General features: G+C 49.6%; 35 protein-coding genes. 22 read left to right on the top strand and 13 right to left on the bottom strand.

Going from position 1 to position 41,916, the window contains the following annotated elements; all coding sequences use genetic code 11:
* The coding region (locus tag QNJ26_19150; GenBank protein ID MDJ0987666.1) for an acyl CoA:acetate/3-ketoacid CoA transferase at positions 1 to 613 on the top strand (613 nt) is incomplete at its 5' end.
* Between the two features lie 36 nt (positions 614 to 649).
* Here QNJ26_19150 and QNJ26_19145 read toward each other — a convergent pair.
* Positions 650 to 2,110 carry a sigma 54-interacting transcriptional regulator gene (locus QNJ26_19145; GenBank protein ID MDJ0987665.1) on the bottom strand — a complete coding sequence of 487 codons (1,461 nt, stop codon included), beginning with the start codon at positions 2,108 to 2,110 and terminating at the stop codon, positions 650 to 652.
* Positions 2,111 to 2,360: 250 nt separating this feature from the next.
* Here QNJ26_19145 and QNJ26_19140 point away from each other — a divergent pair, with 250 nt between their 5' ends.
* From QNJ26_19140 to QNJ26_19115, 6 genes are all read left to right on the top strand, one after another.
* Positions 2,361 to 3,218, top strand: a complete 858-nt coding sequence (locus QNJ26_19140; GenBank protein ID MDJ0987664.1) for an SDR family oxidoreductase — start codon at positions 2,361 to 2,363, stop codon at positions 3,216 to 3,218.
* A gap of 172 nt (positions 3,219 to 3,390) precedes the next feature.
* On the top strand, positions 3,391 to 4,542 hold the full coding sequence (locus QNJ26_19135) for a TRAP transporter substrate-binding protein (protein MDJ0987663.1): 1,152 nt from the start codon (positions 3,391 to 3,393) through the stop codon (positions 4,540 to 4,542).
* A gap of 132 nt (positions 4,543 to 4,674) precedes the next feature.
* Entirely contained in the window at positions 4,675 to 5,202 is a 528-nt protein-coding gene (locus tag QNJ26_19130) for a TRAP transporter small permease subunit (GenBank protein MDJ0987662.1), read from the top strand.
* Positions 5,203 to 5,205: 3 nt separating this feature from the next.
* Positions 5,206 to 6,591 carry a TRAP transporter large permease subunit gene (locus QNJ26_19125; protein ID MDJ0987661.1) on the top strand — a complete coding sequence of 462 codons (1,386 nt, stop codon included), beginning with the start codon at positions 5,206 to 5,208 and terminating at the stop codon, positions 6,589 to 6,591.
* A 99-nt stretch (positions 6,592 to 6,690) separates the two neighbouring features.
* The gene (locus QNJ26_19120) at positions 6,691 to 7,929 is read left to right on the top strand and encodes an ABC transporter substrate-binding protein (protein MDJ0987660.1); all 1,239 of its coding nucleotides are present in this window, start codon (positions 6,691 to 6,693) and stop codon (positions 7,927 to 7,929) included.
* A 78-nt stretch (positions 7,930 to 8,007) separates the two neighbouring features.
* Complete coding sequence (locus tag QNJ26_19115; protein MDJ0987659.1) at positions 8,008 to 9,645, top strand: acyl-CoA synthetase; 1,638 nt, start codon at positions 8,008 to 8,010, stop codon at positions 9,643 to 9,645.
* Positions 9,646 to 9,807: 162 nt separating this feature from the next.
* On the opposite strand, the gene QNJ26_19110 is transcribed toward QNJ26_19115, so the two are convergent.
* From QNJ26_19110 to QNJ26_19080, 7 genes are all read right to left on the bottom strand, one after another.
* Complete coding sequence (locus tag QNJ26_19110) at positions 9,808 to 10,308, bottom strand: universal stress protein (GenBank protein MDJ0987658.1); 501 nt, start codon at positions 10,306 to 10,308, stop codon at positions 9,808 to 9,810.
* A 114-nt stretch (positions 10,309 to 10,422) separates the two neighbouring features.
* Positions 10,423 to 11,298, bottom strand: a complete 876-nt coding sequence (locus QNJ26_19105; protein MDJ0987657.1) for an NAD(P)-dependent oxidoreductase — start codon at positions 11,296 to 11,298, stop codon at positions 10,423 to 10,425.
* Positions 11,299 to 11,493: 195 nt separating this feature from the next.
* Positions 11,494 to 12,879, bottom strand: coding sequence for an FAD-binding oxidoreductase (locus QNJ26_19100; GenBank protein ID MDJ0987656.1), 1,386 nt, complete (start codon positions 12,877 to 12,879; stop codon positions 11,494 to 11,496).
* A gap of 45 nt (positions 12,880 to 12,924) precedes the next feature.
* Complete coding sequence (locus tag QNJ26_19095; GenBank protein ID MDJ0987655.1) at positions 12,925 to 15,750, bottom strand: FAD-binding and (Fe-S)-binding domain-containing protein; 2,826 nt, start codon at positions 15,748 to 15,750, stop codon at positions 12,925 to 12,927.
* A gap of 178 nt (positions 15,751 to 15,928) precedes the next feature.
* Positions 15,929 to 16,597 carry a lactate utilization protein gene (locus QNJ26_19090; GenBank protein MDJ0987654.1) on the bottom strand — a complete coding sequence of 223 codons (669 nt, stop codon included), beginning with the start codon at positions 16,595 to 16,597 and terminating at the stop codon, positions 15,929 to 15,931.
* On the bottom strand, positions 16,594 to 18,021 hold the full coding sequence (locus tag QNJ26_19085; protein MDJ0987653.1) for a LutB/LldF family L-lactate oxidation iron-sulfur protein: 1,428 nt from the start codon (positions 18,019 to 18,021) through the stop codon (positions 16,594 to 16,596). Before QNJ26_19085 ends, QNJ26_19090 begins: the two co-directional genes overlap by 4 nt.
* On the bottom strand, positions 18,011 to 18,763 hold the full coding sequence (locus tag QNJ26_19080; GenBank protein ID MDJ0987652.1) for a (Fe-S)-binding protein: 753 nt from the start codon (positions 18,761 to 18,763) through the stop codon (positions 18,011 to 18,013). The genes QNJ26_19085 and QNJ26_19080 overlap by 11 nt, the downstream gene beginning before the upstream one ends.
* 326 nt (positions 18,764 to 19,089) lie before the next feature.
* Between QNJ26_19080 and QNJ26_19075 the strand changes: the two genes are divergently transcribed.
* The 15 genes from QNJ26_19075 to QNJ26_19005 all read left to right on the top strand — a co-directional run bounded on the left by QNJ26_19075 (position 19,090) and on the right by QNJ26_19005 (position 37,181).
* Complete coding sequence (locus QNJ26_19075; protein MDJ0987651.1) at positions 19,090 to 19,614, top strand: universal stress protein; 525 nt, start codon at positions 19,090 to 19,092, stop codon at positions 19,612 to 19,614.
* A 526-nt stretch (positions 19,615 to 20,140) separates the two neighbouring features.
* Positions 20,141 to 21,685 (top strand): AMP-binding protein, encoded by a 1,545-nt coding sequence (locus QNJ26_19070; GenBank protein ID MDJ0987650.1) that lies wholly within the window; start codon positions 20,141 to 20,143, stop codon positions 21,683 to 21,685.
* Positions 21,686 to 21,927: 242 nt separating this feature from the next.
* A complete protein-coding gene (locus QNJ26_19065) occupies positions 21,928 to 23,115 on the top strand; it encodes a homoserine O-acetyltransferase (GenBank protein MDJ0987649.1) in 1,188 nt (395 codons plus the stop codon).
* 52 nt (positions 23,116 to 23,167) lie between these two features.
* Entirely contained in the window at positions 23,168 to 24,433 is a 1,266-nt protein-coding gene (locus tag QNJ26_19060; protein ID MDJ0987648.1) for a hypothetical protein, read from the top strand.
* Positions 24,434 to 24,566: 133 nt separating this feature from the next.
* A complete protein-coding gene (locus QNJ26_19055; protein ID MDJ0987647.1) occupies positions 24,567 to 24,983 on the top strand; it encodes a Zn-ribbon domain-containing OB-fold protein in 417 nt (138 codons plus the stop codon).
* A 70-nt stretch (positions 24,984 to 25,053) separates the two neighbouring features.
* The gene (locus QNJ26_19050) at positions 25,054 to 25,902 is read left to right on the top strand and encodes an SDR family oxidoreductase (protein MDJ0987646.1); all 849 of its coding nucleotides are present in this window, start codon (positions 25,054 to 25,056) and stop codon (positions 25,900 to 25,902) included.
* A gap of 126 nt (positions 25,903 to 26,028) precedes the next feature.
* Entirely contained in the window at positions 26,029 to 26,340 is a 312-nt protein-coding gene (locus QNJ26_19045) for a carboxymuconolactone decarboxylase family protein (GenBank protein MDJ0987645.1), read from the top strand.
* Positions 26,341 to 26,360: 20 nt separating this feature from the next.
* A complete protein-coding gene (locus QNJ26_19040) occupies positions 26,361 to 27,698 on the top strand; it encodes a YihY/virulence factor BrkB family protein (GenBank protein MDJ0987644.1) in 1,338 nt (445 codons plus the stop codon).
* Positions 27,699 to 28,085: 387 nt separating this feature from the next.
* Entirely contained in the window at positions 28,086 to 29,069 is a 984-nt protein-coding gene (locus QNJ26_19035; protein ID MDJ0987643.1) for an ABC transporter ATP-binding protein, read from the top strand.
* 200 nt (positions 29,070 to 29,269) lie between these two features.
* Positions 29,270 to 30,232, top strand: a complete 963-nt coding sequence (locus QNJ26_19030) for a dipeptide ABC transporter ATP-binding protein (protein ID MDJ0987642.1) — start codon at positions 29,270 to 29,272, stop codon at positions 30,230 to 30,232.
* A 187-nt stretch (positions 30,233 to 30,419) separates the two neighbouring features.
* Positions 30,420 to 31,952 (top strand): ABC transporter substrate-binding protein, encoded by a 1,533-nt coding sequence (locus tag QNJ26_19025; GenBank protein ID MDJ0987641.1) that lies wholly within the window; start codon positions 30,420 to 30,422, stop codon positions 31,950 to 31,952.
* A 57-nt stretch (positions 31,953 to 32,009) separates the two neighbouring features.
* Entirely contained in the window at positions 32,010 to 32,975 is a 966-nt protein-coding gene (locus tag QNJ26_19020; GenBank protein ID MDJ0987640.1) for an ABC transporter permease, read from the top strand.
* Complete coding sequence (locus tag QNJ26_19015; GenBank protein ID MDJ0987639.1) at positions 32,968 to 33,855, top strand: ABC transporter permease; 888 nt, start codon at positions 32,968 to 32,970, stop codon at positions 33,853 to 33,855. Before QNJ26_19020 ends, QNJ26_19015 begins: the two co-directional genes overlap by 8 nt.
* Positions 33,856 to 34,587: 732 nt before the next feature.
* The gene (locus QNJ26_19010) at positions 34,588 to 36,237 is read left to right on the top strand and encodes a serine hydrolase (GenBank protein ID MDJ0987638.1); all 1,650 of its coding nucleotides are present in this window, start codon (positions 34,588 to 34,590) and stop codon (positions 36,235 to 36,237) included.
* 26 nt (positions 36,238 to 36,263) lie between these two features.
* A complete protein-coding gene (locus tag QNJ26_19005) occupies positions 36,264 to 37,181 on the top strand; it encodes a succinylglutamate desuccinylase/aspartoacylase family protein (GenBank protein MDJ0987637.1) in 918 nt (305 codons plus the stop codon).
* Between the two features lie 27 nt (positions 37,182 to 37,208).
* On the opposite strand, the gene QNJ26_19000 is transcribed toward QNJ26_19005, so the two are convergent.
* From QNJ26_19000 to QNJ26_18980, 5 genes are all read right to left on the bottom strand, one after another.
* Positions 37,209 to 38,216, bottom strand: a complete 1,008-nt coding sequence (locus QNJ26_19000; protein MDJ0987636.1) for a dipeptide ABC transporter ATP-binding protein — start codon at positions 38,214 to 38,216, stop codon at positions 37,209 to 37,211.
* A complete protein-coding gene (locus tag QNJ26_18995) occupies positions 38,209 to 39,186 on the bottom strand; it encodes an ABC transporter ATP-binding protein (GenBank protein ID MDJ0987635.1) in 978 nt (325 codons plus the stop codon). Before QNJ26_18995 ends, QNJ26_19000 begins: the two co-directional genes overlap by 8 nt.
* Before the next feature lie 11 nt (positions 39,187 to 39,197).
* A complete protein-coding gene (locus QNJ26_18990) occupies positions 39,198 to 40,091 on the bottom strand; it encodes an ABC transporter permease (GenBank protein ID MDJ0987634.1) in 894 nt (297 codons plus the stop codon).
* Positions 40,092 to 40,345: 254 nt separating this feature from the next.
* A complete protein-coding gene (locus tag QNJ26_18985; protein MDJ0987633.1) occupies positions 40,346 to 41,350 on the bottom strand; it encodes an ABC transporter permease in 1,005 nt (334 codons plus the stop codon).
* Between the two features lie 164 nt (positions 41,351 to 41,514).
* The coding region (locus QNJ26_18980) for an ABC transporter substrate-binding protein (protein ID MDJ0987632.1) at positions 41,515 to 41,916 on the bottom strand (402 nt) is incomplete at its 5' end.

The raw sequence follows: 41,916 nt of genomic DNA, 5'->3' as shown, positions 1-41,916 counted from the left end.
TACCTTCAGCGGCAGATATGCCCTCGAAAAAAAGCAACCCGTGCTTTACATTACCGAGCGCTGCGTATTTGCCCTAACTGATCAAGGCATGACGCTGATCGAAATCGCTCCCGGGGTGGATCTGGCAAAAGACATTCTGGCCCAGATGGATTTTGAACCCATCATTAAGGCGCAACCGCGCTTGATGGATAACCGCATCTTCCGTTCTGTGCCCATGGATCTCAAAGCGGATCTTCTATCCCTGACATTAGAAGAGCGGTTGACCTACGATCCAGCTGAAAATCTGTTTTTTGTCAACTTTGAAGGTTATGCGATTCAATCATCACAGGATGTACAGGCGGTCAAAGAGGCAGTAGAGCGGATTGTGGCACCTTTGGGAAAAAAGGTCTACACCATTGTCAATTACGACAATTTTACCATTTTACCGGATATCGTGGATGAATATACCGACATGGTTAAGCATCTGGTGGATCACTATTACTCCGGGGTGACACGCTATACCACCAGTACCTTTTTGCGGATGAAACTCGGCGACGCCTTGCAAAAGCGGGATGTGGCCCCTCATATTTATGAAAGCAGTCAGGAGGCCCAGCAGGCGTTAAAGAAAGCCTAGACGATCTGTATCAATTGCTCTACAGGTTTAAGTTGGTTATTCGGGTTTGAGCGCAATATTGTATTTTTTCATTTTTTTATACAAAAGCGTGCGATGAATCCCCAGGAGTTTGGCTGCCTGCGCTTTATTATGGCGGGTTTCCTTTAAGGCATATTGAATGGCATCTCTTTCCGCTCGCGCCTGCACCCCTTTGATGTCCATTGTAGACTGATTCTGCTCGGGAAGCTTTTTCTGCATGCGGCTCACATAAAAAGGCAGGTCGCCCAAATGAATGATGTCGCCTTCAATTGAAGACAGGGCTCTTTCCAAAACGTTTAACAATTCACGGACATTTCCGGGCCAGGTGTATTTTTTCAATGCTGCGGCAGCATCATTGTCCAGTGAAATTTCTGAAAGATTCGCCTCTTTGGCCATTTGCTTTAAAAAGTGCTGGGCCAGCGGCACGATATCGCTTTTGCGCTCCCGCAGCGGCGGGATATGCAAAGGTATGACATTTAGCCGGTAGAACAGATCCTTTCGAAAGCGCTCATCGGCAAGCATGTCTTCAAGGTCTTGGTTGGTGGCCGCGATGACGCGAAAGTCTGAGCGGATGATCTTCGTGCCCCCGACGCGTTCAAACTCCTTTTCTTCTACCACCCGTAAAAGCTTTGGCTGCATCACCAGCGGCAGGTCTCCGATTTCATCTAAAAAAACTGTACCCTGGTTGGCGATCTCAAATTTACCAGGTTTGCCCTCGGATTTGGCACCGGTAAAAGCACCTTTTTCATAGCCGAACAACTCGGATTCCAGCAGATCTTTGGGTATGGCCGAGCAGTTGATCCGCACAAAAGGGTATAGTTTACGCGGGCTGGCGTGATGGATGGCCTGGGCGAAAAGCTCCTTGCCGGTACCGCTGTCACCGGTAATCAACACCGGAAATTGATTGACCGACGCTTTCAGGGCTTCCTTCTTCAACTCGCGGATGACCCGGCTGCTGCCCACAATGCTGTCAAAGGTATAGCGGGTGGATCTCAGATTGATCAGTTCCTCTTCATAGTGTTTGACTTTAGATTCCAGCAATGAAAGTCGATTGGCCAGATTGGTGACATCTTTGACATCTTTGAACATGACCTGTCCGAAAACCGCAATCACTTGACCGTCTTTTTTGATCGGAATCCGCTGAACGACCATGCTTTGCCCCTTGATCCGCTGGGTTTGGTTGATCTCGGCCTTTCCGGTCTTGGCCACGATGTGCATGCGTGTATTTTCAACCACTTCGGTGCAGTGCTTGCCAATCTGATTCGCTGGATCAAGCCCCAAAAACTGACCGTAAGGTTTGTTAAAATGGGTAATGATCCCTTCAGCGTCGGTGACCATGACGCCGTTATAAATGCTTTCAAAGACCAGTTGATAGGCTTCCAATTGATCTTTAAGTACCACAGACCCATCAGGATCTGCTTGCAACTCTAACGGGATACCGTTTTTGGATGCCCGACTTATTTTTGAGCCGGTTTTCATCGAATCCCCCTTCTGTATCAATATGGCAACATGTATATAGATTGATACATATCAGCCTATACAAACAACCGCTGAAATTGTCGAGAAAAAAATGCATCCAAAGTATAAAACAGCCATATAGTGGGCACTAGAGCAGTATTGCCGCTATCGGCACCGGTAAGATTTCACTAAAACGTTTGGTCCAGAATTTGCAGATTTAATTCTAACCCACCGTGCAATCGAATCTGAGCTTCTTTAAGGGAGGACCCCTATGGACATCCGAGAGCCCGAGATCAAGCGTGAAGACATATTGATTCTCGAAGATGATAATTTCAATACCCACAACGTTTGTATCGTTACCGGGTCAGGAACCGGTATCGGCAGGGCGACAGCCATCGCCGCCGCTGCCAACAATTTGATGACTGTCGGTTTGGATTTTAATGAAAAGGAGGGGAAAAAAACGCAAAAAATGGCCCGGGATATGGGCGGCCAGATGATTTTTGTAAAGACTGATTTATGCCAAGATGCGGATATCGAGCATGCGGTCGCTGAAGCCGCCAAACTTGGCAGCATTAAATTTGTGGCCAATATTGCCGGTATTCAGCACATTGATTCGGTCGACGATTTTCCGATGGAAAAATATGATTACATGCAAAGATTGATGTTGCGGGCACCGTTTTATCTATCCAAGCTAACTTTGCCGCACATCAAAAAAAGCAGTGACGGGGTTGGCGCTATCGGCAACATGGCATCCGTGCATGCCCACATTAGCACCCTCAATAAACCGGTTTACAACATTACCAAGTTCGGACTGCGCGCCTTGACCCAGTCAATTGCGGCCGAAGGCGAGGGCAGAATTCGTTCCTTCACCGTCAGTACCGGGTTTGTTAAAACTGCTCTGACATTAAATCAAATCCCTGCCCAGGCTGAACAACGCGGCATTACGCCCGAAGAGGTTGTGCGAGAAGTCATGATGGGTTACTCCCGTATCAAGGAAATGATGTCACCCATCGAGGTGGCAAACCTTTTTATTTTTGGATTTTCCCGCTTTGCCAAATATCTTATCGGCGGCGACCTTTTATTCGATGGGGGAATGGTGCGTACGTATGCCCAAAAAAAAATCGAATAGGGATCTCATAGCGCAATTCACTAAATTCTAAACGGTTTATTGTTAAAATCAGGCCGATCATTTGAACTCATATTTTATTCCTTGACAAAAAGGGGGTGGTTATCGATAGTTAGCGCTACGTTGTGCAGGTGATTATTTTCTAATGTTGACATTTCAAAAAAGGAGAATCGTGATGAAGAAAAACGCTTTTATGAAAACGTTAATCCTTCTTCTTGCCGCCAGTTTTGTGCTGTCTGGATTGTTTTTAAGCTGTGCAAAACAGGAAGAAGAAAAAAAGCCTGCTGCGGCAGCAGCTCCGGCGGAGGAGCCCAAAGCTCCTGAGGCAAAGAAAGTTTTGATAAAGGTTCCGATCTGCTTTGCCACCAGTCTTCCGGGTTTGGGTTCAACCATCAAATGGGTTGCAGACCGAATTGAACTCGCCAGTGCCGGTACGATTGCAATGAAGGTCTACGAACCGGGCAAACTGGTAGCGCCGTTTGAAATCCTGGATGCGGTATCCGAAGGTAAAATCAATGGCGGGTACAGCGTTTCAGGTTACTGGGCCGGCAAGATACCGGCTTCGCCGATTTTTACAGCCATCCCCTTTGGCCCCGAAACCGGCGAATTTTTGGCCTGGCTGTATTATGGCAACGGTATGAAACTGTGGCAGGAGATGTACGACAGCCACGGCTACAATGTTAAAGTCCTGCTGTGCGGCATCATCGCACCTGAGACCTCAGGCTGGTTTACCAAGCCCATTAATTCACCGGATGATCTCAAAGGCCTGAAGATGCGCTTTTTTGGGCTGGGCGGCCAGGCCATGCAGAAACTGGGCGCTTCGGTCAGTTTGATTCCGGGTGGCGAAATTTTTCCGGCTCTGGAGAAAAAAGCGATCGAAGCCACTGAATTTTCGATGCCCGCCATCGATAAACTGCTGGGCTTTCAAAAGATTGCCAAATATAATTATTTTCCCGGCTGGCATCAGCAGGCCACAACTTTTGAGCTGCTGATCAATAAAGATGCCTGGAACGGCATGACGGATCACCAGCGTGCGGTTATTGAAATGATGTGCAAGGCCGCCACGGCGGATGCCTTTGCCTACACCGAAGCCATTCAATGGCAGGCGATGAAGGAAAACGTCGAAAATAACGGTGTGACCAACATGTACTGGTCCGATGAAATGCTGGCGACCTTCAAACAGGCCTGGGAAGAAGTTGCCGCCGAGCAATCCGCCAAAGACCCGTTTTTCAAAAAGGTCTGGGATGATTTTTCAGCCTTCCGTAAGGATTATGCCCTGTGGCAATCCTATGGATTTTTGCCGCGTCCCAAACCGCCGAAACAATAATTTATCTTTAATTGAATATGTCATCCCAAAGCGTTGCGGGGGACCCGATAACGATCTCCTGCACCTTTGGGAAATATTCGTTACGAATAACCTTAACCCGATTAATCGTTCCCGCCCTATAGGGAGATTGGCATGAGCGCAGAAACCCAACAGGATATGGCCCCCAGCAAATTTTGTGATGCCCTGGATAAATTCATTCGTTCCATCGGACACGTGGTCATGTGGACCAACGGCATTCTAGTTCTTGTCATTATTCTGCAGGTCATTTTGCGCTATGGCTTCGGCCGTGGCCTGGTTATACTGGAAGAATTGCAGTGGCATCTATATGCGTTAGGGATCATGTTCGGGGCTTCTTATGCCCAGATGATGGATTCCCATATCCGGGTGGACATCATCCATGCGCGTCTTTCCCAGAAATGGAGATACCGCTGGGATCTGTTTGGTACCGTCGTTCTGTTGTTGCCCTTTATCATTATCATCTTCCATCAGAGCCTGGATTTTGTCTGGGAATCCTGGCGGGTCAATGAACGCTCTGATGCTCCCATGGGGCTGCCCTGGCGCTGGGCGATCAAAGGGATTATCCCCATCACCTTCTTCCTGCTGGGAGTCGCCACCATTTCAAGAGCCGTGCGCACCTTTCTTTCTCTGAGGAGAACCTAAACCATGGAATTTAACGATTATCTCGTAATCGCCATGTTTCTGACCTTTGTCAGCCTCCTGTTCACCGGCTTTCCGGTTGCCTGGGTGTTGGGGGGCGTGGCCATGATATTTACCCTGGTGGGCTGGGTTGCCGATCAGTATTTTGGCACCCTGACAGGTCTGGATTACCTGACCCTGGGCATGGTGATTAACCGGATTTTCAAATTCATGGATAACTGGGTCCTGGTGGCCCTGCCCATGTTTATCTTTATGGGTCTGATGCTCGATCGTTCCGGCATCGCCGAAAGCATGATGAAGTCCATGCAGAGTCTCTTTGGTAAAGTGCGCGGCGGGTTGGCCGTCACCGTTACGACCATCGGCATCATCCTGGCGGCTTCGACCGGTATTATCGGGGCTTCGGTGGTGCTTTTGGGGCTGTTGTCTTTGCCGGCCATGATGAAGCAAGGCTATTCCAAAACGCTGGCACTGGGGACCATCGCCGGCTCCGGCACTCTGGGTATTTTGATACCGCCCAGTATTATGCTGGTCATTATGGCCGATCAGCTGGGGTTGTCTGTGGGCGATTTGTTTATGGGTGCGGTTGTACCCGGTGTCATTTTAGGGTCCTTGTATATTGCCTATATTTTGATCTTTAGCTTGCTGAATCCCAAGGCAGCGCCGTTGGACCCCAATCGGCAGCCCATCGCCTGGCGCATGCTCTGGGATGTTCTCAAAAGTATTTTGCCGCCTGCGGGATTGATTATTGCCGTGCTGGGCTCTATATTTGCCGGCATCACTACCCCCACTGAAGCCAGCGGCGTCGGCGCCCTGGGCGCCACCATCTTGGCGGCCATGAACAAGCGGCTTAATTTCAAGGTCATTGTCGAAGTCATGAAGGCCTGCTTTAACACCACCGCCTATATTTTTGCTATTTTTCTGGGGGCGACCTGTTTTGCCCTCGTGCTGCGCAGTCTCGGGGGGGATGAATTCATCGAAAGAATTCTCACCGGAATCCCGCTGGGACCATATGGCATCATGGCGGTTATTCTGGGGGCCGTATTTCTGCTCGGTTTTTTTCTGGATTGGATTGAAATCACGTTAATCGTTTTACCCTTGATTGCACCGGTTGTCTCTGGCCTCGGGTTTCAGATCGAGGGGCACGGCGTCGTGGATAATCCGGAACTGGTCTGGTTTGTGGTCCTGATTGCCGTAAGTTTGCAAACCTCATTTTTAACGCCTCCTGTTGGATTTGCCCTTTTCTATCTAAAAGGTGTTGCGCCGCCTGAAGTGGAACTTGTCGATATTTATAAAGGCGTGGTGCCTTTTATCATTCTGCAGCTGATCGGACTGGTGATCATCGCTATCTGGCCGCAGCTGGTCATCTGGCTGCCGGCTTTGGCTTACGGCTAAACCATAATACAGCCCAGTCATACCCGGGAGACCAAAGGTCGCCGACCATTATTTAAGAGCACACTGCTCACAACGTGACCTTAGATGAGGAGGCGCCTCATGAAAACCAAATCTTCCATCGCAATAACTGCCATTTTGTTAATCATCTTGCCGGGCGTTATGCTCTGCAACAGCGCTTTTGCCGGCGAAGCTTTCCATCTCGGCGTTGCTCTGGGCCTTTCCGGAACCGGCGCTCCTTATTCAAAGGAGGCAGTAGAAGGCATCGAAATCGCCGTCAATGAGATCAATGCATTGGGCGGACTTCTGGGAGCGCATCGGATTAGACTTTTTATCAGAGATACCCAGACCAAACCGGACGTCGCCAGACAGGTGGTCGAAAATCTGATTCAAACCGATAAGGTTCAAACGATTATCGCAACCTATTCCAGTGCGACGGCATTGGCCATCAAACCCATATGCCGTAAAAACAGAGTGTTGCACATTGCAACGATCAGTAACTCTGAAAATATCACCAAAATTGACCCCAGCCCCTATACCTATTCGGTTGTCCCCAATACATATATGTTGTCAAAGGCAGTTGTTGTCGGCGTTGCCAATTTGGCCAAAAAGAATAATTGGAAAAAGTTTGTGACCGTTGCTTCCGACTATGCCTGGGGCCGTTCCAGTCAAGAGGTGCAGGTCGATCTTTTAAGACAGATCGCACCAAATCTAGAATTGGTCAGCACTTACTGGCCAAGACTGGGTCAGTCACGGTTTAATTCCTTTATAGTTGATATTCTGGCCCAAAAGCCTGATTTTGTCCTTGGATCCATTGCCGGGACGGACAATGCCTTCTGGATGAGAGATGCTAGAGACTATCGATTATTCAAGCAAGTCGAATATCCGGGTGGTCTAATTAGCCTGACCGAATTGAAATCGCAAGCCAGAAGCATTCGCAGAGACCAATATGGTAGAACCCGGGCGCCATTTTTCGCCCACCTGGATATCCCTATGATGGCCAAATTGGTGGATACCTATAAGGCCAAGTTTGGCACCTATCCCAGCGATTGGGTAGTGATGGCCTATGACGGCGTTCATGCCCTCAAACAGGGTGTTGATAAAGCAGGCAGCATCGATATCGAAAAGGTCAAAGATGCCATGAAGGGAATGACCATTGATACCACCCGCGGAAAGCTTTTTTTCCGCAAGATTGACAATCAGTTAAGCTGTTCAACTTACTTCGGGCGGGTGGCCGATGATCCTAACTATCCCTTCCCCATCTATCACGAGCTGCTGGAACTAAAAGCACCCGAAAACTGGCGACCCGAGGCCGAAATAAAGGCTGCTAGAAAACAGTAAAAATCCGTGTCTTTCGAAATGGCTGCGTTATTCACGACGTGGTCTTTTCTTATTCAGGTCGCAATAGGAGAAATCACCGTGTTAAAGCCCGGCAAAACTTATGCTGACGTATTTGATACTTTCCGTTGGGAAATTCCCGAGTATTACAATATCGGTGTGGACATTTGTGATCGCTGGGCCGACCAGCGCAACCGTCTGGCACTGGTTTATGAAAATGAAAACGGCCAGGTTGAAAAATATACGTTTGCCGATTTAAAGCGTCTATCCAACCAGCTGGCAAATGGTCTGCTGGTCAGCGGTATAAAGCAGGGAGATCGCTTCGGCATCCTGCTGCCCCAATGCCCGGAAACGGCCATCAGCCATATTGCCGCCTACAAAATCGGCGCTGTTGCCATCCCCATGTTCACCCTGTTCGGCACCGATGCCCTGGCCTATCGTCTGGCCAACAGCGCAGCCAAAGGCGTTGTCACCGACAGTGCCAACCTGCCCAAGATTATAGAGATTCGGGACCAGTTGCCGGATCTGGAGGTGATCATCGTCACCCGCGGTGAAAAACAGGATCAGGTGCAGGATTTCGCAAAACTAATTGAAAAAGGATCCACCGATTTTACGCCGGTTAAAACCCGGGCCGATGATCCGGCCTTAATCATTTATACATCGGGCACGACCGGCCCGCCCAAAGGGGCCTTGCATGCGCACCGGGTGCTGTTGGGCCATTTACCGGGAGTGGAGTTTCCGCACAATTTTTTCCCGCAGGAAAACGATTTTTTCTGGACCCCGGCGGATTGGGCCTGGATTGGCGGGTTGATCGATGTGCTCTTTCCCAGCTGGCACCATGGCATCCCCGTGCTGGCGCACCGTGCTAAAAAATTCGACCCGGAAGAAGCCTTTCATCTGATTGCCAAATACAACATCCGCAACGCTTTCATGCCCCCCACGGCGCTGAAGCTGATGCGCCAGGTCAAAAACCCGCGTAATCAATATACCTTAAATATGCGCAGTATCGGCAGCGGGGGCGAAACATTGGGCGAAGAGCTGCTGGAATGGGGCCGCGAGGTTTTCGATTTGACCATCAATGAATTTTACGGCCAAACCGAAGCCAATTTGATCGTAGGCAACTGCGCGGCCATCATGCAAAATCTGCCCGGTTCGATGGGCAGGGCCGTTCCGGGGCACACTTTGGCGGTGGTGGATGGTGAAGGCCGGCCGGTACCGCCTGGCGAGGCCGGTGAGGTGGCTGTTCGCCGACCCGATCCGGTTATGTTTCTAGAATACTGGAAAAATCCGCAGGCCACGGCGGATAAATTTGTGGGGGATTGGTGCCTGACGGGGGATTTGGCCAAACAGGACGAAGCAGGATATTTTTGGTTTGTGGGCCGCAAGGACGATGTGATCACCAGTGCGGGATATCGCATTGGTCCGGCTGAGATCGAAGACTGTATAATGAAGCATCCGGATGTGGGGATGGTCGCCGTTGTTGGCAGCCCGGATGAGGTGCGCACCGAGATTGTCAAAGCCTTTATTGTTCTCAAGCCCGAAGTTGCTGCCGATGATGATCTCGCCGCCGGTATTAAAGACTTTGTTAAGGTTCGTTTGGCAGCCCATGAGTACCCGCGGGAGATAGAATTTGTCGATGAGCTGCCGATGACCGCCACCGGCAAAATTATGCGCAAGGATTTAAAGGCCTTGGAGGTCAAAAGAAAAGCGAAGCGGTAGACGTTGGGAATATAAAATAGGACACAGATACACGCAGATGTTCACAGATAATAAGGAAATCAACACGCTTTCAATTCAGGTGGAAAATCACATATTGTTTTTTATCTGTGATAATCTGTGTAAATCAGTGTCCCAACTCAAGCGAAACATTATTGCAAAAAATTAGTCCTCGCCATTTTCCGGTAATCGGACGACCAGGACCGGCTTCTTGCAGCGCCTGACCACCCGGCGCGAAACACTGCCCATGACGGCATCGGCCAGAAAACTGTGGCCATGAGCGCCCATTACGACCATATCATATTCATTATTTTCAACCTCTTGCAATATTTCTTCCACCGGCTTGCCAATGGTGACCTTAATTTTGTCTGTAATAAACGGGCATGAGGGCAGCTCGGCCTGCACATTTTCGCAAAACGATGTCAGTCGCTTTTTGAGATTAGTCAACACCTCTTTCTCATTGTTGCCCCGGAGCTCCTCCCACTTTTCCTGACCGATAATGCCGACTACCAAATTATCGGTGGTGGGCGAAATATCCTCTAAAACATGCAGGATGGTGATACCGGCATCATATCGGTTGGCCAGGCTAGCGGCATAGCTGAAGGCATAGCGTGCATTTTCAGAAAGATCGGTAGTGTATAAAATTTTATTTATTTCTGGTATCATTGCTTCTCCTGTAGGGCACTGCGATCACGAGTACATCAAAAACCAATGTCAATCATAAGTTCGAATTACAGCCATTTCAAATTCAGTTCACTGATAACGGATCACCCATAAGGCTTATTCCAGTCCGGATTGCTTTCGAATTGCACGACCGATAGCAGATACATCGTCGTCCGCGTGGCCGCTGGCAATCAGACCATTTTCGATTTGTTCGACCAGGGCGGTGGCTGGAAGTGTTACTTCCAATTCCCGCGCTGTTTGCAGTGCGATTCCCAGATCTTTGTGGTGCAGTTTGACGCGGAAGCCCAGCGGGTACTCGTTTTTGACCACATTGATACCCCGGTTGTGTAAAACCCACGAGCTGGCTGCACCGCCACTGATAGCCGCAATCACTTTTTCCATATCCAGCCCGGCTTTCATGCCCAGGGTTAATCCTTCGGCAACCGACAAATAAGTGCCGGCAATCATAATTTGATTAATGGCTTTGGTTATTTGCCCGGCACCGATGGGCCCCACATGCGTGACGGTTTTGCCCATGATTTCCAAAATGGGTAAGGCTTTTTCAAAAGCATCCGAATCGCCACCCACCATTATGGCCAAAGTGCCGTTGTTGGCCCCTTCCGGCCCACCGGAAACCGGGGCATCCAGCATTTTGATCCCTTTTGTGCCCAGTGCCTCCGCCATCTGACGAGTGGCAGTCGGGCTGATGGTGGACATATCGATCACGATTGCGCCTTGCGGGGCGCCATGGATGATCCCTTCATCCCCCAGAACCACTTGTTCCACATCGGGGGTATCACTGACCATCGTGACGATCACCTCAGCACCTTCGGCGGCTTCCCGGGGAGATTCGGCTCGCTGAGCCCCTTGTTTGGCAACATGTTCTTCCTTTTCCCGGGTACGGTTGTGAACGCTGACTTCATGACCGGCTTTGAGAAGATTAAGCGACATGCCCACTCCCATGGTTCCCAGTCCGATAAATCCTATTTTCATAAATTACCTCCGTTGATTGTTATTCCAAATATTTGCCTTTAGTAGGTTTAAACACACACGATAACTATTTGCGGCTGGCACACGGCACACGCTAAAAGCGATTCAGATTCGAAGTCCTACCCTTGCGCCTTATGCCTGTTTCATTTTACCTGCTAGTGAAATATCTTTGACTAAGCTCACTTTAGCCTTGGCCGTTTAAGGCTCCATAAAGATCTTCCCCGGATTCAGCAACCCTTTGGGATCGATCAGATCCTTGATCCGGCGCATGAGTTGATAGCTGTCACCATGCTCGAGCTGCATGAACTTGCGCTTGCCGATGCCAATGCCGTGCTCGCCGGTGCAGGTGCCGCCCAGTTGCACCGCGCGGGTGACGATTTGGGCATTGATCTCTTCCAGCAGTGACCACTCTTTATCGTTATCCGGATCACCCACCAGGACCACATGCAAATTTCCATCGCCGGCGTGACCAAAGACATAACCGGAAACCTGGTGATCATCAACCAGTTTCTGAGAGAAGACAATCATTTCCGGGTATTGTGAGATGGGCACGGCGGCATCCACAATCAGGGTTTCTTTGCCCGGGTGGGCGCGGTGAATGGTTTCCCAGGCTTCGTGGCGGGCGCGCCAGAGCCGCGCCCGTTCATTGGCCTCGACGCCAAACTGAAATCCCGTGGCCCCACAGTCCTCGCACAATTCTTTGGCCAGATCAGCGGTTTCCTGCAGGGTGGCTGCACTGATGCCATGAAATTCACAAAACAGCGATGGCGCCTCCGGAAGCCCAAGATTCTTTTCACGATTCATTAAATTGATCAGCTGGGGTGGGAGTAGTTCCAGCGCGGCGGGTTCCAATCCAGAACCGATCATGGCCGCCACCGCTCGAGAGGCTTCATTCAGTTTGCCAAAAGTTATGGTGGCCGCAAGATGATGGCTGGGGATGCCGGTCAGCCGCAAGGTTGCTTCGGTTACAACCCCCAGGGTGCCTTCAGACCCCACGAACAGGCGGGATAAGTCATAACCAGAAGAAGATTTATGGGCTTTGCAACCCGTGTGGATAATGCTGCCGTCGGGCAGCACCACCGTGAGTTTCATGACGTAGTCTTTGGTGGCGCCGTATTTGACGGTTTGAACGCCCGAGGCATTGTTGGCGATCATACCACCGATAGTGGCATCGGCCCCCGGGTCGGGAGGGAAAAACAACCCCTGCTCTCCGACCATTCGGTTGAGCTCTTTGCGCAAAACGCCCGGTTGAACATCGACTTGTAAATCCTGGGGGCGAATGTCCAGCACTTTATTCATTTGGGTCATGTCAATAACCAGTCCTCCATGGATCGGTACAGGGTTGCCCTCTGTGCTGGTTCCTGCACCCCAGGGCGTAACCGGCACATTCTGATCATAAGCCCAGGCAAGGATATCGGACACTTCTGCCGTGGTTATCGGCCAAATGATACCCGCCGGCAGACGACCGCGATGGGCGGATATATCATGCAAATGCAGTTCGCGGTTGGACTGACCGTTTGAAAAACGGTCGGCAGACACAATTTTAGCCAATGCCGCAATTTGATCGGCGTTGAATTCTTCCATGGTGATTTCTCCGAAATATCTAAACTTTGCACGAAAATTCAGTTATTAGATAGCACTGGTGCACTGATCCACCAGATATACAATCGACTTATAATACAATCCGCTGTGCTGGGATAAGCCGATTTCACATGTGCGACTGGTCGAATATCCTGCGGCACATTGATCATTGACGGCCGCTTTTAATTCCTGCAGGGCGGATTGATTTAACTCTGGATGAGTAAATCCGCGGTCGCCCGCAAAGCCGCAACAGCCCACCAGGTCGGGCACAACAACATCGCGAGCACAAGCCTGCGCAACGGCCAGCAGTTTATGCTCTAAGGCCATTTTCATGTTGCTGCACGTATGATGCAGGGCAACGGTGGTATCTAAGGGGGTAAACGTCAGACGCTCCATCAGAAAATCATAAATAAATTCTGAAGGCTCATAAAGTTTGATACGCGGGTCCATACACTGGCGCATGCGATACAGACAGGGGCTGGTATCACACAAGACCGGAATGCGTCCGTCATCAGATACCTGCAGCAAGGCGTTTTCCAGTTCTTTTAATTTGATGTCCGCCTGCTCCTTAAACCCTTTGCTTTCAAACGGCGTGCCACAGCAAAGTCGCTGCATGTTCGACGGAAAAACCATTGCGTAACCGGCCTTTTTCAGCAATCGCATTGTGACCGATGGCAGCGATTCCTGATCCGGATCTCCACGGGCGGTGCCCATCGTTCGACTGACACAGCTTGGAAAGTAAACCACCTGGGGCAAGCCATTGGTTTGAGGGTTGGACGACTGGATTTTTCCGGCAGCGCCGGGCACATAAGGATTCCAGCCTGGCATCCAGCCGTTGCTCAGCTTCTGCAATCCTGAAGTGATGCGTTCCAGGCTGCGGGTACCCAGTAGATGATGGGCGTGATCCACCATTTTGAGACCCAGACGGACTGCAGTGGCAACCGTCCCGAAATGACGGGCCATCAATGCTGCTGCGCGATGCGCCGTGGGTCCCTGCTGGCTGTGGCGAAGCTCTTTGGTGTGTTCGCCGGTATTGATATCGATGGGGCAGCCCACCGAGCACATGCCATCCGCCGCGCAGGTTTGTTCTCCCAGATAATCATAGCTTTTTAAAAACTGATCCAATCGCTGCGGATTTTCCCGGGTCGTGTTGAGACGTGAGATTTCTCGTTGGGCCACAATGCGTTGCCGCGGGGTGAGCGTCAGATCCCGCGATGGGCAATACGCCTCACAGAAACCGCATTCTGTGCAGCGATCGACGATGGGATTGGTGGGTGGCAGCGGTTTCAGATTCTCCACATGCACATTGGGGTTGGTGTTGATGATCACACCGGGATTCAACAGATTTTTGGGATCAAAGATGTTTTTGATTTGTTGCATTAACCCGTAAGCCTCGGCTCCCCATTCCATTTCGACGTAGGGTGCCATATTGCGACCGGTACCGTGCTCCGCTTTCAGTGAACCGTCATATTTTTCAACCACCATGCGGCAAACATCGTCCATAAAACGATAATAGCGATCCACTTCTTTTTGAGTAGCAAAATCCTGGGTAAATACAAAATGCAGGTTGCCTTCGCGGGCATGACCGAAAATGATGGCTTCATCATAATGGTATGCGGCCATCAGGTCCTGTAGCTCTAAGGTGGCATCGGCGAGGCGGTCAATCGGAAAGGCGACATCTTCGATAATCACACTGGTCCCGATTTCCCGCACCGCCCCCACAGCCGGAAACAGGCCCTTGCGTATATTCCACAGCTGGGTGTATTCAGAGACCTTATCGGTAAATTCAATTGGACGCTCGGTGGGAAGTTCTGCCAACGAACGCTTGACGGTTTCGATGTTGTGCTGCAATTCATCGTTTGCGTGCGCCCGTGTTTCCACCAATAAGGCAGTGGTTTCCGCTGAGAAAGACTTGATATACGCCGGCATGCCCGCTTTGTCCTGGATCGATCGCAATGCGGCCCGATCCATGATCTCGGCGGCATCCACCGGGCCTTCCTTTAGTATGGCGGCGGCACTGCAGGCATTGGCAATATCCGGAAAAATCATTAAGGCACTGGCCTTATTGGGGTGCTCGACAACCGTATCGTAGGTGACTTCGGATATAAATCCCAAGCTGCCTTCGGATCCAATCATCAGATGCAACATGATGTCAAAAGGGTCATTAAAATCAACCAGCGAATTTAGGCTGTAGCCGGTGGTGTTTTTAATTTTAAACTTTTGGCGGATGCGGTCTGCTAGCGCGGCATTGCTGCGTGCTTTCTCAGCCAGTTGTAAGATGCTGTCTATCAGCGCCGGATGCTTTTGTTTGAAATTGGCGCGGCTTTTTTCATCAGCCGTATCCAGCAGTGTTCCATCATGAAACAGAATCCGCATGCTGTGAATGGTTTGGTAGCTGTTCTGGGCCACACCGCAGCACATGCCACTGGCGTTGTTGGCGGCAATGCCGCCGATCATAGCGGAATTGATCGATGCTGGATCGGGGCCGATTTTGCGGCTGAAAGGCGCCAAATAGCGATTGGCGTGCCCCCCGATGACACCGGGCTGCAGACGGATGCGCCTGCCGTTGTCCAGGATCTCATAGCTGTTCCAGTTGCCGCCGCAGAGCACTAAAACAGAATCGGTGACCGCCTGACCCGAAAGACTGGTGCCGGCAGCCCGAAAGGTCAACGGAATGCCGTGTTGATCAGCCGTGTGCAGAATACGGGATACTTCAGCCTCGCTATTGGCTTTGATAACAATTTTGGGTATCAGGCGGTAAAAACTGGCGTCTGTGCCGTAGGTCAGCGTGCGCAGTGGATCGGTGAACAGCCGCCGGTCGGGAATAAAGGCGCGCAGATCAGTGTAAAATTGGCGGTAATTGTCAGTTAGCATAGATAATAAATTAAGCGGTTACCCGGGAAACCACAGTTGGATATATCTGGTATTATTTTCACCACGAAGAACACGAAGATCACAAAGGAAAAACACGAAATTTTTCTTTTATTCTTCCGTGTCCTTCGTGCTCTTCGTGGTTCTGTATGCCGCACTTTAGATTCCTGCATAACCGAATTTATTCGTTTTTGATGATAATGACGACTAGCTCCTTGGGCCCATGCACACCAAAGGCTAAAGTTAGCTCGATGTCTGCTGTTTTCGAGGGGCCGGATATCAACACCACATTGGTCGGCATTTTTGAGACCCAGTCGCCCGCCTGCATGGCTTCGGCAAAAGTGGTGTGAATTTTATCGGCCTGCAATATGGCAATGTGAATCGGCGGCACCAGAGACATCAGGCGCGGTTCTTTTTCATCGGGCCACAGAATCAGGACACCGGTTTCGGCAATGCCGCCGATCGTCGAGGTGACGGCCGCATCGATACCAAAAAGCTGTTCCTTAAAATCTTCAATCGAACCATCATAAGTGACCAGTGCGGGCAATATGTTGGCATCATTTGTCCATGCCTCCTGCAGCTGGTCGCCTACGGGTGTGCCCGGAGCGTAGAGTAACGTTTTGAGATTCCGCTCTTTTAGGATTTGTTTTAAGGGTGTTGTCCAATCTGAGCCCTCAACAACATGCACCTCGGTGCGGACAGCTTCCATTAATGCTTTAAGCTTATCAATTTTTTGAGGCGTTTCGAGTGGTTCCACCGGCAGATCAGCCGCCTCAGGGATATCCACGGGTTGCCCTTTGGTGGCCGCATGCAGCCGTTTCAGGATTTGATCACGAGCGGCATCATTCATTTTTGGATTCCTTCCTCATCAACAAGCTGACGCAGGCTTTTAGGAGCAAATTTGGGTGCAGAACGATAACGCGTCCACTGCTTTAAAGGCCCGATTTTGGGTATTTTGGCACCCAAACGGCGCATTATTTTGTTTCCGATGGCATTTATGTGCGGGTGGGTGTTCATCAATTCCCAGCCCTTCCAGCCCAAGGTTTCGATCAGGTTTTTTTTGTAACCCCCATCCTTGACTGTTGCTAAAGAATCATCGGTATAGCTTTCATTTCGAAGCCGGCGCAGCAATTGCGGAATGGGGATTTTAACCGGGCAGACCTCAGCGCAGGCCTCGCATAGGCTGGATGCGGTTGCCAGTTCGCCCGCTTTTTTTAGGCCTTCGATTTGGGGGTTTAATATTTTGCCGATGGGCCCGGGATAAACAAATCCATAGGCGTGCCCACCGATGCGGGTATATACGGGGCAGTGATTTAAACAGGTGCCGCAGCGAATACATTGCAGTGTTTGGCGCAGTTGCGGATCGGATAAGACTGCCGAGCGGCCACTATCCAAAATGATGAGATGGACCTCTTTAGGTCCGTCTTTTTCTCCGGGCTTGCGCGCCGATGTAATCATGTTCACATACGTGGTGATCAACTGGCCGGTGGCCGAGCCGGTCAGCAGGCGCAGCATCGGTGGAATATCAGCTAATTTCTCAACCACCTTTTCCAACCCCATCACGGCAATATGAACCGGCGGTACGGTGGTGCTCATGCGGCCGTTGCCTTCGTTTTCCACCAGACAAAGGGTGCCGGTTTCCGCCACCGCGAAATTAACGCCGCTCAAGCCCACCTGGGCCTCAAAAAATTTCTGGCGCAGGTTTTGGCGGGCAATGGCATTGAGTTCCTCGACGTCTTCGGTGTAGGGTGTATCGGCCAGTTTTTGGTGAAAAATGTCGGCAATCTGTTGCTTATTTTTATGGATCGCAGGCACGATAATATGCGAGGGCTTCTCATCGTTCAATTGGATGATGAATTCACCCAGATCCGTTTCAACCACCTCGATTTGATGCGCCTGTAAAAATTCGTTCAATCCCATTTCTTCAGAGACCATGGACTTGCCTTTTACCAGACGGGTGGCCTGGTGTGCCTTCATGATGTGCAACACCTGATGATTGGCTTCCGAGGTGGTTTCTGCCCAATACACCTTGATACCGTTGCGGGTGCAATTTTCCTCAAGCTGTTCGAGCAATTGCGGTAATTGGCTTAAGGCGCGTCGTTTGATGGTGTTTCCGATCTGCCGCAATTGTTCGGTTTGGCTTTCATCTGAAAAAATTAGTTTGCGCTTTTGAATAAAATTTTTCATGGCAAACTTGAAATTTTCGCGTAGCTGTTTATCATCCAGGGCCTGAGAAGCGTTTTGCTGAAAATTAGGTCCAGTTTCATTTGACATGGGTTCTCTCCCAGATAAATTCGGCCAGGTGTTGGCTTTGAATAGGGACCTTCTGATAATCCATTGCGCCGCTGATATTCATCAAGCAGCCGCAATCTCCAGCCACTAACCGTTCGGCACCGGTCTGGCGAATATCGGCCACTTTATCAACGACCATGGCGCCTGATATTTTGGGCTGTTTAACGGCAAAAGTACCACCGAAACCGCAACACTCATGCTCGTTTTGCAGTTCAACCAACTCAACATTTTGCAACTGACAGATCAGTGATTTTGAATATTCGATGATGTGCATCTCTCTGAGAGCGTGGCAGGATGAATGCCAGGTAACTTTGATCGGCTGCCCGATATCCGCCAGTTGAACCTTGAGCGTGCGCACCAAAAATTCAGAAAGTTCGACAATTCGCTGTGAAAAGGCTTGAACTCTTTGCAGATGCCCATCGCCCTCAAACAACAGCGGATAATGATGTTTCATCATCCCGGCGCAGGACCCTGAGGGGACCACGATCGGATAATCTTCACTAAACAACCGCACTTGTTGCAGGGCGACCCTTTTGGCTTCTTTGGGAAAACCGGAATTATAGGCGGGCTGCCCGCAACAGCTCTGCTCGCGTGGAAAAATGACCTGGACGCCTTCGCGCTGGATTAATTTGATCCCCGCCAGACCCGCATCGGGAAAAATCGTATCCATCAGACAGGTACCGAAGTAATACACTTTATCAGGTTTTTCGACGTTTTGAGACATCACTGTTCCCCAGTTGACATTGTTGTTTTAACGATTAAAAATTATATCAGTGTATAATCTATTTCCGATTTTGGTATTCTGCAAATATGATATCAATCAAAGCGGTCGTAAATCGCCTGAATCCGGTCTTGATGGAGCGTTTATGCGTATCGATTTTCTTACAAGAGAGTGGGATCAGAATCAACTTAAAGTTTATGCGAGTGGTATTCAGAAATAGGGTACCGTTGAAAATCATTGGATACCGCCTTTGGATCATGAAATGGTATGAGAGTTGCAAGTTTTTGCCACATAGGTAAGACCATTGCCCAACGGAAAGGAGGATCATAATGGTTCCTGAAATAAAAAAAATCTTATTTACCACCAATCTTTCTCCGAACATGCGTAAGGCCTTTGATTATGCGGTCAGCTTGGCGGATCGCTACAGTGGGGCGATTACAGTTTTACATGTCATGGAAGAGGTGTCGCATTCTTCAGATGTGCATATCAAGTCGTTTTTGGGTGACAAACAGTGGCAGGAGCTTCAGGAAGCCCATGAGCAAGAAGCCAAACAGATTCTCATTGGCAAACGCAGAGAAGGCGCGATGATCAAGGCTGCCCTGGAAGAATTTTGTGCGGCCGTACAAAAAGATCATGATGAGTGTGAGATTATGACCGATGAGACCATTGTGGCCCGCGGCAATGTCGTCGATGAAATACTGGCCGTCAGCACTGATAAAAAATGCGATCTGATTGTGATGGGCTATCATGATCGGGGCAAATTCGGCGAGGCGGTTTTGGGCAGTACCACGCGTCGCGTATTGCGGCGTAGTCAAATACCGGTCATGCTGGTGCGGATACCCGAGGCTGATTAATCCCCCCTTAACGCAGAATTTGTATCAAAATTGGTACAATGCGTGATATATCGCTATACACGGTTGCCTTTCGTTTCTATCGGCAGGCATTAGACGCCAAGGCGTGCCGGTGGGTTTTGCCAATGCAACTTTATTGAAATTGTCAAAAGTCTGTTTTCAATGTATCGATTGTATTGCGCAGGACTTATTGATGTCTGATTACAGCCAACTGCATGTCTAAACATGGATCTTTTAAACTCTACAGCACCTTCTCTTTGAGCCGTCGTTTCAAACTGGCTACATGTCTTCTATTTGATACGCATATCTTACCCTTTCTTTTGTCATTTCACTGTGACACCGGTTGATGGTTAAGTATAAGCAACTGATTATATACATCAAATATCTGATCTTGGCATACAAGACCATCTGTGATAACAATCTGTAAGTCTTAATTATCTGGCATAGATTTCGCTATTGGCTTTAATTGCATAGATGAATCGGATATCTGACTTTTCCCCACAACCCATCCATTAAAAGCGAGGCTGCCATGAATATTGGATCCCTATTTTCACGTCATGCCAAATATCGCCCCGACCATCTTGCCGTCGTATTTGAAGATAATCGGCTGACCTGGTTTGAATTCAATCAACAGATCAATCGATTGGCCAACGCCTTAACCGATCTGGGTATCCAAAAAGGGGATAAGGTAGCCACCATTTTGCCCAATTGTTTGGAGCTGCTCGAAGTTTACTGGGCTGTGGCAAAACTGGGCGCAGTTGTGGTGCCATCCAGTACGCTGCTGCTCGAACCGGCCATGAAAACCCTTTTGAATGACTCCGACACCGTTGTGCTGATTACCAATTCCGAATTTGTCGCTAAAATCGATTCAATCAAACCGGAGCTGCAGGCCATACCGGCTGATCGATATGTCCTCACCGATTATTCAGGTCAAAAAGGGTACCGCAGCTATGACGATTTAAAAGCAGCTGCCAGTGATAAAGAACCGCAAGGTATTGTTATCAATGATGGCGATCCCTTTAATATCATGTACAGCAGCGGGACCACCGGTTTGCCCAAGGGGATTGTGCACACCCATTACGTTCGGAGTTGGTACGGCGCGACGTTTGCCGCCTCCTATCGCATGACACCGGAAAGCGTTACCATGCATGCAGGCGCCATCGTCTTCAACGGCGCTTTTGTTGATCTGATGCCCACCATGTATGTTGGCGCTACTTATATTTTGCTGAGCCAGTTTGACCCCGTCAGCTATATCGATACCATCGAGCGCGAAAAGGTCACTCACGTCATGCTGGTGCCCGCCCAGATCATCGCCATACTTGATGCGCCCAATTTTTCATCTAAAGCCCTGGAGTCCCTTGAAATGATTCTGTCCCTCGGTGCGCCCTTGCTCAAAGAACACAAGGACGAACTTAATAAAAGGCTTCCCGGCAGATTCTATGAACTCTATGGTTTGACCGAGGGCTTTGTTACCGTGCTGGATAAAGAAGACTATGCCGCCAAGCCGGAGTCGGTGGGCGTGCCGCCACCTTTTTTTGAAATGAAAATTTTGGATGCCAACGGCAATGAAGCACCGGTTGGCGAAGTCGGTGAAATCTGCGGCAAAGGCCCCATTCTCATGCCGGGCTATTATAAACGCCCGGATCTGACGGAAGCTGCTATTGTTGACGGTTGGTTGCATTCGGGAGACCTGGGCTATGTCGATGAAGATGGTTTCCTGTATCTGGTGGACCGCATGAAGGATATGATCATTTCCGGAGGCGTTAATGTGTACCCGCGCGACATTGAAGAAATAGTGGCCCAGCACCCGGAAGTTCAGGAGGTTGCCGTTTTGGGTATCCCCCATGAAAAATGGGGTGAAACCCCGCTGGCCGCCGTTATTTTGCGCAACCCGGGTAGCATTACCGCTGACGCGCTGCGGGAATGGATCAACGCACGGGTGGCCGCCAAGTTCCAGCGGGTTCATGATGTTGCGATCATGGAGGAGTTTCCGCGCAATGTCGCCGGTAAAACGCTTAAACGCGTCATGCGGGATACGTATGGCCAGAATCAAGCCAAGAAAGAATCGTCGTAAATCACAAAGCACATGCTATCGGCAAATCACCGCGATGATCTATCCGGATGTTACTGCATCGACCCGCAAACACAACCGATTTGAACAACCAGGATAAAGTGCAATTCTTGCTGTTTTCGAAAATACCGCTGCTACCTATGGTGATGAAACCGTTTGTTGATGGCGGTTTAAGGTGCCGGTTCATCTGGATTTGAACCTCTGACGGATCGAGGTGTAACACAATAGCAAAGGAGGCAACCAAAATGAATAGAAAATGGTTGAGCGCCGTCATTGTGATTTTTGTATTGAGCATCAGTACAATCGGCTGGGGATTAGATGCAATTGTCGAGAAAAAAACCTTTGCGCTGGATGAGTTTACCTTGGTGAGCGGTAAAAAGATTTCTAATGTCAAAATCGGCTATGAGACTTACGGGACATTATCCCCTACAAAAGACAATGTGATCTTGATTTGCCATTTTTATTCGGGCAACTCGCATGCCGCTGGAAAATATGCAGCCACAGACAAGGCCCCCGGCTACTGGGATAAAATAATCGGTCCGGGTTTGCCGTTTGATACCAATAGGTATTTCATCGTCAGTTCCGATACACTGTGCAATATGCACCCCAAAAATCCAAAGGTCATTACCACCGGGCCGGCCTCCATTAATCCGGCCACCGGTAAACCCTACGGGATGACATTTCCAATCGTAACGATTCGTGATTTTGTAAACCTTCAATACAAGCTGCTGCAGTCTATGGGCGTTAAGAAATTACAGGCTGTTTCAGGGGCGTCTATGGGGGGCATCCAGTCCTATGAATGGGCAGTGGCCTATCCTGATTTTGTCGACCGTATTATTCCGGTTATTGCAACGCCAAAGCTTCATGGCTGGTTATTGTCCTGGCTTAAATTATGGGGAGATCCCATCCGGATGGATCCCAAATGGAACAACGGGGACTATTACGGTAAAGAAGAACCCAAAGAGGGCATGGCCTATTCGCTGATGGTGATCACCCTAAGTGCCCTGTGGTCTGACTGGGCGGATCAGCGTTTTGATCGAAAATGGGCTGACCCGCAAAAAAATCCGGCCGCCGCATTCGATAACGCATTTCTGGCCGCAGCAGCACTTCAAAAAAGAGCTCAAGGCAGAACGTTCACGGCGGATGCCAATTCAATGCTCTATCTGAACAAGGCCAATTCTCTTTTTGATATTGGACAAGGATTCAACTCCTACGAAGAAGCGCTAAAAAGCATACAGGCCAAAATACTGATGATTGGGGCGGATACGGATCTTTTGTTTACCCTACCGCAACTCAGACATCATGCCGAGATGTTCAAAAAAGCCGGCAAGGTGGTTTCTCTGTTTGAGCTCAAAAGTCAGTTTGGCCATTTGGGTGGCATATTCGACATTACACAGGCATCTGATGCCATCTCAAAATTTTTAGTGGAATAACCCCAATGGGCTGCCATTGCCTAAACTGAAACCCTATGTTTGCGGAGGAGCTATGCAAAAACGCAGAAAACTCGGTCGCGGTGTGGCCATCGTCGGGGCCGGGATGTCCAAATTCGGTATGTTCAGGGATAAAGATTCCAAGGATCTGTTTGCCGATGCATTCCGGGAAATGATCGTTTCGGTGGAAAAGGGTTTTGATCCCAAAGACATCGATGCGCTTTATCTGGGAAATTTTAGCAATGACTATTTTATGCACCAGTCTCACTGGGGGCCGATTATCTCTGACCTGGTGGGTATTGCGCCCAAGCCAGCGACCCGAACCGAAGGCGCCTGTGCCTCCAGCGCACTGGCCTTTAGAGAGGGTGTCTTTGCCATTGCTTCCGGTTTTTATGATATTGTGCTGGTTGGTGGCGTGGAAGAGATGTCCAAACGCACCACCGAAGAAGTGGCCGAGGGACTGGCGCTGGCGACGGTGCCCTACGAAGGTCGGGCGGGTTTTACCTTTCCCGGCGTTTTTGGTGCTGTGGCCACAGCCTATTTTGCCAGATACGGCGCTGATCGTGAACACCTGATGAATATCACGATCAAGAGTCATAACAATGCACCCTTGAACCCCAAAGCCCAGTTTCCCGTCACCATCGCGGATCTGATGAACAAAAAAAAGGAAAGTCTCATTAAAAAGGAGGGAACCGCACCGGACTGGCAGACCGAAAAGGATTTTCTGGCTGATCCGCGCGCCAACCCGGTGGTTGCCTGGCCCATGCATCTTTTTGACTGTTGCCCGATCAGTGATGGGGCCAGCTGCATGTTGCTGGTGGCCGAAGAAATCGCCAAAACCTTTACCGACGATCCAATTATAGTGGCAGGATTGGGGCAGGGCAGCGGAAGAGGGTTTCATGCCAGTGAAGATCTGACTTATTTTGAAGCCACGCGCTATGCGGCTCAGGAGGCCTACGGAATGTCTGGTCTGACACCGGATGACATCCAATTTTCCGAAGTACACGATTGTTTTTCGGTTGCTGAGCTGGTGCACGTCGAGGACCTGGGTTTTTTTAAACCCGGCGAGGGCTACAAGGCGATTGCTGAGGGGGCAACGCGTCTGGACGGACCAAAACCCATCAACACATCCGGCGGTCTTAAGTGCAAGGGCCATCCAGTGGGCGCTACCGGGATTTCTCAGCTTTATGAAGTCTGGACGCAGCTGCGGGGCCAGGCCGGTGAGCGCCAGGTGCCCATCAGTGATTTGCGGATTGGCGGCGCGCATAATCTAGGCGGTACCGGCGGCACATGCACGTTTACGATTCTCGAAAGAAGATAAAGGTTCAAGGGTTCAAGGTTCAAGGGTTCAGAGGTTCAGTGATTCCGCCGGAGACCAAATCTTTGAACCTTGAAACGGACCCTCGAAAACCCTGAACCCCGAACGCTGAACCTTTGATAAAAGGAGACCATCAATGGAGGAAAAACTTTTTAGCGATATTACCTATGAGCAATGCCTGAAAGAAGAAAAGCTGATGGGGTCCCGATGCATTGAATGTGATGGGTGCTATGTGCCGCCACGTTCCATCTGTGTCAAATGCTTTAGCTCGGATATGGAATGGGTAGAGATGAACGGCAAGGGGCGCCTGGCTGCCTTTACCTGCATCACCATTGCACCGCCTTTTATGATTGCGCAGGGTTACAACCGCAAAAATCCTTATATTTCCGGTGTTGTCGAACTGGAAGAAGGCGGGCGGGTGGATGCACGCATCGAAGGATTGGATCCCAACAAACCGGAAAATATCAAAGTCGGGATGCCGCTTAAAGTAAAATACTTGCATACGGAAGTGGATGGAAAAAAGGAGACTTTTCTGGCGTTTGAGCCGTTGTAGCATTTGAATGGTCAGGGAGATTTTTTTATTGGGTCGCTGCAAGAATCATCAGTCCGCCTAAGGCGGACTGATGATTCTTACCGCTGATATCAGGAGTGGGCCGCAAAATGACCCGACCGCTCATTACTTCATGTTTAAAATTGAGGAGGAGCCCATGCGTTTAAAGGAAAAAGTTTGCCTGATCACCGGCGGTGCTGCCGGGATCGGAAAGGCTACCGCCGAGCGCTTTGCAGAAGAGGGCGCTCATGTCGCCATATGTGATGTTGATCAGAACGCAGGAGTGGCGGCTGTTAAAGATATCGGTCATGATGCTGAATTTTACCGGGTGGATGTTACCGACAAATCATCTGTCAGTGATTGGGTAAACACGGTCGAAAACAAATTCGACCGCATCGATGTGCTGGTGAACAATGCCGGTATTGTACGCGACAGTCTGCTGGTAAAGATAAAAGACGGTCAATTGGTTAAACAGATGGCCGAGGCCGATTTTGACCTGGTGATTGCCATCAACCTCAAAGGTGTATTTAATTGTACCCAGGCGGCAGCGTCAGTCATGATTCGGCAAAGTAGCGGTGTGATTTTGAATGCAACCTCGGTTGTGGGTATCGACGGCAATTTAGGCCAGACAAATTATGTTGCCACCAAAGCCGGTGTGATCGGCATGACCAAAGTCTGGGCCCGTGAGCTGGGTCGCTACAACATCCGCGTCAACGCCGTGGCTCCCGGTTTTACCGCCACCGACATTTTGACCTCCATGCCGCCTAAAATCATTGAGGGAATGGAAGCGCGGACGCCGCTGGGGCGTCTGGGTAAACCACGTGACATTGCCAATGCCTATCTCTTTTTAGCTTCTGATGAAGCCGGCTTTATTACCGGCGAAACCCTTCGGGTTGATGGTGGAATTGTTATCGGCACTTGACCTCAAATTGATGCCAACCGAATTATCCTTTGAAAAATTCACCAAAAATGATTAGAATTCTTTTGTCTTGTATCTACACTATGTCAATTTTCTCATGAGAAAGAAACATACACCAGGGTGAATATCATGAAAGATGTTCATAAAATCTTTAGTGAGTTTAAAAAGGAATTTCCCGAGATACATGAGAAACACGCAGCCTTAGGAGAAGCCGTTCATCAAAAGGGCGGACCCTTGTCGGAAAAAACTCGCTGGCTGATTAAAATTGCCATATCCGCTACCGGTAATCACAAGCGCGCTCTTGAAACCCACATTCACAGAGCCGCAGCAGCCGGAGTCAGTGAAGAAGACATCAAGCACGCGTTGCTGTTGCTGATCCCCACAGCCGGCTTTCCGACTTTTATGAAGTCCTATGCAGTATTAAAAAGCATCAAATTGTAAAACAGCTGGAGCCCATTTACATGCAAAAGATTGTCGAAATTATTACCAAATGCATCCGTTTTGTGCGCACGGATATCTGGCGAATCCGGCTGGAAGAGCTGCCGTTTGGCAAATCATTTCTACTCAGGCAGCTGCGCGTCATCATACTCACGCTTCGGGGGTACAATGATGACCGCTGCTTGCTGCGGGCCTCTTCACTAACGTTCTTTACCCTGCTTTCGATTGTACCCATCGTGGCTGTATTTTTCGGCATTGCCAAAGGTTTTGGTTTTGAAAGGCGGTTGGAAAGGGAACTTTTCCAGCGGTTTCCCGGGCAGGAAGATGTTTTAAACCAAATCATCAATTTTGCCAATTCTCTGCTGCAACAGACCCAGGGCGGCCTGATTGCAGGTGTTGGCCTGCTGGTACTTTTTTGGGCTGTTCTCAAGGTCCTCGGGCATATTGAAAGGGCCTTTAACGACATCTGGCAAATAAAAGAAAGCCGCAGCTGGATCAGGAAATTCAGCGATTATCTGGCCATTATGCTAATTGCACCGATTTTCATATTGATGAGCGGTTCGATAACCGTTTTTATCAAGGCCCAGGTATCCCAAATCACACAGAAAGTTGCCTATCTGGATGTTCTGAATCCGTTTATCTATTTTCTTTTCGAATCCATGCCATATATCTTAATCTGGATCCTGTTTACGATTCTTTATATCATCATGCCCAATACCAAGGTTTCTTTGAAGGCCGGTTTGTTAGGCGGGGTGGTTGCCGGGACACTCTATCAAATTGCCCAGTGGGCTTATATCACCTTTCAAATCAGTGCTGCGCAAATTAACGCCATTTACGGCAGCCTTGCGGCCTTGCCCCTTTTTTTAATATGGCTTCAGATCAGCTGGTGGATTGTTCTTTTCGGTGCGGAACTGTCTTTTGCCAGCCAGAATGTGGATACCTATGAATTTGAGCCGGACAGTCTCAAGGTCAGCCCGGGCTTCAGGAAGCTGTTGACCTTGCAAGTTGTCCATTTGTTGATCAATAAGTTTCAAAATGGCGATAAACCACTCACCGATTCACAAATTTCGGATAAGCTGCAAATGCCCATTCGCCTGGTGCATCGTATTTTATCTGAACTGGTTGAAAGCGGACTGGTTTCAGAGATCAAGACCAAAACGGACAAGGAATTTGCGTATCAACCAGCCCGCGACATTAATCAACTGACCATTCAATCTGTCCTGCAAGCGCTGGATCATCAAGGGATCGAAGATATCCCCGTTGCCCAAACCGAGGGATACCAAGCGCTATCGCAAGCTTTACAGGACTTTAGCCAATCCATGGCGGAGTCACCGGCCAATAAGCTCCTCAAAGAAATATAGTAGGAGGTTGAGCCCGTCAGCCCCATCGACCGGTTTGATTATACAAATCGCAATTCCTTTCGTTTTTCGGGCTAAACGGGCAACGGGCCAACCGGCAAACCTTCAAGAACATTTCACCTCGACCTATCCCTACGCGCTAGAATATTCCTTATAAATTTAGGGGCTGAAAGCTCTGAAAAGATATCCATAGATCTATTCAGATGGATAACTATTTGAAGGCCGAATACGACCGGTTTTTTGGCTTATTTTTATTGACACACAGCGACTCTCAGGGGTATTGATGTAGTGCTAATTAAGTTAAATCGCCTGGTTAAACTCACTTAGCGCTCTTTGCGGCTCTTATCCTTTTTGTTCAGTTTTGATTAAACGCCATTTTCGAAAGGAAACATGAGCGAACCCTCTCACCTTCTTGAAGTCAAAGATCTCAAAACCCACTTTTCTACATTTGAGGGCGTTGCCAAAGCCGTCGACGATGTCAGCTTTCATGTTGATAAAGGCGAGGTGCTTGGCATTGTCGGAGAATCCGGCTGCGGCAAAAGCGTCACGGCTCAATCCATTATGCGCCTGATCCCCGAACCGCCCGGCAAAATCGTTCAAGGCCAAATACTATTTGATGACACCGATATCGTTCAGCTGACCATGGAGCAGATGCGAACGATTCGTGGCAAACGCATTGCCATGATATTCCAGGAACCAATGACCTCTTTGAATCCGGTTTACACCATCGGTGATCAGATATCTGAAATGTTCATCCTGCATGAAAAGCAATCCAAAAGCGATAGCTGGGACAACTCGATTGAGATGCTTAAAAAGGTTCAGATTCCCGCTCCGGAAAAAAGGGTGCACGAGTATCCGCACCAGCTTTCCGGCGGGATGCGCCAGCGCGCCATGATTGCCATGGCGCTGGCCTGCAATCCTGAAATTCTGATCGCCGATGAGCCCACCACCGCTTTGGATGTCACCATTCAGGCCCAGATTCTTGACCTGATGCTGCAGCTCAGAGAAGATTACGAAACTGCGGTCATGATGATTACCCATGACCTGGGCGTGATTGCCGAGATCGCTCAACGGGTGATTGTGATGTATGCCGGCAAGGTGGTGGAAGAAGCCAAGGCCATTGCTATTTTTGAAGATCCCAAACACCCCTATACCCAGGGATTGCTGCAGTCGATTCCAAAACTGGGACAGCGGTCACAGCATGGCCGCCAGCGGCTTCAGGAAATAGCGGGTATTGTGCCCAGCCTGTATGACTTGTCATCGGGCTGTCATTTTTCACCACGCTGCCCGCATGCGATGGAGATGTGTAACCAAAATTCGCCCCAGATGACGGATTTGGGCGATGGACATTGGGTGAGATGCTTTCTGTACTAAACTGGTTTTTTTATGTGGTTATCCGGGAAGCTCCAGGAGGACATAACTGATATGATTTACACCACGAAGAACACGAAGATCACAAAGGGAAAACACATTAATTTACTTTTATCCTTTCGTGTCCTTCGTGCCCTTCGTGGTTTTGGTGCCCCACTTGATCCTTCTGCATAACCATGTTTTATTAAAAAAGGCATAATCGATTGGAAACACTGCTGTCAATTGAAAATTTGGAAGTCCATTTTCCGATAAAAAAAGGCCTGCTTTCGCGCACGGCAGGCTATGTTTATGCGGTTGACGGCGTTTCCTTTACCCTTGGAAAAGGCGAAACGCTCGGCATTGTTGGAGAGAGCGGTTGCGGCAAGACCACCACCGGTCTGGCGGTCATACGATTGATCGAACCCACTGCCGGCACTGTCCACTTCGGGGAAACAGACATCACCACCCTGAATACATCAGAACTTAGAACGCTTAAAAGACAAATTCAGATGATCTTCCAGGACCCTTATTCTTCGCTGAATCCCCGCATGACCGTCAATCATATTCTCCGGGATCCCATGGAAATCCACAATGTGTATCCGGGAGCCGAAAGAAAGGATCGAATTGCCTATTTGCTGGAGAAAGTCGGTCTGCGGCCCGAGCAGGGGCGGCGTTATCCTCATGAATTTTCCGGCGGCCAGCGGCAACGTATTGGTATTGCCCGGGCGTTGGCCCTCAACCCCCAGGTAATCATCGGCGATGAACCGGTTTCCGCGCTGGATGTTTCCATCCAGGCCCAGATTATCAATCTGCTGATTGATCTTCAGAAAGAATTTCATCTTTCTTATATTATCATTGCCCATGACCTGGCGGTGGTCGAACATATTTGTGACCGGATTGCGGTGATGTATCTGGGCAAGATTGCGGAGATGGCTGCCTATAACAACGTATATACCGATCCCAAACATCCCTACACTCAGGCCCTGCTGTCGGCCATACCGGTGGCAGATCCCAGGGTAAAAAAAGAACGCATGGTTTTAAAAGGCGATGTGCCCAGCCCGATCAATCCACCGTCGGGTTGCGCATTTCATCCCCGGTGTCCCCATCGCATGGACGTCTGTGATAAGGAAACGCCGGTTTTAAAGGATATTGGCGACAATCATCAAGTTGCCTGTTATTTATATTAAATCTAAAAAGAGCGTTCCAAATTAATTTTTGCTTGAAGATCTTCATACTAGATCATTGGAGCAATGCAGCATTGGGTGAAGGAAATGGCTTCCCGGTTAATGGGGGGTACCGTAAAAACGCAAGCTTTGACGGACTGCCGGGAGACACATAAACGACGTGTAATTTAATTGGAAAGGAGGAACATCAATGAAAAAAACATGTTATTTTCTAATCGCCATCGCCGTTGCAGTGATGGTATTCGGGGCGAGTGGTTCCGTGCTGGCGGCCTCATCTATTAGCGTGGCCCTGGATGTCCCGCCCCGGATGATGAACCCGCACGGGGATGATTCGGATGCAGGCCTGCAGTACATGGCCAACTTTTTTGACGGCCTTTTGCAGCGCAAGGGTCCGGATGGGACCCTGGCACCGGCGCTGGCCGAACGCTGGGAGCGGCTGGATCAATTGTCCTGGAAATTTTATCTGCGCAAAGGCGTAAAATTTCACAACGGCAATGCCTTTACGGCTGCCGATGTCAAATTTTCCTTCGAACGCCTGAGCAATCTGGAAGTTTCCGAATTCATCAATACCGGCAAATCGATTGCAGCCGTGGAAACGCCGGATGATTACACTGTGATCATCAAAACCAAAGAACCGATTCCCTGGTTTGCCAATAATATGCACCAAATCTTTATCATGGATAAAGAGTCCACCGAATCCCGTGATCCGGGTGATGTGATGGTTAAACCCATTGGCACCGGCGCCTATAAACTGGTGGAATGGGTCAAAGGCTCCTATGTGCGACTGGAAGCCAATGCGGATTACTGGGAAGGTGCGCCGCCGATCCAGAAAGTGGAAGTCCGACCCATCAAAGAATCTTCCACCCGTTTTGCAGCATTGGCAGCCGGGCAGGTGGACCTGATGTCCGGTGTTCCGGTGGAGCTGTTCGATAAAATTAAAAATAGTCCTAAGCTGGATGTGGTCAACCGGCCCGCCCGCCGGTCGATTTTCCTGGCATTGAACAACAAGCCGGGCAGCCCGACCGCTGATATCCGGGTGCGCAAAGCCATGTACATGGCCATCAATGAAGATGAGATCATCGCAAAGGTGATGCGCGGCCACGCCGCACCGGCGGCTCAGATTGTGGATCCGCCCACCATCGGCTATAACGGCAATATTCAGCGGCTCAAATACGATCCGGCCGAAGCCAAAAAGCTGCTAAAAGAGGCCGGCTATGAAAAGGGCTTTGAGATTAAGCTTTCCGGCCCCAATGACCGTTATGTCCAGGATGAAAAAATAGCCGAGGCCGTGGCCAAATATCTGGCCAAAGTCGGCATTAAAGTGCAGCTGGATGTCAAACCCAAATCCATCTTTTTTCCGGAAGTGACCGATGGGGTGCTGGATTTTTACCTGATCGGCTGGTTTGACGGCACCTTTGACATGGGGCGCACCTATTTTAAGCTGGCCCACACCCGCGACGAAAAATCCGGACATGGGCGCTTCAACGGCGCGGCCTTCAGCGATCCTGATATTGATAAATTGCTGCAATCCACAGCCGATATTGTCGATCCGCAAGAACGCGGCAAGGTTTTGCAGAAGCTTAACAAGATGGCCATGGTCGATAAGATTGCCTGGATTCCGCTGCACTATCAGGAAGATCTATATGCCATAAAAAAAGGCGCCGGCATCAAATTTCAACCGCGCCCGGACCGCTGGATGGTGTACAAGGAAATCTCAAAATAATCTAACGACAAACAGGTATCGGGGCCGGATGATTCCGGCCCCGACCCTCCCGTTATTATGGCCACTTATATTGCACGCAGACTGATTCAGGGTATTATCGTTTTGCTGGTGGCGTCTCTCCTGTGTTTTGTTATTTTTCGCTACATGGGTGACCCGGTGGTGACCTTGGCGGGACGATATGCCACCTTTGAGCAAGCTGAGGAAGTGCGGCGCAGCCTGGGTCTGGATAAGCCCATGCATGTTCAGTACTTTCGCTGGCTGGCTAATGCCGTCCAGGGCAATTTTGGCATATCCTATGTTACCCGGGTGCCGGCCTTGGGGCTCATCCTGGAGCGCTTTCCGGCTACCTTCGAGCTGGCCGTTACGGCCGTCATTATGGCTTTTGGACTCGGCGTTGCGCTGGGTGTTGTCGTCGCCCTGAAGCCATACATATTGCGAAACCGGCTGATCATGGCCGGATCATTAGGCGGGATTTCCGTTCCAACTTTTCTAATGGGTATTCTGCTTATTATGGGTTTTGCCGTTTACCTGGGGATTTTGCCCCCTTTTGGGCGCGGTGAAACCGTTAAGGTGGGTTTCTGGCGCACCGGCTTGTTGACCTTCGATGGCATCAAGCACCTGATCCTGCCGGCGTTGACACTGGCCATGTACCAGTTGGCGGTGATATTGCGGCTGACCCGGGCCGGCATGCGCGAAGTGTTGACCGAAGAATATGTCAAAACCGCCTGGGCCAAGGGCCTGCCACCCAGAAAAGTAATTTTCAAACATGCCCTGCGCAACGCCCTGATTCCGGTGGTGACCATCACCGGCCTGCAATTTGGTGAGTTGATCGCGTTTTCGATTGTGACCGAAACGATCTTCCAGTGGCCGGGCATGGGCAATTTATTGCTGACATCCATTTACGAAACCGATCAACCGGTGATTGTGACCTATATTATGCTGGCGGCAGTGATCATTATCACGATGAACATTCTCGTCGATATTTTATATGCCGTTATCAATCCGAAGATCCGTTATGAGTAAGCGGCGCATCAAATCCAGAATGCTTTACAGTTACCTGCAGGATCCCTCTGCAATCATCGGCAGTGTTATCCTGGCGCTATTTATTTTGGCGGCATTGCTGGCGCCTTGGATTACACCCCAAAACCCCTATGATCTTGAAAAGTTGACGCTGGAACATTTTTTAACACCGCCGATCTGGATGGAAGAGGGCACAGCGCCGTTTTTGCTGGGAACCGATGATCAAGGGCGCGGCATTTTGAGCACCATCATCTACGGCTGCCGAACGTCTTTGATCGTGGGCTTCAGTGTTGTGTTGATCGCCGGGACCTTCGGTGTACTCATCGGACTTTTAGCCGGATACTATGGCGGCTGGATCGATGCCATCACCATGCGCCTGGCCGACACCTTGTTTTCCTTTTCAACCACCCTGCTGGCCTTTTTATTTTTAGGAATTGCCGGCGGCGGCAGCAAGCTGATCGTTATTTTGGCCATTTGTATTGCCGGCTGGGTGCGCTATGCGCGTACCATGCGCGGCAGTGTGCTGGAGGTCAAACAAAATGCCTATATTATGGCCGCCAAGTCCACCGGCGCCGGTGATTTCAGACTTCTGCTGCGTCATCTGCTGCCCAATGCCATTCCGCCGATCTTTGTGGTTTTGGCCATCGATCTGGCTGTGGTGATTATGCTCGAAGCCACCCTGAGCTTTTTGGGCGTTGGGGTTCCGCTAACCGAGCCGTCGCTGGGGATGATGATTTCCATCGGTAAAAACTATATCTATGCCGGTATGTGGTGGATGATTGTTTTTCCGGGCGCGGCGCTGATTCTGCTGGTGGTTGGGATTAATTTGTTTGCGGATTGGCTGAGGGAGGAGCTTAACCCCAAAATTCAGCGCAAAGCCTAAAATTGCCTTAACAGCGCTCATCTTTTGCCCGATAGCAGCGTTGTGAATCACCTCGAAATGCTCACGTACTGCGTGTACGCTCCGCTTTCTCAGTAATTCACGCCTTGCTATCAAACAAAATCTAAGCACTGTTAAAGCAATTTACTTTTTATAGAAAAATTGGATTAAGCGATAGTTATGATCAAAAATAATTCGGGGGGCTGAACAAGCGTATTCTTGTTTATGAGTTTCTGGATTCTCTGTGTTTAAATCAGTTTTCGCCGCGCTTTGTTGAACTTTTTGATTCTTTAAGATTAGGCGTGAAATTTCGCTTTTAAGCGGGAGACGTAATCTACAATTTTGAGATAGGTTCTATAAATTCACGCTTGTTGAACACCTTAATGTATCAAGATCAGATGTGAAATCCCGCCGGATGGCGGGACTCTCAAACAAAATCTAACCCTTTACAAAGCAGTTTAGGTTTTAAAAATGTATCAAAACCCTACAAGCAAAATCTAAGCGCTGTTAAAGCAATTTACTTTATTTAAAAAGTAAGATTACTCAATAATTGTGATCAAAATATACTCGGGGACTGAACAAACATATTCTAATATATGAGTTTTTGAATCCTTCACTTTTGAAGCGACCTGCGCCTTACTCTCATACAAAATCTAACCCTTTACAAAGCAGTTTTGGTTTTTATCATCACCGTTTTAACCTGCGAGCAAAATCAGAGCGATTAGGTTTAGAAAAATGGACCGAAACATAATAAAAAAAGTCCTGTCATTTTTTGTTCTCATACTTGCCTCTGCAGTGTTATGGAGTTGTGGCGGGGCAGGGCAGGATAAGCCGGATTACTGGCCGACAAAGGGATGGAAAACTGCCACTCCCGAAAGCCAGGGAATGGACTCGGCGCTGTTGCTGGATATGATGGAGGCCATCTGGCAAAACGATATCAAGATCGACAGTGTTCTGGTGATTCGCAACGGGTATATTGTGCTGGATGCTTACAGTTATCCGCGCGACGCGGATGATTTCCATCCGTTATTCTCATGTTCTAAAAGCGTCACATCGGCATTGATCGGCATTGCGATCGACAAAGGCTACATCGGTAGGGTGGATCAGCCGGTACTGGATTTTTTCCCGGATCGTGTTGCTAAGCATTTAGATGATGATAAGAAAGCCATGACGCTTGAGCACCTGCTGACAATGAGCTCCGGTCTCGAATGCCGCGATAATTGGCGTTATCACTGGCGCGGGCTGGAAGAAATGAAGCGCAGCCCTGACTGGGTGCAGTTTATGATCGATTTGCCCATGGCTGAAAAACCGGGCACGCAATTTAATTACTGCAATGGCGCTACATTTCTGCTCTCAGCTATTTTGCAGCAAAAGACCGGTATGAATTCACTGGCCTTTGCCGAAAAACACCTTTTTGGACCGCTGGGCATGTCCAACTTTATGTGGCCATCTAACCCACAGGGAATAACCGCCGGATACAGCGAACTGCATCTCCGCCCCGGAGACATGGCCAAATTCGGCTATCTTTATCTAAAAAATGGGTTGTGGGAGGACAAACAGATTATATCCTCGCGCTGGATAAAGGATTCTACGCGCAAGCATATTTCCACAAAGGGGCTCATGGATTATGGCTATCAGTGGTGGACACTAGGCGCCGGCGCCTACACGGCCATGGGTTATATGGGCCAGTTTATTTTTGTGGTGCCCCATAAGAATGTCGTAGCGGTCTTCACCAGCGGTTTAGATCTAAAAGACATTTTAACCCCTTCAGTCTTGCTGCGCTCTAACATTATTCCAGCGGGGAAGTCTGACAAGCCGTTGCCGGAAAATATCGAACAGCAAAAAGCCCTGAATGACCTCATCACACTCTGGCAAGAAACCAGCCCCGGGGATCGTGCGAACATCAGAGAAAAAACCGGCCATGCCCATTCGGGTCAGCAACTCGGACTATATGTGAACAAGACCTATGGTTTTTCGGTTGAATATGATCCCGCACTGACGATTACCGACCATGACATGCAGCCCGGGCAGATTTTTCGAAAAAAAGCGCCTCGAGGCATCCCCATTTTTAGTGTCGCCGTGGGCGATATTCCCCAGGGACTGGCGTTGAAAGATACCGGAACGTTTCTCCTGAAACTGTATCAGAAAAATCCACAGGTCAAAGATCCTGTCATTCGCAAACAGGAGCTCATCACCCTGTCGGACGGCACCCCGGCCAATTATGGCGAAATCACCTGGCGCTACCGTTCCTTTGACATGCTGACTGTGGCTGTCGGTGCCTATATGGATGATAGGTTTATCGGTATTTCTGTTGTTGGCCGTTCGAGTATGCCGACGCAGTATCTGGCCGGTATGGTAACATCTTTAAAATTCAAAAACCCTTAGGCATCAATTAAAGCCAGTCGGTCAATATGAATACGAATGAATCAAAAGAAGAAATACTAGCGTATTTTAAAAAGAAAAATAATTGTAAGCTGCCTTACTGTATTGAAGTGACCGCAGAAAAAAAGGGGGCGCATGTCGTTGTTGTTGGCGCCACCCACGGCAATGAGCCGGGGGGGGTCAATGCTATGGTGGCATTTCATCGGCAGGTGCAAAATGGTGAGATCAAATTGCAGAGTGGTAAGGTCAGCCTTCTGTTGGGAAACCCACATGCCTTCGAGCATGACCGGCGTTACATCGACTGGGATCTGAACCGCAGTTTTAGCGAGACGGACAGCACGACCATCGAAGGCCGGCGGGCCGCTGAGATCATCGCATACCTGGATCAAAACAACCGGATTTCAGCGCTGCTGGATCTGCATTCGGTCAGTATCGGTGACTTTAAACTCTGTGTTTATGAGAAAGACAGCACCGACAGTCTGAAATTAGCGCTTCGCATCAGTGACATCCCGCTGCATTTTGCCTATCATGCTGCGCATATGCCGGGCGCGTTGATCGGCGCAGCCGGCCAGCGTCACATCTGCGGGTTAATTGTTGAATGCGGCAACCACCTATCAGCTGACGGCGTGCATACTGCACAGAATCACATGCAGGCCATACTGGCACACTACCAATTGCTGCCTGTTTCAACTGGAGCCCCTCAGAAAAACCTGCAAACCATTGAGCAGTATGAAAGCATCAGCGCCATTAACCCCGGCCTCAATTTTAAATTCCTCATCGCCGATGTCGCCACCGGAACCAAACTGACTAAAGGTCAAGTGTTCGCCAAAGACGACAATGGGGAACACATTGCGCCGCAGGAGTGTTATATTGTAGTGCCTTCCCGGGTGGTAAAATCGACAGATGTGGATGCGGGTTTTTTGTGTAAGATAAATCGATTCGCCTGAAGCTATTGGTAAAAAAAGTGCCTTTGCCTATCCAAAAGAGGCATCTGGTGCATTCAATATAAGCTGACCGGCATAGAAACAGGCAACAAAGTGCTTATTTCGAACTTCCCTGAACTCCGGTTCTCTTTTACTGCAAATATCTTTTGAAAAAAGACAGCGCGGGTGAAAGCTGCAGCCTGGCGGGGGATCAATGGGGCTGGGGACGTCGCCTTTTAGAATGATTCGCTCGTTACTTTTTTGAGCGGGATCCGGAATGGGAACCGCCGATAAAAGTGCCTGGGTATAAGGGTGAAGCGGTGTCTTGTAAAGGGTTTTGCTGGGCGCAAACTCTACGATTTTGCCCAGGTACATCACCGCCACGCGATCACTGACATGCTCCACTACACTTAAATCATGGGATATGAACAGATAGGTCAGACCGAACTCATCCTGCAGGTCCTTGAGTAGATTAATCACCTGAGCCTGGATGGAGACATCCAGGGCGGAAACGGCCTCATCACAGACAATCAGCTTGGGATTTAAGGCCAGCGCTCTGGCCACACCGATTCTTTGCCGCTGCCCACCTGAGAATTGGTGCGGGTAGCGGCGCATGTGCTCTTTGCGTAACCCCACCACTCTTAACAGCTCCAGCACTCGTTCGTCGCGTTTCTTACGGCTGCGCAGGCCGTGAACCAGCAGCGGCTCACCGATGATGTGGGATACGGTTTTGCGGGGATTGAGAGAAGAAAACGGGTCTTGAAAAATGATCTGCATTTTTTCGCGTAGGGCCTGCATTTTTTTCTTGTCATAGTTGAGGATACTCTGGCCCTCGAAAAAAATATCACCCGATGTCGGTTCCTCCAGTCGTAAAATCGCTCGGCCAAAAGTGGTCTTACCGCAACCGGATTCGCCCACCAGTCCAACGGTTTCACCCTCTTCAATGGTCAAACTCACGTCTTCGACTGCCTTGACCGAAGCGATTTCCTTTAAAAACACACCGCCTTTGATGGAGAAATGTTTTACGATATTTCGGGCTTCCAGCAGGATGTTAGGCATATTTCAAACACCTTACAAAATGATTATCGGCGACCTGAACCATCTTGGGGCCCTTTTGGCGGCAGTCGCTAAAAACATCCGGGCAGCGATCACTGTACAGGCAGCCAGTGGGCAAATTCAGCAATGACGGCACAACACCCGAGATGGTTTTCAATCGGCTTTCTTTGGATTCGCGACCCAGCACCGGAATGGATTGCAGCAACCCCACCGTATACGGGTTTAGCGGTTTGGCAAAAAGGGTTTTAACATCTGTATACTCCATTACTTTGCCGGCATACATCACGGCCACATTCTGGGCCATTTCAGCAATAACCCCCAGGTCGTGGGTAATAAAAAGGATGGCAGCCCCGGTTTCGTCTTTGAGCTTGTTCATTAAATCCAGGATCTGGGCCTGAATGGTGACGTCCAGAGCCGTGGTGGGTTCATCGGCGATCATCAATTTGGGGCTGCAGGCCAGGGCCATGGCGATCATCACGCGCTGGCGCATCCCGCCGCTCATCTGATGCGGGTAATCCGCAAGCCGTTTTTCGGCAGCCGGTATACCCACCAGTTGAAACATGTCAATCACGCGTTCGCGGGTGGCGCTGCGGGACAGTTTTTGATGCAGCCGGATGACTTCACCGACCTGGTCGCCCACCGAAAAGACCGGATTCAGCGATGTCATCGGCTCCTGGAAAATCATCGAAATCCGGTTGCCCCGAATTTTGCGCATCTGCGCCTTGGAAAGCGCCAGTAAATCCTGACCATCAAAAACGATATCACCGCCCTCGATTTTACCGGGCGGATCCGGAATCAGGCGAATAATGGAATGGGCCGTGACACTTTTGCCGCAGCCGGATTCTCCTACCAGACCCAGGGTTTCACCGGATCTGATCGTCAGACTCACATTGTCGACGGCTTTGGCCACGTAACCGCGAACATAAAAATAGGTCTGCAGGTTTTTAATTTCCAATAGGTTTTTGTTGCCCATTTCCACTGTCATCAATCCCTTAATCTCGGGTCTAGTGCATCTCTTAGTCCGTCACCCAACAGATTGAAGCCCAGCACCGCAAAAAGAATGGCCAGCCCCGGAAAGGTCATCACCCACGAGGCCCGCAAAATCAGCGCGCGGCTCTTGGCAATCATGGCACCCCACTCCGGTGTGGGCGGCTGGGCGCCCAACCCCAGGAAACTCAAGGCCGCCATATCCAGAATGGCCGAGGCAAACCCCAGCGTGGTCTGCACGATCAGCGGGCCGAGGCAGTTGGGCAAAATGGCAATAAAAATAATGCGAAAATCATTGGCGCCGATGGCGCGCGCAGCACTGACATAGTCTTTCTCACATTCTTCAAGAACGCTGCCGCGCACGATACGCGCAAAACGCGGTATATACGTGATGGCGATGGCAATCATGGCGTTTTGCAGGCTGGGTCCTAAATAGGCCACCACAACGATGGCCAGCAGAATATAGGGAAAGGCCAGAATAATATCCATTAACCGCATGATAAAGTTGTCGCGCCAACCTTTGTAATAGCCGGAAACGCAGCCCAACAGGGTCCCACAGAAAAAAGCCAAACCCACACTGATCACCGCTACGAGCAATGAAACCCGTGCACCGTAGATCAGACGCGAAAGGATGTCCCGGCCCAGATCATCGGTGCCCAGGATATTTTTCCATGTGCCGGTCGCATGCCACACCGGTGGTTTGAGCTGATCGTAAAGGGATGTTTCAATTGGATCGTGTGGGCTTATGTATGGGGCTAAAAGGGCACTGATAATAAATATGGCGATGATGATCAAACCCAGCACGGCGGTTTTGTTACGCCACAGCTGGCTGATCTGATCAAAAAACGGATGCCGGTCTTCCGGGTTTTTTTTGGGTTTGTCCTTGGCCATTTAAATAAAGTGCTGAATCTTTGAATGTTCTTTTAATCGCTTAATCTTTAATATTTTGAAGTTCGCCTCTGGGCGACTTAACTCCAAATTGTGAGTTTTAATTTATTGAAGTGATTTTAAAACCTCAGATCATGTTCGAGAGCAAGACGTCGCGCGAATTGAATGCGGAGTCTACCACACATTCTGGTGGATGCGTATTTCAATTCGCGGGGCAACGCAGCTATCGGACATTAGATGGGGTTTTAAAATCACTTCTATTTTACACTGATGCGAGGATTAATAATCGCATACAACACATCCACGCACAGATTGATCAAAACGAATATGGTGGCGATAAACAGGGTGCCGCTGCGGATGACCATATAGTCACGTTTAATTACGGCATCAAACATCCATTTGCCCACACCGGGCCAGGCAAAGATGGTTTCCGTCAAAATGGCCCCGCCCAACAGCACGCCAAATTGAAGACCGATGGTGGTGACCACCGGAATCAGCGCATTGCGCAAAGCGTGTTTGAAAATAACAAAAAATTGTGAAAGACCCTTGGCCTTAGCGGTTTTGATGTAATCCTGGCGCAGCACCTCCAGCATCGAAGAGCGGGTCATGCGGGCAACGATGGCCGTTGGGATCGTGCTTAGAGTGACGGCGGGCATAATGATATGCCAGAGCGCATCCCGCAGCGCGGCCCAGTTGCGCGTTAAGATAGCGTCCAGGATGTAGAGGTTGGTGATGGTTTCAAGCTCTACACCGACACTCAAGCGGCCGGACATGGGCAGCCATCCAAGGTTGAGGGCAAATATGAGCATAAAAACGAGCCCCAGCCAGAAGATGGGCATACTGACGCCCACTAGTGCCCCGAACATGCTCAGATAATCAAATATGGAGTATTGTTTGGTGGCGGATATAATGCCGAGGATCATGCCGGCAAAGCAACTGATCAGCAATGCCACGATGGAAAGCTCGATGGTGGCCGGAAAGCGCTCTTTAACCTCGATCCAGACCTTCTGGCGTGTCCAGATGGTCTCTCCTAAGTCGCCCTGCATCAATTGTTTGAGAAACAGTCCGTATTGCTCATACAGCGGTTTATCCAGCCCAAGGTGCTCCCGGATTTCCCGCAGCGCTTCTTCCGAGGCCCGTTCACCCATCAGCAGTTCAGCGGGATCACCCGGGGTGAGGTGCAGCATCAGAAACACCAGGATAGATACGCCCAGCAGGGTGGGGATCAAGATAAAAATTCTTCTAATGATGTAAGCGATCATTGAGGAATTTGATTACGATTTTTTGTAATTATTAGCGGGTGCTATATATTTTTAAGAACTCAAGCTAAGCTTTAAATGTCTATATCAAATAAGACCGGGTGTAAACAAAAAAGGGAAAGCGGATGTCCCGCTTTCCCCTTTTTTAGTTTGCCTGACCATTAAGCTTATTTATCTAGCCAAACATTTTTAAACCGTTGTGAATTGGTTGGATGTTGTTTGAAATCCATGACTTCATTTCTGACCGGCGTGATGACCGTCGAGTGCGCGACACTGATCACCGGCACTTGCTCATAGATGAGCTTCAGAGCTGTTTTATAGATCTCGGCGCGCTTGTTCTGATCGATGGTTTGTTTACCCTGGGTCATCAGATCGTGGTATTCTTTGCTGTGCCACTGGGTTCTGATGGATGAGGATGCCATGCCATCGAAGAGAACTGCCAGAAAGTTGTCCGGGTCACCGTTGTCGCCGGTCCAGCCCAGCTGAAACAGATCCATATCTTCCGGCTGCTCGCGCTGCCGCTTCAGATAGGTTCCCCATTCGTAACTGACCACCCGGGCATTAATTCC

It is taken from the genome of Desulfobacterales bacterium (genome assembly GCA_030066985.1).
Lineage (GTDB): Bacteria > Desulfobacterota > Desulfobacteria > Desulfobacterales > JAHEIW01 > JAHEIW01.
Note: the sequence above shows the minus strand (reverse complement) of the source record. Positions and strands in the feature narration are given on the sequence as shown.

Coding starts and splice junctions, on each gene's coding strand:
- QNJ26_19145 (MDJ0987665.1), bottom strand. CDS start 2,110: ATGAAAACCGGCTCAAAAATAAGTCGGGCATCCAAAAACGGTATCCCG.
- QNJ26_19140 (MDJ0987664.1), top strand. CDS start 2,361: ATGGACATCCGAGAGCCCGAGATCAAGCGTGAAGACATATTGATTCTC.
- QNJ26_19135 (MDJ0987663.1), top strand. CDS start 3,391: ATGAAGAAAAACGCTTTTATGAAAACGTTAATCCTTCTTCTTGCCGCC.
- QNJ26_19130 (MDJ0987662.1), top strand. CDS start 4,675: ATGAGCGCAGAAACCCAACAGGATATGGCCCCCAGCAAATTTTGTGAT.
- QNJ26_19125 (MDJ0987661.1), top strand. CDS start 5,206: ATGGAATTTAACGATTATCTCGTAATCGCCATGTTTCTGACCTTTGTC.
- QNJ26_19120 (MDJ0987660.1), top strand. CDS start 6,691: ATGAAAACCAAATCTTCCATCGCAATAACTGCCATTTTGTTAATCATC.
- QNJ26_19110 (MDJ0987658.1), bottom strand. CDS start 10,308: ATGATACCAGAAATAAATAAAATTTTATACACTACCGATCTTTCTGAA.
- QNJ26_19105 (MDJ0987657.1), bottom strand. CDS start 11,298: ATGAAAATAGGATTTATCGGACTGGGAACCATGGGAGTGGGCATGTCG.
- QNJ26_19100 (MDJ0987656.1), bottom strand. CDS start 12,879: ATGGAAGAATTCAACGCCGATCAAATTGCGGCATTGGCTAAAATTGTG.
- QNJ26_19095 (MDJ0987655.1), bottom strand. CDS start 15,750: ATGCTAACTGACAATTACCGCCAATTTTACACTGATCTGCGCGCCTTT.
- QNJ26_19090 (MDJ0987654.1), bottom strand. CDS start 16,597: ATGAATGATGCCGCTCGTGATCAAATCCTGAAACGGCTGCATGCGGCC.
- QNJ26_19085 (MDJ0987653.1), bottom strand. CDS start 18,021: ATGTCAAATGAAACTGGACCTAATTTTCAGCAAAACGCTTCTCAGGCC.
- QNJ26_19080 (MDJ0987652.1), bottom strand. CDS start 18,763: ATGTCTCAAAACGTCGAAAAACCTGATAAAGTGTATTACTTCGGTACC.
- QNJ26_19075 (MDJ0987651.1), top strand. CDS start 19,090: ATGGTTCCTGAAATAAAAAAAATCTTATTTACCACCAATCTTTCTCCG.
- QNJ26_19070 (MDJ0987650.1), top strand. CDS start 20,141: ATGAATATTGGATCCCTATTTTCACGTCATGCCAAATATCGCCCCGAC.
- QNJ26_19065 (MDJ0987649.1), top strand. CDS start 21,928: ATGAATAGAAAATGGTTGAGCGCCGTCATTGTGATTTTTGTATTGAGC.
- QNJ26_19060 (MDJ0987648.1), top strand. CDS start 23,168: ATGCAAAAACGCAGAAAACTCGGTCGCGGTGTGGCCATCGTCGGGGCC.
- QNJ26_19055 (MDJ0987647.1), top strand. CDS start 24,567: ATGGAGGAAAAACTTTTTAGCGATATTACCTATGAGCAATGCCTGAAA.
- QNJ26_19050 (MDJ0987646.1), top strand. CDS start 25,054: ATGATTCTTACCGCTGATATCAGGAGTGGGCCGCAAAATGACCCGACC.
- QNJ26_19045 (MDJ0987645.1), top strand. CDS start 26,029: ATGAAAGATGTTCATAAAATCTTTAGTGAGTTTAAAAAGGAATTTCCC.
- QNJ26_19040 (MDJ0987644.1), top strand. CDS start 26,361: ATGCAAAAGATTGTCGAAATTATTACCAAATGCATCCGTTTTGTGCGC.
- QNJ26_19035 (MDJ0987643.1), top strand. CDS start 28,086: ATGAGCGAACCCTCTCACCTTCTTGAAGTCAAAGATCTCAAAACCCAC.
- QNJ26_19025 (MDJ0987641.1), top strand. CDS start 30,420: ATGAAAAAAACATGTTATTTTCTAATCGCCATCGCCGTTGCAGTGATG.
- QNJ26_19020 (MDJ0987640.1), top strand. CDS start 32,010: ATGGCCACTTATATTGCACGCAGACTGATTCAGGGTATTATCGTTTTG.
- QNJ26_19015 (MDJ0987639.1), top strand. CDS start 32,968: ATGAGTAAGCGGCGCATCAAATCCAGAATGCTTTACAGTTACCTGCAG.
- QNJ26_19010 (MDJ0987638.1), top strand. CDS start 34,588: ATGGACCGAAACATAATAAAAAAAGTCCTGTCATTTTTTGTTCTCATA.
- QNJ26_19005 (MDJ0987637.1), top strand. CDS start 36,264: ATGAATACGAATGAATCAAAAGAAGAAATACTAGCGTATTTTAAAAAG.
- QNJ26_19000 (MDJ0987636.1), bottom strand. CDS start 38,216: ATGCCTAACATCCTGCTGGAAGCCCGAAATATCGTAAAACATTTCTCC.
- QNJ26_18995 (MDJ0987635.1), bottom strand. CDS start 39,186: ATGGGCAACAAAAACCTATTGGAAATTAAAAACCTGCAGACCTATTTT.
- QNJ26_18990 (MDJ0987634.1), bottom strand. CDS start 40,091: ATGGCCAAGGACAAACCCAAAAAAAACCCGGAAGACCGGCATCCGTTT.
- QNJ26_18985 (MDJ0987633.1), bottom strand. CDS start 41,350: ATGATCGCTTACATCATTAGAAGAATTTTTATCTTGATCCCCACCCTG.